The following is a 45,751-nucleotide window of genomic DNA, read 5'->3' on the forward strand; positions in this document are numbered from 1 at the left end:
CGCATCTCGAAGCTGCCGTCGGCCACCATTTCCACGCCCAGTTCGCCGACCGCCGGCGCCCGCAACCGCAACGGGAACGGCGCCAGGCGCTGGGTGGCGATCACGAACGCGCTGGCCAGCGTCGCATGGCCGCAGAAGCCCACTTCCTTCAGCGGCGAGAACCAGCGGATGTCGAACGCGCCGTCGCCGTCGCGCACGAAGAAGGCGGTCTCCGACAGGTTGTTCTCGCTGGCGATGGCCTGCATCAGCGCATCCGGCAACCATGCCTGCAACGGCACCACCGCCGCCGGATTGCCCTTGAAGCGCACGGTGGTGAACGCATCGACGACGAACACGGAAAGCTGCATCGGACTCTCGGCCATGCCGGCACGGCGCCGGGCTGTGTCCGCAGTCTGCGGCGCCCTGCGCGACCGGTACAGATGCAGATAATCTATAACTTCACCGATACAGATGGAGCCGCGCATGCTGCTGTACGAAACCCTGGCCGCCCAGCTGCGCGACCAGATCGGGCGCGGTGGCCTGCGTGCGGGCGACCGCCTGCCGTCGATCCGGCAACTGGCCGCGCGCCACGGCGTCAGCGCCGCCACCGCGGTGCAGGCCTGCCTGCAGCTGGAACGCGAAGGCCTGGCGCAGGCGCGCCCGCGCTCGGGCTACTTCGTGCGCGCGGCGGCGACGCTGCCGCCGCCGGCTGCGGGGCCGCGCCGGCGCGCGCCGGGCAAGGTCGACAATCCGGCGTTGCAGCGCGTGCTGGACATGTACGCGCGCGCGGACCTGGTACCGCTGCACAGCGCCACGCCGGCGCCGGCACTGTTGCCCGGGCATGCGCTGGCCGCGGCGCTGTCGCGGCAGCTGCGCCGCAACCGCGCGACGGCCCTGGACTATGCGCCGCCACAGGGGCACGCCGCACTGCGCCAGCAGATCGCCCAGCGCTACGCGTACAGCGCCACCGCGGTGGCGCCGGACGAGGTGGTGATCACCGCCGGCACCATGGAGGCCATCAGCCTGGCGCTGCGCACCGTCACGTCCCCGGGCGACGTGGTGCTGGTGGAGACGCCGACCTACCACGGCATCCTGCAGGCGGTGGCGGCGCTGCGGCTGAAGGTGCTGGAAGTGCCGAACCGCCCCGGCCACGGCATCGACGCCGCCCGCCTGGACGCGCTGCTCCAGCGCACCCGGGTGCGCGCTGCGGTGCTGGTGCCCAACTTCAACAACCCGCTTGGCAGCCTCACCCCCGACAGCGCCAAGCGGGCGCTGCTCGCCAGTTGCGCGCGCCACGGCACGGTGGTGATCGAGGACGACATCTACGGCGAACTGGCGTGGTCCGGGCAGCGCCCCCTGCCGCTGCGCCATTTCGACACCCACGCCAACGTGATCACCTGCGGCTCGTTTTCCAAGACCCTGGCGCCGGGCCTGCGCGTGGGCTGGCTGCTCGGCGGAGAGTGGACCGACGCGCTGGTGCGCGCCAAGTACTTCTCCACCGTCGGCAGCGCCAGCCTGGCGCAACTGGCGCTGGCCGACTACCTGGCGCGCCACGACCTGGATCGGCACCTGCGCAAGCTGCGCCGCGCCCTGGCCGACAACGGGCAGCGCCTGCGCGAGAGCGTGGCGCGGCACTGGCCGGCGGGCACCCGGGCCGGCGATCCGGCCGGCGGATTGTCGCTGTGGCTGCAGTTGCCCGAGGGGGGCAACGGCCAGGTCTTGTTCGAGGCCGCCCTGGCCGAGCGCATCGGCACCTCGCCCGGCCACCTGTACTCCAGCCGCGGCGACTACGCCGGCCATCTGCGCCTGAGCTGCGGCCAGCCGTGGAGCCAGACGCTGGAGCGTGCGATGCGGCGGCTCGGCGCGCTGGCGGCGCGGCAAGCGGGCTGACGCACGCGCCGGCATTCGCCGAGGGATTGCGCACCGTCTCGTCCGGCATGGCGCGCGGACCGGGGACGCCCGCCATTCAAGCCGGGCGCATGCGCCTCGCCCGCGCCCGCATCGCACCGGACCCGCAGAAAAGCCACGGCATGCGCCCGCACCGGCGCAGCGCGGCATGCGGACCGCCGACGCGGCGCGGGCGCGGCGCGCTCAGTCCTGCAGCGCGCGCGCGTGGTGGGCGATGTGCTCGCCGATGAAGCTGCTGATGAAGTAGTAGCTGTGGTCGTAGCCGGGCTGCACGCGCAGCGTCAGCGGATAGCCGGCGGCATCGGCCGCATCCTGCAGCAGTTGCGGCCTGAGCTGCTTGTCGAGGAACTCGTCGCCGCCGCCCTGGTCGATCAGCAATGGCAGCCGCTCGCCGGCGCTGGCGATCAGCGCGGTGGCGTCGTAGGCCTTCCAGTCGGCGCGATCCTCGCCCAGGTACGCCGCGAACGCCTTCTCGCCCCAGGGCACCTGGCCCGGCGCGACGATCGGCGAGAACGCCGACACGCTGCGATAACGCCCGGGGTTCTTCAGCGCGACCACCAATGCGCCATGGCCGCCCATCGAGTGGCCGCTGATCGCGCGCGCGCCGGTGGTGCGGAAGCTGGCCTCGATCAGCGCCGGCAGCTCCTGCACCACGTAGTCGTACATGCGGTAGTGCCTGGCCCACGGCTCGCGGGTGGCGTTGACGTAGAAGCCGGCGCCCTTGCCCAGGTCGTAGCCGTCGGCATCGGCGACATCGTCGCCGCGCGGGCTGGTGTCGGGCGCGACCAGGATCACCCCGTGCTCGGCGGCATAGCGCTGCGCGCCGGCCTTGGTGATGAAGTTCTGCTCGGTGCAGGTGAGCCCGCTCAGCCAGTACAGCACCGGCAGCGCGGCGTGCTCGGCCTGCGGCGGCAGGTAGACGGCGAAGTTCATCGTGCAGCCGAGCACGGCCGAATCGTGGCGATAGACGTCCTGCCAGCCGCCGCAGCAGGCGTGGTGTTCGATGCGTTCCATGGAATGGGATCCCAGATAAGGGAATGCGGGCGCACAGGCGCCGACCGCATCCGAAGCCGCGTCCGCAACGCACCGCCCGTGGCGGTGCGTTGCGGACACGGCGGGTTTCAATGCAGCACGCCGCTCTTGCGCGCGACGTGGGTGGAAATGGCGTCCATCAACACCGGCGACAGGCAGTCGTAAGGCTCCAGCTGCAACTCGCGCAGCCGCGCGCGCACGCCGTCCATCGCTTCCGGGCGGGTGCCGCTTTCGATGATCGAGGACACGAACGCGGCGAAGCCCGGCGCCGACCAGCCCTGCTGCGGCGACAGCTCGGTATGGATGAAGTCCAGGCCGTAGAACGCATGCTCGGTGTTCTCGATGCGCCCGTACATGTGCACGCCGCAGCCGGTGCAGGCATGGCGCCGGATCGTCGCGCTGTCGTCGACCACCTTCAGCTTCTCCTCGTGCGCGGTGACCTTGACCTTGTCGCGCCCGACCACCGCTACCACGGAGAAGGTCGCCCCCTTCGGCTTCCAGCACTTGGTGCAGCCGCACGCATGGTTGTGCGCGGTCTGCGCGCCCACCTCCACCGTCACCTTGTCGCTGGCGCAGTGGCATTCCAGCGTGCCGCCCTGGAAATTCTCCGCGCCGGCGCGAACACCGCCATCCACCGCCGGATGAATCGTTACGCTGCTCATCTTGCCCCTCCCGGGTTGACTACAACTGTGCAGATGCGCGGAATCGGCCGCGCGCCGGACTGACCGTCAGGTCAGAAATGGATCACGGTGCGGATCGACTTGCCCTCGTGCATCAGGTGGAAGGCCTCGTTGATCTCTTCCAGCGGCAGGTTGTGGGTGATGAACGGATCCAGGTCGATCTCGCCGTGCATCGCCTGCTCCACCATGCCCGGAAGCTGGGTACGGCCCTTGACCCCGCCGAACGCGCTGCCGCGCCATACCCGGCCGGTGACCAGCTGGAACGGGCGGGTGCTGATCTCCTGGCCGGCGCCGGCCACGCCGATGATGACGCTCTCGCCCCAGCCCTTGTGGCAGCACTCCAGCGCCGCGCGCATCACGTGCACGTTGCCGATGCACTCGAAGCTGAAGTCCACGCCGCCATCGGTCAGCTCGACGATGACGTCCTGGATCGGCTTGTCGTAGTCCTTCGGATTGATGCAGTCGGTGGCGCCCATGCTGCGCGCCAGGTCGAACTTGCCCGGGTTGGTGTCGATGGCCAGGATGCGCCCGGCCTTGGCCTGCACCGCGCCCTGGATCACCGCCAGGCCGATGCCGCCCAGGCCGAACACCGCCACCGTGTCGCCCGGCTTGACCTTGGCGGTGTTGTGCACCGCGCCGATGCCGGTGGTGACGCCGCAGCCGAGCAGGCACACCTTCTCCAGCGGCGCCTCCGGGTTGACCACCGCCAGCGAGATCTCCGGCACCACGGTGTATTCGCTGAAGGTGCTGCAGCCCATGTAGTGGAAGATCGGCTGGCCGTTGTAGGAGAAGCGGGTGGTGCCGTCGGGCATCAGGCCCTTGCCCTGGGTGGCGCGCACCGCCTGGCACAGGTTGGTCTTGCCGGACAGGCAGAACTTGCACTTGCGGCATTCGGCCGTGTACAGCGGGATCACATGGTCGCCCACCTTGACGCTGGTGACGCCCTCGCCCACTTCGACCACGACGCCACCGCCTTCATGGCCGAGCACGGCCGGAAAGATGCCTTCCGGATCGTCGCCGGACAGCGTGAACGCATCGGTATGGCACACGCCGGTATGGGTGATCTTGACCAGCACCTCCCCCTGGCGCGGCGGTTCGACATCGATCTCGACGATCTGCAGCGGCTTGCCCGCTTCGAAGGCAACGGCGGCACGGGATTTCATGAGGGTTCTCCTGGAATAACGGGTTGGGTCGTGGGGTTCGGGTTACTTGAGATAGGAACGGACCAGCATGCCCATCTCGCGCACGCGCGCGGCGCGCTGCGTGTCGGAGGTGGCGGCGTGGCCGAACTCCTCGCGGATATGCGCCTGCATCACTTCGGACATCAGCCCGTTGACCGCGCCGCGGATCGCCGCGATCTGCTGCAGCACCGCCGCGCAGTCGGCACCGCCCTCGAGCGCGCGCTCCAATGCCTCGGTCTGGCCGCGCACGCGGCGGATGCGGGCAAGGACGCGTTTCTTCTCGTGTGGCGTGTGCGGCATGCGCGGCGGGTCCGGGAACTATACTGGGGGACAGTATATTCCGACGCGCGGAAAAGAAAACGCCCGGGCCCCTCCCCTCGAGGGACCCGGGCGTCCCGGCATCGTGCCCGCAACCGTCAGCGGTCGGCAGGCGGCGCCGGCAAGGAAGCGGAAGCCGGCGCCGATCCGCGGTGTGCGGGCGGCGCCATGCCCTTGCCGCGCAGGCACGCGTCCAGCTTGGCGAAGTCCATGCGCGCGGCCGGCCTGGCTGCTGGCGCGGACGCGCCGCCCGCCGTGCCGGTATCGGTTTCTGTATCGGCGCCGGCCTGCGGCGGACGCGACGGCCTGCCGCCCTGCGGCGGCGGGGGCAGGCCCAGTTCGCTGGCGCAGGCCTGCAATGCGGCATCGAACGCCGGATCGTGCCGATGCATCGGCGGGCGGCGCTCGCCGCCGTCCGGCCCTGCCGCCGAGCCGTGGCCCGCGCCCGGCGGCGGGCCGTCCGCAGGCAGCGGGCCAGGGCCGGGCACGCCGACGCAGACGGTGACGCATCCGCCCAGCGAGGCGGTCAGCAACAGGGCCAGCGTGCCGCTGGCGAATCTATGCAATGTCATGGGGCAAAGCCTCCTCCTGGTGGCGGCGTGGATGTCGGCACCGGCAGCGCGCGCCGGATGAACCCGCAGCCGGTCCGCATGCCGGCTCACGACAGGCTTCCATGCCGCTGTCGCGCGCCGTTGTCCGCGTGCGCCAGCCGGCGCGACGTGCGCGCAACGGCAGCGGTGCGGCGGTGCCTGCGTGGCCACAAGCGCGAACGGACATGACGCGCAGCGGCGCAGAGCGCCCGTCGCCCGAGCAGCACCAGCGCGTTCGCGCACGGACACAGCGCACAGCTGCGTTCCTTTGCGCACGCCGCCCGCACCGCTCACGGCAGCGGCGCGCCGACCGCGGCCACGCCCACGTCCATGCCAGGGCTGGATAGCGGCTCCCGCAACAGCACCGCACTGCGGAAGCGCGCCGCGAACGCCGCATCGTTGTGGAGGAAATGGGCGCGCGCCGCGGCGGCCAGCTGCGCGCGCTGCGGTGCCGTCAGTGCCAGCGCGCGCTCCACGCCCGCCTCGATGCCTTCGCGATCCACATAGTGGTAGCTGGCCAGCCGCATCGGCCGCGAGCACGCCGGGGCCAGCAACAGGCCGCGCGCCGGCGTCACCAGTTCGTTCATCGGCTCGGCGTCGGTAGTCAGCGTCACCGCGCCCACGCTCATCGCCTCCATCAGGTAGTGGCCGAACCCTTCCACTTCCGACGGACACAGGTGGAACGCGTGCGCGTTCTGCAACACGCGCAATTGCGCATCGTCCAGATAGCCGATGCGGTGGTCGATGTTGCCGGCGCGTACCTGTGCGCCGGCGGTGCGTGGGTTCTGCACCACGGTCAGAGGCGGCCACTCGGGGTGGCGCGCCCAGGTATCCAGCAGCACCTGGGTGCCCTTGGCAGTGCTGCGCCCGGCCAGATGGAAGAACGCATAGCGCCGCGGCACGTCGGTATCGTAGCGGTCGCGGCTGGTGAAGCCGATGTAGCGGGTGCGACAGCCGAGCCGGCGGAACGCCAGTTCGGCGTGGCGGGTCTTGCACAGCACCGCCTCGAACCGACGCAGCGTCGGCAGCCATTTGGGCAGGAACCATTCCGGGTTCGGCACCAGCAGGTTGCGCTCGGCCAACGGCAGGCAACGCGGATAGACCCGCTCGGAGAACACCTGGGCATGCACGCGACCGTACAGCGCGCGCGCCAGCCACGCCCTGGCCTCCTGCCCCTGCCGAGTCAGCTTTCCGCGGCTGAAACCGAGCCGCTGCACACGATGCCCGCCGGCGGCCAGGGCTTGCGCCATCAGGTCGAGATCGCGACTCAGGCCGGTACCGTTGTCGCAGCTGACGATGCGGAAGAGATCGGACGCCATGGACGTTCTGCAGCGTGAAAGGACGCCAGCGTCCGCGCCATGGGTGTCGGCGATTTGTCGTCGTTTGTCAGCGGTCGACACAATTCAGCCATGGGGCCACCGGTACCGCTGACTATGATGGCGCCGCGATCCCGCGCCCTGCACACATCATGGTCGGCGCGCCCGCGCCAGTTCCCCGACGGCAGCGGCCGCGTCTAGACTGGCTGCACTCCGCGCGGCCGCCCTTCAAGACCATGGACATGAAATCTTTCGTAATGGTGGTCGACGATGATCCGGACCTGCGCCGGCTCATCAGCGAGTTCCTGCAGGAGCACGGCTATCACGTGGAATCGGCGGAGAACGTCGCCGACATGCGCCGGCTGATGGCCGTGCGCCAGCCCGACCTGGTGATCCTGGACGTGATGATGCCGGGCGAGGACGGCCTGAGCGCGGCGCGGCAGCTGGCCAGCGAGCGCGGCGCGCCGGCGGTGATCATGCTCAGCGCGCTGGGCAGCGACACCGACCGCATCATCGGCCTGGAAGTGGGCGCCGACGACTACCTGGCCAAGCCGTGCAATCCGCGCGAACTGCTGGCGCGGGTGCGTGCGCTGCTGCGCCGCAGCCAGGCCGCGGCGCTGCCGCCGGAAGCGCGCGGCAACGTGTACGAGTTCGCCGGCTGGCGCCTGGACGTGATCCGCCGCGACCTGCGCGACCCCACCGGCATCTTCATCAACCTCTCCGACGGCGAGTTCGGGCTGCTGCGCACCTTCGTCGAGCACCCGCAGCGCGTGCTCAGCCGCGACCAGTTGCTCGACTATGCGCGCGGGCGCGACACCGAAGTCTACGACCGCGCGATCGACAGCCAGATCAGCCGCCTGCGCCGCAAGATCAACGAGCGCGTGCAGACCGAGCTGATCCGCACCGTGCGCAACGAGGGCTACATGCTGCTGCCGAGCGTCGCGCGGCTGTGAGCGCGCCCGAGCAGCGGGGCCGCCGCGGCATGTCGATCTTCGTGCGCACCTTCCTGCTGCTGCTGGCGGCGCTGCTGACCGCGCAGCTGATCGGCATCGCCCTGCTGGTGCTGCGCACGCCGGTCTACGAAATGCCGGTGCATCCGCCGGAAGTGATCGCGCTGCTGACGACCAAGATGCCCGCCGGTACGCAGACGCTGAAAGTGCGCGACTCGGCGCACGCGCCGCTGCCCGCGCCGGGACAGATCCGCGATTCGATCGCCGAGTTCATGATGGCGAACTGGCTGGACGTGGCGCCGGAACAGGTGCGCTTCTATCGCAACGGCGACGAGAACCTGCCACGCGCGGACTTCGCGCCGGGCGAGCGGCCGCGGCGCATGCGGCTGCAATTCGCGCCGCCCGACGGCGAGGATTTCCAGCGCGACGGCATGCCGCCGCTCCCCGAGCATGGCGGGCCGCCGCAGCCTCCGATCGACGGCGCCGCGGCGCCACCGCCGCAGCCGCCGGGCGGGCCGGCGTCCAATGCCGCGTTCGGCGCGAAGATGCGCGCGATGGATTCGCGTTGGCGCGAGCGCGGCTTCGCTCCCGCATCGCCGCTGCTGGGCGGCTTCACCGCCGCGCTGCGCCAGCCCGACGGGCGCTGGCGCAGCGTGGTCTCGCCGCCGCGGCGCTTGTCCACCGCGTTCAAGACCCAGGTCGCGCTGCTGTTCGTCGCCGGCCTGCTGGCGATGCTGCCGCTGGCGTGGTGGTTCTCGCGCGCGCTGGCCGCGCCGATCCGGCGTTTCGCCGAAGCCGCCGACCGCCTCGGCCGCAACCCGGACGCTGCGCCGTTGCAGCGCAGCGGACCGAGCGAGATCGTGCAGGCCGCCGATTCGTTCAATGCGATGCAGGCGCGCCTGAACCGGCTGGTCAACGAGCGCACGCATATGGTCGCGGCGATCGCCCACGACCTGCGCACGCCGCTGGCGCGGCTGGCGTTCCGCCTGGAGGGCCTGCAGGCGCCGCTGCGCGACAAGACGCTGGCCGACATCGAGGAGATGAAGGCGATGATCTCCGCGGCGCTGGACTTCATCCACAACGACAGCCGCCGCGGCGCGCGCGCGCCGCTGGACTTCCGCCTGCTGGTGGAGAGCGTGGTCGACGACGCCAGCGACACCGGCGCCGAGGTCGACTTCGCCGCCGGCCAGGCGATCACCCTGGACGGCGACCCGCTGTCGCTGCGGCGCATGGTGATGAACCTGGTCGAGAACGCGCTCAAGTACGGCAAGCGCGCGCACCTGCAATTGCACCGCGAAGGCGGGGACTGCGTGCTGTGGATCGACGACGACGGACCCGGCATCGACCCGGCCCAGCGCGAACAGCTGTTCCTGCCGTTCTTCCGCGGCGAGAACTCGCGCAACCGCGACACCGGCGGCATCGGCCTGGGCCTGTCGGTGGCGCACAGCATCGCGCTGGCGCACGGCGGCGAGATCGCCCTGGACAACCGCGCCGAAGGCGGCCTGCGGGTCAGCGTACGGCTGCCGTGTCAGGCGTCTGCCTGAGACGGCAGCAGGCGCTTGCATCGCGGCCTAGTGGCCGAAAGCCGCCCATCGCGCGATGAATTCACGGCCGGCCGCGTCGGACGCAGCCGGCGCGCCGGATCAGTATGCGAACTCGCGGAACACCTGGTCGATGTCGCCGTGCCACGCGCCGTGGTACAGCGCCAGCTTGCGCTCGGCCGCGGTCTCGCCGGCCTGCAGCATCTCCACCAGCGGGTCGAGGAAACGCGATTCGTCCTGGCCGTCGCCGTTGTGCCGGGCGCGCCGGCGCAGCCCGCCCAGCGCGATCTTCACCGACTCGGCGGCCAGGTCCTGCACCGTGCCGTGGCGGAACGGCAGCTTCAGCGCCTGCTCCGGCACGCCATCGCGCAGCGCGTGACGTTCGGCCAGGCTGAAATCCTTGACCAGGTCCCAGGCCGCGTCCAGCGCCGCATCGTCGTACAGCAGGCCGACCCAGTACGCCGACAGCGCGCACAGCCGCCCCCACGGGCCGGCATCGGCGCCGCGCATTTCCAGGTATTTCTTCAGCCGCACTTCCGGGAACGCGGTGGTCATGTGGTCGGACCAGTCGCGCAGCGTCGGCAGCGCGCCCGGCAGCGCCGGCAGCCGGCCCTGCATGAAGTCGCGGAAGCTCTGCCCGCTGGCGTCGACGTAGGTGCCGTCGCGGTAGGAGAAGTACATCGGCACGTCGAGCAGGTAGTCGACGTAGCGTTCGTAACCGAAGCCGTCTTCGAACACGAAGTCGAGCATGCCGGTGCGACCGGCATCGGTATCGGTCCAGATGTGCGAGCGGTAGCTCAGGTAGCCGTTGGGCTTGCCTTCGGTGAACGGCGAATCGGCGAACAGCGCGGTGGCGATCGGCTGCAGCGCCAGCGACACGCGGAACTTCTTCACCATGTCCGCTTCGGTGGCGTAGTCCAGGTTGACCTGCACCGTGCAGGTGCGGGTCATCATGTCCAGGCCGAGCTGGCCGACCTTGGGCATGTAGTTCTTCATGATCTGGTAGCGGCCCTTGGGCATCCACGGCATCTCGTCGCGGCGCCACTTGGGCTGGAAGCCCATGCCCAGGAAGCCCAGCCGCAGCTCGTCGGCGACCTGCTTGACCTCGTTGAGGTGGCTGCCCACCTCCACGCAGGTGTCGTGGATCGTCTCCAGCGGCGCGCCGGACAGCTCCAGCTGGCCGGCCGGCTCCAGCGTCACCGAGGCGCCGTCGCGCAGCAGGGCGATGGTGCGCCCGCCTTCCAGCACCGGCTCCCAGCCGAAGCGGGTCAGCCCGTTGAGCAGCGCCTCGATGCCGCGCTCGCCGTCGAACGCCGGCGGGCGCAGGTCGTCCAGGCGGAAGCCGAACTTCTCGTGCTCGGTGCCGATGCGCCACTGCGCTTCGGGCTTTTCTCCGGAGGCGAGCACCTCGACCAGCTGGGCGCGGTCGGTGATCGGCGTCTCGGCAACGTGGCTGGGGCTCGACAAGGGCAGGCTCGCACAGAAGGTGAGGCGATGTGGGGACAGCCCGGCGCCATCGCAAGGGCCGCACTATAGCGTGACCGCCGCCAAGGCCATATCGCCACCGGCGGTGTTGCAGCATTCCACCGCCCGCGGCGGTCGCGACTGAGACGCAGCCAAACATGCGCGGCGGCGCTTGCTAGGCTGAACGCCCGTCCCGGCTCTACAGGCAGCGTATGCGTCCCGCCCATTCCGAGATCCACCGCGCCGACCGCGCCGGCTGGCTGCGCGCCGCGGTGCTCGGCGCCAACGACGGCATCCTGTCGGTGGCCGGCCTGGTGGTGGGCGTGGCCAGCAGCGGCGCCGCCGCGCCGGCGGTGCTGTCGGCCGGCATCGCCGGGCTGGTCGCCGGCGCGATGTCGATGGCCGCCGGCGAATACGTCTCGGTGCGCTCGCAGGTGGATACCGAGCAGGCCGACCTGGCGATCGAGCGCCGCGAACTGCGCGAGGATCCGCACAGCGAACTGGACGAGCTTGCCGGCATCTACCGCCAGCGCGGGCTGGATGCGGCGCTGGCCCGCCAGGTCGCCGAGCAGCTGACCGCGCACGATGCGCTGGCCGCGCATGCGCGCGACGAGCTGGGCATCACCGACACCCTGCGCGCGCGTCCGTTGCAGGCGGCGCTGGCCTCGGCGGCCGCGTTCTGCTGCGGCGCGGCGCTGCCGATCCTGGCCGCGCTGCTGGCGCCGCCGGGCATGCAGGTGGCGGTGACCGGCGCGGCGACGCTCGCCGGACTGTCGCTGACCGGCGCGCTGGCCGCGCGCGCCGGCGGCGCGTCCGGCGTGCGCGGCGCCATCCGCGTGGTGTTCTGGGGCGCGGCGGCGATGCTCGCCACCGGTGCGGTCGGGCGCCTGTTCGGGATCCAGGTCTAACCGCGTCCGCCGCGCGCGATGCCCGGCGGATGCAACGCGGCCCGCACCGGGACGGACCGGCCCGCAGCCGCTGCTGTAGCATCGCCGGCCATGCCTGCCGCTGCCGCCGCCGCTCCTGTCGACGCCCTGCTCGCGCAACTGGCGAGCCTGGCCGCCTGCGAACGCGCCGAAGGCTATGCCTGCGTGTCAGCGCGGCGCGAACACGGCGCGCGCTCGGTCGACATTCCGCGCCCGCAGCTGGCGATCCTGCTGCAGGGCCGCAAGCAGGTGCGCACCGCGACCCAGGCGCTGGCGTTCGTGCCCGGCGACCTGTTCCTGGTGACGCGGCGCTGCCGCATCGACGTGATCAACACGCCCGACCCGCACAGCGGCCTGTACCTGAGCGCGCTGATCCCGCTGTGCGAGGAGGCGCTGGGCGCGGCGCGCATGCTGTGGAACGAACCGCTGCCCGACGCCGGCGAGGCGCTGGCGCGGCTGCCGGCGGTCGAGTTCGGCGCCTGCCTGCTGCAATGGCGCCAGGCGCTGCAGCACGGGCACTACACCGAGGCGCGACTGGCGCTGGCGGCGCTGGTGGTGTCGTTCTGCCGCCGCGGCCATGGCGGCCTGCTGCTGCCGCCGGCGCCCGGCGTCGCCGCGCAGGTGCGCGAGCTGGTCGCCACGCAGCCGCAACGCGACTGGCGCTCGCGCGACATCGAGGACAGCCTCGGCGTGAGCGGCGCCACGCTGCGCCGCCACCTGGCCGGCGAGCGGACCTCGCTGCGCGAACTGATCGTCGACGCGCGGCTGGCGCATGCGATGGAACTGCTCTACACCACGCGCTGGCCGCTCAAGACCGTGGCCGCGCGCGCCGGCTACCGCTCCACGCGCAGCTTCAGCCAGCGCTTCCAGCAACGCTACGGGCTGGACCCGGCGAGCATCGGCAACCAGCGCTGACCGCGGCGCCCGGCGCGCGGTGCTGCGGATGCCGAGCGGCGCGCGCAGCCGAATGAGCGAATCGCGCAGCGCGGGCCGTGCAACCTGCAGGTACCGCGGCGCTGCCGCTTCGCACCGGAAGATCCCGATGACCGTTTCCCTGTTGCGCCCGCTGGCCTGGCTGGCCCTGGCCGCGTCCGTGTCGATCCCGCCCGCTGCGGGCGCGGCCGCGCCGGACGCGCCGGACGCGCAAGTCCCCGGCTACTATCGCCACGTGGTCGGCACGCTGCGCGTCACCGCCCTGTTCGACGGCACCGTGCCGCTGTCGCGCCGCGAGCTGGGCAACGTCGATGCCGCCACCCTCGGGCGCCTGCTCGACCGCCGCTACGTCCCCGAAGACGACGACGGCCTGCAGACCGCGGTCAACGCCTACCTGATCCAGGACGGCATGCACCTGACCCTGGTCGATACCGGCACCGCCGCCTGCTTCGGCCCTGGCCTGGGCCAGGTGCTGGCGAACCTGCGCGCGGCCGGCTACACGCCGGCGCAGGTGGACGACGTGCTGCTGACCCACGCCCATCCCGACCACATGTGCGGCCTGCTCGATGCGCAGGGACAGGCCGCCTACCCCAACGCCACGGTGTGGCTGAGCGCGGCCGATGCCGCGTACTGGCTGGATCCGGCCTCGCAGGCCACCGCGCCGCAGATGCTGAAGTTCGCCTTCCCGCTGGCGCGCGCGGCGGTCGCGCCGTACCAGGCGCAGGGCCGGCTGCGCCGCTTCGCGCCCGGCGCGGTCCTGCCCGGCGGCGCGGTGGCGCTGGATACGCATGGGCACACGCCCGGCCACGTGTCCTACCGCTTCGACGGCGGCGCCGGCAGCCGGCTGCTGGTGTGGGGCGACCTGGTGCACTACCACGCGGTGCAGTTCGCGCAACCGCAGGCTTCGTTCGAGTCCGACAGCGATCGCGACGCGGCGATCGACGCGCGCAAGAAGATGCTGGCGCAGTCCGCCGACGGTCGCTGGTGGGTGGCCGGCGCGCACCTGCCGTTCCCCGGCCTGGGCCATGTGCGCCGCGACGGCGCGGCCTTCGCCTGGGTGCCGGCCGAATTCGCGCCGCTGCCGCCGGCGCGGTGAGCGCGGCGGCGATCGGCTCAGGTCGGAAACAAGGAATTTCTGCCGGCTCCCTACGTGCCGGCGCCGCCGTGCGCCCCGCTCCACGGCGGGACGCTTGCCCGGCACGGGCGATCGGCCGCCCGCGCCTGGCCCGACGCGGGCGCGGTTCGCATGCTGGCCGACGGGTCGCCGGCTAGGGCGCGCCGGAACGCGGAGATCTTTTTGCAACCGAAGTGAGCCGTCCCAGGCCGTACCCAAGGCTGCCGACGAGCACCAGTGCGCCGCCTGCGATCCGCGCCAATTCCTGTGCCTGGTGATCCGGAACAAAGAACGCGGTGACGGCGATGAGCAGCAGTCCGGCAAGAACCGCCGCCTTTCCTATCCGCATCGATCCGGCTGCGATCTTGCCGGTTCTTCTGTCGTCGATGCCGGTCGTCATGGGTTCCTCCGTAGCGGGCCGAGTCGAGCTGGAGTCGCGACGCGGGCCGGGCTTCAGCGATGGAACGGTCTGCGGCCGTCGCCACACGGGCGCGCGGTCCGCACTGAACGCTGCCCGCGTCGGTCACGGGATCGTGAGCTGGCCCCCAACGGCGAGCTGGCGCCACAGCCGCCGGGGCGAACCATCTTCGCATGGCCCATCACGTGCCTGCGAACCGCATAGCTTGCGGCGGCAGCATGGAAGCTGTCCGCCTGCGTCTGCGGGACGCCATGCGGCAGGGCGGCATAATCCGCCTGGCAATGGCGCCGGCGATGTTCCGGCGGTTCCAGAACGGCGCCGTCGGATGAAGGCCTATTCGGCCGCCGCCGTCTCCAGCCCCAGCCAGCCGCCGACGATGGCGCGGGCCTCGTCCACGCCCTGGCGGGTCTCGCCGGAGAAGGTCTGCACGCTGACCGTGTCGCCGAACGCGCTGCCCAGTTCCTTGCGCACCTGCTGCAGCGCCTGCGCCTGCTGGCCGCGGCCGAGCTTGTCGGCCTTGGTCAGCAGCGCGTGCGCCGGCAGCCCGCGCTGCACCGCGTAGCCGAGCATCTGCCGGTCGTAGTCCTTCAGCGGATGGCGGATGTCCATCACCACCACCAGCCCGCGCAGCGCCTGCCGGGTGCGGAAATACTGGTCGATGAACGACTGCCAGTGCGCCTGCAGCTCCAGCGGCACCTTGGCGTAGCCGTAGCCGGGCAGGTCGACCAAGTAGCGCTCCGGCTGGACCTGGAAGAACACCAGCTGCTGGGTGCGGCCGGGCGTCTTGGACACCCGCGCCAGCGCGTTCTGGCGGGTCAGCGCGTTCAGCGCGCTGGACTTGCCGGCGTTGGAGCGGCCGGCGAAGGCGACTTCCCAGCCCCCATCCTCCGGCAGCTGCCGGTGGTTGTGGGCGGAAAGCAGGTATTGGGCACGTTCTAGGAGTAGCGACATGGCGCTAGGATCGCACGTTCGGCGCCGATGCCGTCCGCCGGCCCCGCATTCGCCGGGTCCGCGGCGGCGGCCGGACCGGCGTTCGTTGACCGGCATGGCGTCGCGAAGGGATAATCGCGCGACATGCGGTTGCCGGCCCGGCTCCCGCTGGGGTCACACGGAGCTTCAGCAATGCGCCACGCTCGCGTTCTTGCCTTTGCCGGTCTAGCCGTTTCCGTCGCCGCCGCGGTCGCGTTCGCGCAGACCGCGGTGGTCCCGATTCCCGACAACGCCCCGGTGCGCACCGCGCCGCTGGAAGGCGACGTCAGCAAGGCCGCCTGGGGCGACGCCAAGGCCGGCCAGGCCAAGGCCGCCGCCTGCGCCGCCTGCCACGGCCCCGACGGCAACCCGGCGCTGGCGATGTACCCGCGCATCGCCGGCCAGAGCGAACGCTACAGCGCCCGGCAGATGGCGCTGATCGCCCATGGCGAGCGCACCACCGGCGCGGTCGCGGCGATGGTGCCGTTCGTGCAGCCGCTGACCGCCCAGGACATGCGCGACATCGGCGCGTACTTCGCCACGCAGAAGGCCGCCGCCGGCATCGCCGACGACACCGTGGTCAGCGAAGGCCCCTACGCGGGCATGAAGTTCTACGAGATCGGGCAGAAGCTGTACCGCGGCGGCGACGCCGCGCGCGGCATCCCGGCGTGCATGGCCTGCCACGGGCCCACCGGCGCCGGCAATCCCGGCCCGGCGTATCCGCACCTTGGCGGGCAGCATGCCGACTACGTGGCGCGGCGCCTGCAGGAATACCAGGCCGGCACCACCCAGGAACGCGACCCGGCCCTGTTCAAGATCATGTCGCAGGTGGCGCAGCCGCTGACCGACCAGGAGATCAAGGCGCTGGCCAGCTACCTGCAGGGCCTGCACGACCGCGCCGACGATGCCGCCGCGGCGCAGGCGGCCGCCCCTGCCGCCACGCCCGCGCGCTCCTAGCCGCGCCGCCGGGCGCGGCGGCGCCGACCCGTTGCCCCCACGCCGGTCGCTCGACCGGCGTTCGTTTTTCACCACGGAGACCGCATGAACCTTCTGCCCCGCCTGCTGCTGTGCTTGCTCGCCCTGCTGCCGCCGATCGCCCTGGCGCAGTCCAGGCCCGCCGCCGTGGTCGAAGGCGAGGACTACGTGCTGATCGCCAACCCGCAGCCGTTCGCGCCGCTGGCCGGCAAGATCGAGGTGGCCGAGGTGTTCGGCTACACCTGCCCGCACTGCGCGCACTTCGAGCCGCTGCTGGAGGCGTGGGCCGCCAAGCAGCGCAAGGACGTGCGCCTGACCCTGGTGCCGGGCGCGTTCGGCGGCATCTGGGACAACTTCGCCAGCGCGTTCTTCGCCGCGCAGCAGCTGGGCGTGCAGTCGCGCAGCCACCGCGCGCTGTTCGAGGCCATCCACGACACGCGCAGCGTGCCGGTACAGAACGTGTCGCCGGAAGAGCTGGCCGCGTTCTACAAGGCCTACGGGGTGGAGCCGCAGCGCTTCGTGCAGGCGTTCAACAGCCCGCAGGTGGCCGCCCAGGTCAAGGCCGCGCGCGAGTTCGCGATGCGCACCGAAGTCACCGGCACGCCGTCGCTGGTGGTCAACGGCAAGTACCTGGTCAAGGGCAAGGGATTCGAAGACATGCTGCGCATCGCCGATGCGCTGGTCGCGCGCGAGCGCGCCGCCGCCAGGTAGGCGCGTCGCGCGACGGCGCTTCATCCGCGCCGTGGCATGATGATGGGGTTGCCTGCCGCGTCCTTGGGCGCGGTGGGCCGTCTTCCCCTTTTCATGCTGGAGATGCATCGATGAAGACCCGCTTTGCCCTGACGCTGCTGGCCCTGTTGCCGATCCTGGTGGCGTGCAAGGCCCAGGACGGCTCCGCCGATACCGCCGCGCCCGCGACCCCCGCGGCCCCCGCCACCGCGCAGGACGCGCCGGCCGCCGATGCCGCCGCGCCGGCGCCGCAGCCTGCAGCGCCGCCGGCCGACGCCGCGACGCCCCCCGCCGACGCCGACAGCGCCGCCGCGCCGGTCGCGCCGCGCTCGCCCAACGGCCCCGAGCCGGTCGCCGGCACCGACTATGTCGACATCCCCGGCGGCCAGCCGTTCCAGCCGACCAACGGCAAGATCGAAGTGACCGAGGTGTTCGGCTACGTCTGCCCGGCCTGCGCGCGCTTCCAGCCGCAGGTGAGCTCGTGGAAGGCCGGCCTGCCGTCGGACGTGCGCTTCGTCTACGTGCCGGCGATGTTCGGCGGCACCTGGGACGACTACGCGCGCGCCTTCTACGCGGCCGAGGCGCTGGGCGTGCAGGAGAAGACCCACGACGCGCTGTACAAGGCGATCCACCTCGACCAGACCCTGAAGGGCGAGCGCGGCCGCGACTCGGTGCAGGACATCGCCGGCTTCTATGCCAAGCACGGCGTGGACGCCAAGCAGTTCGCCGACACCATGAGCAGCTTCGCCGTCGCCACCAAGACCAACCGCGCCAAGCAGTTCGCCACGCGCAGCGGCATCCAGGGCACGCCGTCGCTGATCGTCAACGGCAAGTACCTGGTCAAGGGCACCAGCTACGACGACATGCTGCGCATCGCCGACCACCTGATCGCGCGCGAGCGCGCCGCGCTGGCGAAGTAACCCCCCCGACGACCATCGCCGCAGGCCGCCCCACGCCGTGACCGATCCAAGCACCCGCACGTTGCGCGTACTCACCGCCAACATCCAGGCCGGCTCCAGCACCCGCCGCTACAGCGACTACGTGACCCGCAGCTGGTCGCATGCGCTGCCGGCCGGGCGCAAGCGCAACAGCCTGGACGCGATCGCGCAGCTGGCCAGCGACCACGACATCGTCGGCCTGCAGGAAAGCGACCCCGGCAGCCTGCGCTCGGGCTTCACCAACCAGACCCACTATCTGGCCGAGCGCGCCGGCTTCAGCTATTGGAGCCATCAGCCGAACCGGCGCATGGGCGGCGTGGCGTCCAGCGCCAACGGCCTGCTCAGCCGGCTGGAGCCGGTCGAGGTGCAGGACCACGCCCTGCCCGGCCGGCTCGGCGGGCGCGGCGTGCTGCTGGCCAAGTTCGGCGACGGCGCCGAAGGCCTGGCCGTCGCGGTGGCGCACCTGTCGCTGGGCGCCACCTCGCGCCTGGCGCAGCTGGCCTTCATCGCCGAACTGTTGTCCGACCATCCCAATGCGGTGCTGATGGGCGACTTCAACTGCGTGGCCGACCGCCCGGAAATGCAGGCGCTGTACAAGCGCACCCGGCTGCAGCCGCCCGGCTGCGTGGTACCCACCTTCCCCAGCTGGGCGCCGCAGCGCGCGATCGACCACATCCTGGTCAGCGACGGCCTGCGCTGCGCGGAACAGCGCGCGGTGCCGGCTGCCTTTTCCGACCACCTGGCGCTGGCGATGCAGATCGAAGTGCCGCAGTCGATGCTGCGCTAGCGGCGTTGCTGCGGAGCGGCTCCGGGTGCCGGTATCGATCGCGATGGGCATCTCGGTAGAGCCCGTCGCGGCTGAAGCCGCTCCTACAAAACGACCACAATCGCCTGAGCCGCCGCGCAGCACCACGCGCTGCGTCCGGATTTCGTCGAACAGCGCGGTCAGGCCGTCGCGGTCGGCGAGGGCGGCGGCCGTCAGCGCTCTTGCCAGCTTTCGATGAATTGTGGGAGCGACTTCAGTCGCGACAGGCCTTGCGGTAAAGCCCGTCGCGACTGAAGTCGCTCCCACAGGGCGGGGCATGCGGTTTACCGTCAGACGCATGCCGGGAGGGACTGCGGTCGCGAGGGCATCGTGCCCCGGCAAGCGCAGTCGCTCCCCATGCCTGGTCGTCTTCCTTCACAGGAAGCCGGAACCCGCTAGAACTTCAGGTCCGCGCGCACGTACAGGTAACGCCCGCCGGGAATGTCGTAGGTGGACGCGTCGTAGCCGTTGAGCGAGCACGACAGGCAGATCGGCGGGTCCTTGTCGAACACGTTGTTGACGCCGCCGCTCACGGTCAGCCCCTTCAGCCAGTCGAAGCGGTAGCCCAGCTGCAGGTCGTGGTAGGTGATCGCGTCCAGCGTGTTGGTGCCGGCGGCCTGGTCGCTGCACACCGGGAACGCCACCGCGTCGCCGCACTGCTCGGTCAGCTCGGAGATGTGGCGCACGGTCCACGACGCGTTCCAGCGCGCCAGGCTCCAGTCCAGGGTCAGGTTACTGGTCCATTCCGGGATCGCGCTGTCCACCACTTCCACGCCCGGTTCCTGCGGCTGCACCTGGCCGGCGGCGCCGGTGGCGACGTAGCGGGTGACGAAGGTGTTCTGCCAGCCCAGCTTGAAGCGCCCGGCGGCGGTTTCCGGCGAGGTCCAGAACAGGTCCACGTCCCAGCCGTCGGTCTTGATCGAGCCCAGGTTGGTCAGGCGGTTGTTGAAGCCGTTGATGCCGCCGGTGGAGGCGCGGGTGATGCCTTCGCAATAGGTCGGGTCCAGCGTGTCCACGCACAGGTCGAGCTGGGTCTGGGCGTTGATCGCCTGGATCGCGCCTTCGATGTTGTGCCGGTAGAAGGTCACTTCCACGTCGAAGCGGTCGGACCACGGCACGTTGCTGGCGAACCACGGGCTCCACACGAAGCCGGCGCTGAAGCTGCGCGCCATTTCCGGCTCCAGCTCGCGATTGCCGCCGGTGGTCACCGAGATCTGCGAGTTGGCCTGCTGGTAGCCGGCCGGCGCGCCGAGCGCGGCGCAGTTGGCGGCGCTGCCGCGCGGCGGGGTGCCGCCCAGGCCGATCGAGCACGGATCGGACAGGGTCAGGTCGGCGCGCGCGGCCGAGCCGTACAGCTCGCCGATGGTCGGCGCGCGGAAGCCTTCGGCGTAGCTGGTGCGCAGCACGAAGTCCGAGGACACCTGCCAGCGCAGGCCGTACTTCGGGGTGAACTCGCCGCCGAAGGTGGAGTAGTCGGAGTAGCGTCCGGCCAGGCTCAGGTCCAGCTTGTCGCCCAGCGGCGAGTCCGCGAAGATCGGCACGCTCAGTTCGAGGTAGGCCTCGTTTACGTCGTACTCGCCGGAGGTCGGCAGCGACGGCACGCCGTTGTAGCGGCCGGCCACGGTCAGCGGATCGGGCTGGTACCAGCCTTCGTACTTGCGGTGCTCCACGCCGGCGGCGAAGGACACCGCGCCGGCCGGCAGCTGGAACAGGTCGCTGCTGAGGTTGGCGGTGAACTGGGTCAGCTCGTTCTGGCTACGGTCGCGCACCACCGGCTGGATCCAGCGCAGCATGTCCGGGGTGATGGTGCCCGGCCCTCCGAAGATGTTCAGCGGCACGCAGCCGGCCACCGCGGCGCACGCGGCCGGATCGCCAAGCGCCAGGTTGACGTTGTAGATGTTGTAGCTGCCGTAGTTGGTCTGCTCGGCCTTGTTCTTGCTGTAGGCGCCGTTGACGTCCCAGAACCAGGTGCGGTCGGCGGTCTCGAAGCTGCCGACGAAGCCGGTGCCCACGTACTGCGTGTCCACGCGCTGTTCGAACACGCGCGCCCCGCCCTCCACCGGGCGCCGCCCGATCATGATCAGGTTGCTGGCCGAGTCCAGGTCGAAGCCGAACGGGTTGTACGGGTTGGCGGCGGAAATGAAGATGTTGTCGGCCAGCGGATTGCCGGTGCCGGCGTCCGGGCCGAGGAACAGCGGCTCGGGCGCGGCCTGGTTGGTCGACTCGCGGCGGTTGCCCAGCACCTTCAGGTACCACTGCACGTCGTCGTTGAAGAAGAAGCGGAACTGGCCGAACACGCCCTTGCGCTCGGACGGGGTCAGCAGCAGGTTGGAGGCGGCGAAGTTGTAGCGGTCGGCGGTGCCGAAGCAGTGGTAGTCGTCGCTGCGCGTGCAGCCGGCGCTGCCGTCGTAGGCCGGCGCGGTGGCGCCGCCGTTCGGGGTCAGGTCCTGCTCGGCGCCGGTGTTGGGATCGACGAAGATGAAGCGGCCGGTCGGCGTGGCCGAGCTGCCGAACGCCAGCCCGGTCTGCGGCACCGGGTACAGCGACTGCTCGCGGTCGCGCGCGTAGATCGGGTCCTGCTTGGTATAGCTGGCGCCTAGGAACAGGCTGGTGCGGTCGGTGCTGTGGCCCCAGGCCAGGTCGAAACCCTTGCTGGCGCCGTCGCCCTTGTCGTACTGGCCGTAGTTCAGCGTGATCTGCGCGCCGTCGAACTGGCGCCGGGTGATGATGTTGACCACGCCGGCGATGGCGTCCGAGCCGTACAGCGACGAGGCGCCGTCCTCGAGCACTTCGATGCGCTCCACGATCGCCAGCGGGATGGTGTTGAGGTCGGTGGACGAGCCCACGCCCGACGCGGAGGATTCATTGACCCAGCGCATGCCGTCGACCAGCACCAGCACGCGCTTGGCGCCCAGGTGGCGCAGGTCCACCTGCGCCGAACCGGCGCCGACGCCGCTGCCATCGGGCGGGAAGCCGAAGTTGCCGGACGAATTGAACTTGGCGTTCAACGCCGAGCCCGACGCGGTGAGCTCCTGCAGCACGTCGCCGATCGAGTTCAGGCCGGTGCGCTCGATGTCGGCGCGGCTCAGGGTCTGCACCGGCACCTGGCCTTCCAGCTCGGCCTTGCGGATGCGGGTACCGGTGACCTGGACGCTGTCCAGGGTGGTGGCGTTGGACGCGTTGCTTTGGGACTCGGACGCATCGGACTGCGCGAAGGCGACGGGCGCGCTGGCCGACAGGCACAACAGGACGGCAGAAGCCAAAGAATGGCGGTGCAGGTAGTTCATCCGAATCTCTCTCCAGAATGGATGTGGGTCGGCCGCAGCGACCCCCTGCACCGCGGCGGCGTCCTCGCCTTTGTAAACAAATCGTAAAGGCATCGCAAGCGATGACGGCCGATTGGGACCCTTCCGGCCGCGACTGGACGATTTGGTAGACGATCACTCCGGCACAAGCGGCCGTCCCCTGGGCGATGGGAACGAACCTTGCCGAGGAGCCGCCGACGCCGGGATACCGGGTCGGCACGGGAGACAGCGCCCTGCCGCGGGGCGCGATGCTCTTATCGCGCACGTGACGCAGCGGGCACAATGCAGCGCGGCCAAGCACCGGCGCCCGAGCCGCACCATGGGGAGTCGGGTGCAGCGGGCTCAGCGCCAGCAATCACACGGCACGCGATCGCATCCGCGCCGCCGTCGCCCGGCAGCGCACCGCACCCGGCCATGTATCGCCTGCGCGCCTGATCGAGCGGCGGCGCAGACCGCGCGCGGCGCGCGGCGCGATGCGGCCGCGACCAGCGCAACGTGCATCACGCCGCCCGCGCAGCGTCGCCGCAGGACGCTGCCACGATGATTCAGGCGCGTTCGGTATAGTTCCGCGCATGATCCTGCGTACCTCTTTGTTCGTACTCGCCGCCGCGCTATGCGGCGCCCTGCCCGCCCGCGCACAGAACCTGGACGCACAGCGCCCGGCGCTGCGCGCGGCGATCGACGCCGCCGAGCGCGGCCAGTTCGACCCCGCGCAGGCCGCCGCATTCAAGCAGCATCCGCTGTATGGATGGCTGGAGTACGCCGACCTGCGCCGCAACATCGACCGCGTATCCGACGCGCAGGCGCAGGACTTCCTCAGGCGCTACGCCGGGCAGCCGGTGGCCGAGTCGTTCCGCGCGCTGTGGCTGCCCGCGCTGGCGCGGCGCCAGGACTGGCCGGCGCTGCTGGCGGCGTGGAAACCGACCGACAACGCCGGGCTGCGCTGCGCCGAACTCAACGCGCGCCAGGCCATGGGCCGTGCCGATGCGCAATGGGTCGGCGAAGCGCAGGCGCTGTGGCGCAGCAGCGGCAAGTCGCTGCCGGACGCCTGCGACGCGGTGTTCGCGGTGCTGCAGGCGCGCGGTGGTTTGAACGATGCGCTGCGCTGGGCGCGGGTGGAAGCGGCCGCCGATGCGCAGCAGCCGGCGGTGATGCGCAGCGCCGTGCGCGGCCTGCCCGCCGCCGACCTGGCCCTGGCCAACGACTACGCCGCGTTCCTGGACACCGTGCATGCGCGTGCGCTGAACTGGCCGAAGACCGAGCGCAGCCGCAAGGTGGCCGTGGACGGGCTGGAGAAGCTGGCCAAGACCGATCCCGATGCCGCCGAGCGGCAGCTGCCGCAGTTCGCGCAGGCGCTGCAGCTGAGCGAGGCGCAACGCGGCCAAGTGCTGTACCAGATCGCATTGTGGACGGTGGCCTCGTACGGCCCCGATTCGGCGCGCCGGCTCAACGCAGTGCCCGACAGCGCCTACGACGAACGCCTGCACGAATGGCGCGCGCGCGAAGCGATGGCGCGCGGCGACTGGCCGGCGGCGCTGGCGGCGATCCGCAAGATGGCGCCGGCGCAGCGCAACGACTCGCGCTGGCAGTATTTCGAGGCGCGGCTGGCGGAAAAGACCGGCAGCAACGGCGAGGCGCAGCGGCTGTATCGCGAAGCGGCCAAGACCGCCACCTTCCATGGCTTCATGGCCGCCGACCGGCTCAAGCAGCCGTACGCGCTGTGCCCGTGGAAGCCGAACGACAGCACGCAGGCGCAGGCCGCGGTCGCGCGCGACCCGGCGCTGGTGCGCGCGCTGGAGCTGTTCAAGATCGAGCGCGCGGGATGGGCCGTGGCCGAGTGGAACGATGCGCTGACCCGCTTCGACGACACCCAGCGGCGCATCGCGGTGGAGGTGGCGCGCGACAACGGCTGGTTCGACCGCGCGGTGTTCTCGCTGGGCAAGCTGCCCGACGAACAGCGCCTGTACTCGCTGCGCTTTCCGCTGCACCACGATGCCGTGATCCGCCGCGAGGCGGCGAAGAACGCGATCGACCCGGCCTGGGTCGCCGCCGAAATCCGCGCCGAGAGCATCTTCAATCCCAAGGCGCGCTCGCCGGCCAACGCGATGGGGCTGATGCAGGTGCTGCCGGCCACCGGCGCCAGCGTCGCGCGCAACATCGGCCTGGCCGGCTATGGCGGCGCGGCCAGCCTGTACGACCCGGACACCAACATCGCCATCGGCAGCGCCTACCTGCGCCAGCTGCTGAACACCTACACCCTGCCCTACGTGACCATCGCCGCCTACAACGCCGGTCCCGGTCCGGCGCAGCGCTGGCAGGGCCAGCGCCCCGGCCACGACGCCGACTTCTGGATCGAGACGATCAGCTACAAGGAAACCCGCGAGTACGTCGCGCGCATCCTCGCCTTCAGCGTGATCTACGACTGGCGCCTCAACGGCGACGCGCTGCCGGTCAGCGACCGCATGCTCGGCCGGCTGGACGCGCCGCGCAAGAAGTTCGTGTGTGCGGCTGCGAGCGCCGCGGCCGCGCAGTGAAAAGGCAACGGGCAATGAGCCATCGCAACAGCGCCGCGGCGTTCCGCTCGCGGACGATCCGGCATCCGCACACGGCAGCCGTTGCGAGTCCCCGGTCCCGAGTCCCGAGTCCCGACGCATGAAGACCTACCTCGTCGGCGGCGCAGTCCGCGATGCCTTGCTCGGGCAGACGCCCGGCGACCGTGACTGGGTCGTGGTCGGCGCCACCCCGCAGCAGATGCTCGATGCCGGCTACAAGCCGGTGGGGCGCGACTTCCCGGTGTTCCTGCACCCGCACAGCGGCGAGGAGTACGCGCTGGCGCGCACCGAGCGCAAGTCCGGGCGCGGCTACCGCGGCTTCGTCGTCGATGCCGATCCGGCGGTGACGCTGGAGGAGGACCTGCAGCGCCGCGACTTCACCATCAACGCGATCGCCCGCGACGAGGACAGCGGCGCGCTGGTCGACCCCTACGGCGGCGCGCGCGACATCGAGCGGCGCGTGCTGCGCCATGTCGGCCCCGCGTTCTGCGAAGACCCGCTGCGCGTGCTGCGCGCGGCGCGCTTCATGGCGCGGCTGGCCCCGCTCGGCTTCCAGCTGGCGCCGGAAACGCTGGCGCTGATGCGGCAGATGGCCGCCAGCGGCGAACTGGACACGCTGGTGCCCGAGCGGGTCTGGCAGGAACTGCGGCGGGTGCTGCAGTCGGCGCAGCCCTCGGCCTTCCTGCGCACGCTGCATGACGCCGGCGCGCTGCGCGCGGTATTGCCCGAGGTGGACGCGCTGTACGGCGTGCCGCAGCGCGCCGAATTCCATCCGGAGATCGACACCGGCCGCCATCAGGAACTGGTCAGCGACATGGCCGCGCGCATCGCCCCCGGCGATGCGCTGGTCGGCTTCGCCGCATTGGGCCACGACCTCGGCAAGGCGCTGACGCCGCCGGAAGAATGGCCCCGGCACGTGATGCACGAGCAGCGCGGCGTGGCCCCGCTGCGCGCGCTGTGCGAGCGGCTCAAGGTACCGCAGGACTACCGGCAGCTGGCGCAGCTGGCCTGCCGCGAGCATCTCAACGTGCACCGCCTGGCCGAGCTGCGCGACCGCACCGTACACGAGCTGCTGCAACGCTGCGACGGCTTCCGCAAGCCCGAGCGCATCGCGCAGCTGGCGCTGGTGTGCGAGGCCGACAAGCGCGGCCGCCTCGGCAGCGAGGACGCCGACTACCCGCAGGGCCGCGAACTGCAGCGCCTGCATGCCGCCGCGCTGGCGGTCAATGCGCGCGACCTGGGCGAAGGCCTGCAGGGTCCGCAGATCGGCGAAGCGCTGGCCAAGGCGCGCATCGCCGCGATCGCACGGGCGCGGCAGGCGCCGCAGCCGCCCGGCGCCTGATCGCTCAGCGCTCGCCGCCGGCGCAGCGGCCCTGCGTGGCCAGCCAGGCCTGCGCCTGGCTCACCGTGGTGTCGATCGCGCCCGGATCGACCGCAATGCGCTGATCCGGTTGCAGCGCCTGCAGATACAGCTGTCCGCTGCGGTCGCGGTGGTAGGCGCTGGCGATCGCGAGCATGCTGCCGTCGGGCAGCCGCAAGGACTTGTTCGCCGACACGCGTCCGTCGCTGGGCAGGCCGAAGCTGCGGGTAGCGGCCCGTCCGCGAAACGCAACGACGACCGCTTCGCCCGCACTGGAAGTGCGCGGCCCTTGCAGCACCGCCACCGGCACCTGCCGCAGGTCCGGCCAGCGCTGCGCGTCCGCCAGCGGCGGGCGCGGCGCCGACCACGGCTGGGTGCTGCCGTCGCGGCGCTGCATGCTGCCCAGCACGCCATCGCCCAGCAACGGGCGCAACGCGGCCAGCATCGGCCACATGTTGCCGCCGGTGTCGTTGCGCAGATCCACCACCCAGCCGCAGCGCGCCTGGGGCGCGGCCTGGGCGATGGCGTTGCCGATGCCGGCGGCGAACGCCTGCTGGGTGGCCTGGTCGGTGGCGGTGAACCCGGGCATGGCGACGTAGCCGGTATCGCCACGCAGCAGCAGGACCAGCGGCAACGGTTGGGCGGCGGCGCCCGCGCCGGGGCCGTCACCCATCCACGCCGCCGGCCTCAGGAAGCTGTGTCCATCGCCCAGGGCCTCGAGCAGGACCCGGATCGCCGGATAGGCCTCGGCCGGCGGCGCGCCTGCATGCACCATCGCGCGCAGGCGCGGCTCGGTCTGCGACCAGTCGATGCGATCGACATGGTAGGCATGCTCGCGCACCAGCGCGATCGCCTTGTCGAGCATCCGCACCGCGTCGGGCGCCTGCTCGGCGGGGATGGCCTGGGCCTGGGCGGGGACAGCTGCCGGCGCGGAAGCGGTATCGGCGAGGGCGTGGATGGGCAGGCCGGCCATCGCCAACAGGCAGGCACAGGCGCGCAGACAGGCGGGTTTCATTCGGCGTCCTTGTCGCAATGGTGTGTCCGCTCGCCGCGGAGTGCCGAATCCTACCCGAAGCGGCGCAGCACCTGCTGCACCTTCGGCAGGTAGCCCGCGCCGAACAGGTTCAGGTGATTGAGCAGGTGGTAGAGGTTGTAAAGCGGCGCGCGCTCGCGCCAGTCCTTCGCCAACGGCGCGTGTTCGGCATAGCTGCGCAGCAGCGGCGGATCGGGCTCGCCGAACAGCACCAGCATCGCCAGCTCGGCCTCGGCCCAGCCGTAGTGCGCGGCGCCGGCATCGATCAGCGCCGGGCGGCCGTCGCCGGCGCAGTGCAGGTTGCCCAGCCACAGGTCGCCGTGCAGCAGCACCGGCGGCTGCGCCGGGATCAGCTGCGGCAGGCGCGGGTACAGCCGCTCCAGGCGCGCCGCGTCGGCGGCGGCCAGCGCGCCGTTGCGCACGGCGCGCTCGGCCTGCGGGCGCAACCGCCGTTCGACGAAGAAGCGGTGTCCGTCGCGATCGCGGCGGTTGTCCTGCGGACTGTCGCCGATGTAGCCGTCCCGGTCGAAGCCGAAGCGCTCGCCGGCGATGCGATGCTGCCGGGCCAGGCCGGCGCCGGCCAGCGCGGCGAAGTCGCGATCCGGCGGGCCCTGGCCGAGGTCTTCGAGCAGCAACCAGTCCGCGCCCTGCGCGTACACCCGCGGCACGCGTAGTCCGCCGGCATCGCGCAGCGCGCGCAGGCCGCGCGCCTCGGCGGCGAAGAAGTCGGCCGGCATGTCGCCGCGGCGCTTGCACACCGCACGGCGGCCGTCGCGCAGCGTCAGCCGGTGCAGGCCGTCGCGCGCCGGCAAGGCGAACTGTTCGCTCGTGTCCGGTTGCATTGGAGCAAGCTAACGCAGGCCGCGTGTGCGCCGCGCCATCCCCATTCCGCCCTGCGCCCTTGGCAGGCACGCATCAAAAACGGCACGGCAACGGATCGGTGCCCATTCGCTGGACGGCGATCAAGCCTCCATGAAGTCGTCGTATTCCCGGTAGTGATTGATCGCCTGGATCAGGACGTCGCTACCGGCGGCCATGTCGTGCTTGCGGACGACCTGCGAGATGGCGCGAAGGGTCTGCACATCGAGCCAGGTTTCCACGTCTTCTTCAGCCAGGGCCTGGGGGATGGTTTCCCCGGCGCTGTTCTGCACCGTCCGGCCGGCTTCTTCGAGTTCGTCGAGTTCGTCTTCGGCGATCAGATAGAACACCGCGTTTTCCGGCTGCCGCGCCCATCCATCCACGTTGGTATAGACCCAGTGGTTGTCGGTCACGGTGTCCAGGGCATCGAGCAGCACGGCGACGCCGTGCAGCCGTTTCATCGCGGACTGGTTTCCATCGCGCCGGCGATCCAGGTGCGCTGCACCTGCAGCGCGTCGTCGAGCAGCACCAGGTCGGCCTGGTAGCCGGCGGCGATGCGGCCGTAGCGCTCGTCCAGGCCCAGGCACTGCGCCGGGTACAACGAGGCCATGCGTGCGGCCTCGTCCAGCGCCACGCCCAGCCACCGCACCGTGTTGCGCACCGCGCTGGCCATGTCCAGCGCCGAGCCGGCCAGCACGCCGGTCGCGTTGCGCACCACGCCGTCCACGTTGGTGATGATCTCGCCGTACAGCTCGTAGCTGGGGTCGTCGGCGCCCACCGGCGGCATCGCGTCGGTGACCAGGAACAGCTTGCCGCGCGGCTTGGCCGCCAGCGCCACGCGCAGGCTGGCCGGGTGCACGTGCACGCCGTCGACGATGATCCCGCACCAGGCCTCGCGGTCTTCCAGCGCCGCGCCGACCGCGCCGGGGTCGCGCCCCTGCAGCGGCGACATCGCGTTGTACAGATGGGTGAAGCCGCGGATGCCCGCATCCAGGCCGGCGCGCGCTTCCTCGTAGCTGGCGGCGGTATGCCCGGCGAACACGTGCGCGCCGCGCCCGGCCAGCGCGCGGATGCTGTCCAGCGGCACCCGCTCCGGCGCCAGCGTGATCACCGTGGCGCCGTTGTCCAGCGAGGTGGCCAGTTCGATCTCGCCGGCATCGGGCACGCGGAACTTGTCCACGTTGTGGGTGCCCTTGCGCGCCGGCGCCAGGTACGGGCCTTCCAGGTGGATGCCGAGCACGCCCGGCACGCCGTCGGCGATGGCCTGGCGGGTGGCGGCGATCGCCGCGCGCATCACCTCCAGGTCGTCGCTGATCAGCGTCGGCAGGTAGCCGGTGGTGCCGTAGCGGCGGTGCGCCTGGCCGATGCGGCGCAGCGCGTCGACGTCGGTGCGGTTGTTGAACAGCACGCCGCCGCCGCCGTTGACCTGCAGGTCGATGAAGCCCGGAAGCAGGATGCCGCCGTCCAGATCCAGCTGCGCCGTCGCCGCGGCCACGCGCGCGTCGCCATCGTCGACCACCGCGGCGATGCGCCCATCTTCGATCAGCACGCTCACGCCCTCGAGGAATCCGTCCTCGCCGAGTACGCGCGCATTGCGCAGCGCGGTCGTCGCCATTACACCGTCTCCGTCACTTTGTTCAGATGCGGCGGCAGGTCCGGGTTGTAGCCGCGGCGCAGCGCCAGCGCGTTGATCGCGCGATAGAAGCTCTGGATGGTCAGCAGCGGCGCGCACACCGGATGCGGCGCGGCGGCCAGCGGCAGGTCGCCGCCGGCGCTGGCCAGCCACACCTGCGCGCCGCGGCCGCGGAATTCCTCGGCCAGCGCGCGGGTGCCGGCGCCGGTTTCGTCCGGCTGCGCGAACGCCAGCACCGGGAAGCCGGGCCCGACCAGCGCCATCGGCCCGTGCTTCACTTCCGCCGAGCTGTAGGCCTCGGCATGCAGGCCGCAGGTTTCCTTGAACTTCAGCGCCGCTTCCTGCGCCGCGGCCAGGCCCAGGCCGCGGCCGAGCACGAACAGGTTGTGCGCACCGGTCAGGCCCGCGGTCAGCGGCGACCAGTCGGCCTGCCAGGCCGCGCGCAGGGCCTGCGGCAGCGCTTCCAGCGCAGCCAGCAGCGCCGCATCGTTCTTCCAGTAGGCGCCCAGCTGCAGGATCGCCGCCAACGAGGCCAGATAGCTCTTGGTCGCCGCCACGCTGCGCTCGGGGCCGGCGCCGAGCGGGATCACCGTGTCGGCCAGCTGCGCCAGCGGCGAATCCTCGACGTTGACCAGCGCCACCACCCGCGCGCCGGCGGCCTTGGCCGCCTCGGCGTTGCGCAGCAGGTCCGGGCTCTTGCCCGACTGCGAGATCACCACGTACAGCGCGCCGCGCAACCGCAGCGGCGAGGCGTACACCGAACCCACCGACGGCGACGCCGACGCGGTGACCACGCCGAGCTGGGTCTCGAACAGGTACTTGGCGTAGGTCGCGGCGTGGTCGGAGCTGCCGCGCGCGCAGGTGACCACGAACGGCGGCGGCTCGGCGCGCAGCGACGCGGCCAGCGCGCTCACCACCGCGTGGTTGCGCGCGAACTGCGCGGCGACGACGTCGGCGGTTTCCGCGGCCTCGCGGAACATCAGGGTTTCGGTTTCGGTGGGCAGCGCCATGGGCAGGGTCATGTGGGGTCGGGGGAAGACGGGCGGCGGGATTGCGGCTGCATCGGCGCGGTCGAGCCGCGCACCACCAGCTGCGGGACGAAGCCCTGGTTGTGCACCGGGGCCGGATGGTCTTCGTAGGCGTCGCTACGCAGCTGGCTGATCAGCAGCCGCGCGGCGTGGCGCGCGATGTCCTCGGTGGCCTGCTTGGCGGTGGTCAGCGCCGGCCACGACTGGCGCGAGAACGGGCTGTCCTCGAAGCCGGCGATGGACAGGTCGTAGGGCACGTTCATGCCCGCCGACTTGGCCGCGGCCAGCACGCCGGCGGCGATCTCGTCGTTGGAACCGAAGATCGCGGTGGGCGGCTCGCGCAGCGCCAGCAGCCGCCGCGCGCCGCGGAAGCCGTCGTCGAAGGTGTAGTCGCCGGGAATCACCAGGTGCTTGTCCAGGGTGATGCCGTAGTCCTTCAGCGCCGCTTCGTAGCCGGCGTAGCGCTCGCCGCTGGAACGGTGCGAGGTGCCGCCCCACAGGAAGCCGATGCGCTGGTGGCCGAGCTGGATCAGGTGCTCGGTCACCTCGTAGGCGGCGTCGCGGTCGTCGACGTAGACGCAGGGGCCGTCCTTGGGGTCCTCGGTGGCCGCGATGATGCGCACGGTCTTGATCCCGCGCGCGGTCAGCGCCGCGACCAGCTCGGCGCGCTCGGACATCGGCGCGGTCAGCACCAGCCCGGCCAGGCGCGAGCGCTGGGTCCACTCGGCCAGCTCCTCGGCCAGCATCGGCGAGGTCGAGTCGCACGGATGGATCTGCAGGCCGAAGCCGGTCTCCCGGCACGCCGCCAGCACGCCGTTCTGCACGCCGATGATGTGGTACGGGTTGGGATTGTCGTATACCAGCCCGATCACGAACGGCGTGCCGCTGCGCAGGTTGCGCGCGGACGGATCCGGTTCGTAGTCCAGCTCGGCGATGGCGTGCAGCACGCGCGCGCGCGTGGCCTGCATCACCGACGGTTCGTTGTTGATGACGCGCGAGACGGTCTTCAGCGACACCCGCGCCCGTTCGGCGACATCCTTGATGGTAGGTCTACGCATGCTGCGGCCCTGCACTGTCTGGATTGCTGCCCATGATGCGCGATCAGGCGCGGGCGGTGGCCTGGCCGACGCGATGGCCGATCAGGGAGTAGAACAGGATGTACAGGTAGCACGGCACCATCAGCAGCAGGAACACCGCCTGGAAGTCGAAGTGCTGCTTCAGCACCGCGAACAGCTGCGGGATGATCGCCCCGCCGGCGATGCCCATCACCAGCAGCGCCGAGCCGATCTCGGTGAAACGGCCCAGGCCCTTGATCGCCAGCGGGAAGATCGCCGGCCACATCATCGCGTTGGCGAAGCCCAGCGCGGCGACGAACCCCACCGACACGTAGCCGTGGGTGAAGTACGCCCCGGCCGAGAACAGCACGCCCAGCACCGCCGACACGCTCAGGTAGCGGGCCTGCGAGATCACCCTGGGGATCAGCAGCAGGCCGGCGACGTAGCCGGCGAGCATCGCCGCCAGGGTGTAGGAGGTGAACAGCTTGGTCTGGTCCAGCGGCAGGTGGAAGCCGTTGCCGTAGGTGCCGATCGCGTCGCCGGCCATCACTTCCACGCCCACGTACACGAACAGGCACAGCACGCCCAGCCACAGGTGCGGGAACTGGAAGATGCTGCTCTTCTGCGCGGCGGCGCCGGCACCTGCGCCGACCGGGGTGGCGTTGGCCTCGGCGGCCTTCAGTTCCGGCAACGGCGAGAACAGCACGCCGATCGCCACCAATACCAGCACCCCGGCCATCACCAGGTACGGCGCATGGATCTTGGCCGCGAACGCGGTCAGCAGCGCCTCCTTGGCGGCCGGGTCGGCGGCCTGCACCTGCGTGGCCAGGTCGCCGACGCCGTGCAGCACCAGCGTGCCGATCAGGAACGGCGCCAGCATGCCGGCGATCTTGTTGCAGATGCCCATCACCGCGATGCGCCGTGCTGCGCTCTCGATCGGGCCGAGGATGCTGATGTAGGGATTGATCGCGGTCTGCAGCAGCGCCAGGCTGCTGCCGATCACGAACAGGCCGGCCAGCGCGCCGGGATAGAAACGCTGGGTGGCGAACTGGCCGAACGCCGCCGCGCCGGCCGCCATCACCACCAGGCTCAGCGCCAGGCCCTTCTTCATGCCGGTGCGCTTGAGGATCCACGACGACGGCAGCGCCAGGAAGAAGTACGACAGGTAGAACACCATCAGCACCAGGAACGCATTGACCTCGTCGAGGTCGAACGCCAGCCGCACGAAGGTGATCAGCGGGCCGTTGATCCAGGTGAAGAAGCCGATGATGAAGAACAGCAGCCCGACGATGGCGATCGAGGCGAAGGGACTGGCAGGCCGTGCGGTGGTCATGGGCGGCGGGCTCCGAGGAATACAGATGGCGAGGGAACGGCGGGTTACCGTCGCAACTCCGCGACGAAATCGTAGTAGTCGTTGTGGCAGTACGTGTCGGTCAGCTCGATCGCGCTGCCGTCGCGGGTGTAGCCGACCCGCACCACGTGCAGGATCGCCTCGCCCTCCTTCATGCCCAGGTGCCCGGCCAGCCGCGCCGGCAGGTTGATCGCGCGGAAGTACTGCAGCGCGCGCACCACCGGATGGCCGTGCTCGTCCAGGTGGGCGTACAGCGAATCGCCGACCGCCTGCGGATCGGGCACCACGCGCTGCGGCAGCACCGCCTGTTCGTAGGCCATCACCCGGCCGTCGGCACTGCGCAGGCGGGTCAGCGAGGCGACCACGGTGTCCGGCGACAGCCCCAGGCGCAGGATTTCCTCGCCGTGCGCCGGGCGCATGCGCCGCTCCAGCCAGCGCGTGCCCGGCTCCAGGCCCTTCATCCGCAGGGTCTCGCTGAAGCTGGCCAAGCCGCTGAGCTGGTGCTGGATATGCGAGGTGATGAAGGTGCCCGCGCCCTGCCGGCGCGACACCAGGCCCTGCTCGACCAGCGCGTCCACCGCCTGGCGCAGGGTCACGCGCGACACCTGCAACTGCTCGCACAGCTGGCGCTCGGCCGGCAAGGCCTCGCCGGGCTTCCACTGGCCGGCCTTGATCGCGTCCACCAGCTTGCTTGCCAGCTGCAGGTAAAGCGGGGTCGGCGCGCCCGGGTCCACCGCCAGCGCCGCCAGCCTGGGATCGGCCTCCAGCTTGGGCTTGGTCATCGTGCTCGCTCCAGACCGCATGGATTCGTTATGTCCAATATAGTACCAATTCGCAGAACGTGCACGCCGGTCACAGCCGCAGGTACCAGCGGCGCCGGTCCAGCCACCGACCCACCGCCCAGCACAGCCCGGTATAGGCCAAGGCGCACAGCAGGCTGCCGCCCGCGCCCGGCCACAGGCGCTGGAACATCTCGATTCCCGCCCACGCGTACAGGTCGTGGCCGCTGTCGCCGGCCGGGACCAGCCGCAGCGTCACCATCAGCAGTTCGGAGAACAGGTAGATCGCAAGCGGATTGCGCCCGAGCACGGTGAACGCGCCGCTGCCGCGGACCCAGCCGCGCCGTTCGATCGCGTACGCCAGCGCCGCCAGCAGCACCAGGTCCAGGCCCACCGTGCAGGCGACGAACGAACCGGTCCACAGTTTCTTGGAGATCGGCCACCACGGGTTCCACAGCAACGCAAGCGCCACCAGCGCCACGCCCATGCCGAGCAGGGCGGCGATGGCCGCGGCGGTCTTGCCGCGCCGCTGCAGGAAGCGGCCAGCCAGATAGCCGCCCAGCACATTGGTCGTGGCCGGCAGCGTGCCGAGCAGACCTTCCGGATCGAAGTCGCCGTCGTGCCGGTACAGGTGGTCGCGGCCGAGCAGCCACAGGTCCAGCCGGGTGCCGGCATTGCCGAGCTTGTCCAGTTCCGCGCCGGGCGCGCCGAACGCGTACAGCAGCGCCCAGTAGCCGAGCGGCAGCGCCACGGCCGCCCATGGCAGCACGCGCGGGGGCACGTAGCGCACCAGCAGCGCCGCCAGCAGGTAGCACAGCGCGATCCGCTGCAGCACGCCCATGATGCGGGTGTCGCCCAGCGCCTTCAGCGCCAGGCGTCCGTCGTCGCCCAGATGGAAGAACGGAAACCAGTACAGCAGGAAGCCGCACAGGAAGATCAGCGCGGCGCGCCTGCCCACGCGGCGCAGGAACACCGCGTGCGGCGCATCGGTGGCCAGCGCGAAGCTCATCGCGCTGCCGACGGCGAACAGGAACGACGGGAACACCAGGTCCGCCAGGGTGAAGCCGAACCAGGCCGCGTGCTCCAGCTGCGCGTACGGCGTGGCGCCCGGCCCGGGCGTGTTGACCAGGATCATCAGGAAGATGGTCATGCCGCGGAACACGTCCAGCGACAGGAAGCGTTCGCGCCTGGCTGCAGGCATCGGCAGCGCGCTCACCGCCGGCCTGCTCGCTGCGCCCGGGGGGCGCCAAGCCCAGCACGGGCTCCGCCGCCAGAGGCGCCGCCCCTGGGTGCGGCGAGTTCCCGGAACAAGCCAACCGTTGCGCAGTTCCGGACAGAAATCCTGGTTGCAGTGCCGCAAAACAGCATCGTTGTCACTCCCGGACGAAATTGTCTACCCAGATCGATAAGACCAATTACCGCATCGCAGCATACCGTTCGGCACATCCGACCTTGCCCGGAAAACCCGGTATTCGCCAGCATGCCGCCTAAGTGATTGAAGGAAAACGCATATGTAAACGTTTTCTCGGATCGATGCGTCGGCCTTCGCTCCACCCACTATACGTACCACAATCAGACAAATATTCGCGAAACACTGTTGACATCGTTGTCACCACGCCGTAAGAATCCGCACGAATCGGGTCGAATTCCGCACAAACGCGGAAAGCGCGGGACATGGGGAGGCATGTGGTCGCAATGGTCCAGACAATCCAAAGGCAGGCCCTGCCTGGCGCGCCGGACGCGTTCCTGGCCGCCGACGTGGGCGGCACGCATGTGCGGGTAGGTCGTGTCCGCGCCGGCGACGACGACGCCCAGCCCATCGCCGTGCTCGACTACCGCCAGTACCGCTGCGCCGACTATCCGAGCCTGGCCGCGATCCTGGCCGAGTTCCTGCGCGGCGGGCCGGCGGTGAAGGACTGCGTGATCGCCAGCGCCGGTTTTCCGCTCGACGACGGCACGGTGATCACCGTGAACCTGCCGTGGTTGCTGTCGCCGCGCGCCATCCGCGAGGAACTGGGATTCGACGCGGTGCACCTGGTCAACGATTTCGAGGCGGTGGCGCATGCGGCGGCCTACGTCGATGCCAGCGAAGTGCTGCAGCTGACCGGGCCGGCGCAGGCGCCGCGCGCGCCGACGCTGGTATTGGGTCCGGGCACCGGGCTGGGCGCGGCGGTGTGGATTCCCACCGGCCATCGCCCGGTGGTGCTGGCCACCGAGGCCGGACAGGCGGCGCTGGCCGCCTACACCGAGCTGGAAATGCAGCTGCTGCGGCAGATGCTCACCCAGCGCAGCCATGTATCGGTGGAACAGGCGCTGTCCGGCCCGGGCCTGCTCAACCTCTACAACGCGCTGTGCGCGGTCCGCGGCGCGCCGGCCGTACACGTCTCGCCCGATGCCATCACCGCGCGCGCGCTCGACGGCAGCGACGCGCTGGCGGTGGAAAGCCTGGAGGTGTTCTGCGGCCTGCTCGGCAGCGTGGTCGGCGACATGGCGCTGACCTACGGCGCGCAGGGCGGCATCTACCTGGCCGGCGGCATCCTGCCGAAGATCCATCCGTTCCTGATCCGCAGCAGCTTCGTGCGGCGCTTCCTCGACAAGGGGCCGATGCGCGAGGCGCTCGAACGTATTCCCGTGAAGTTGGTCGAGCACGGGCAGCTGGGCGTCGTCGGCGCGGCCAGTTGGTATCTGGGCCAAGGGGGCATGAGCCAGCATCACGCAACAGCGCAGTAATCACCCAGGGGCGCGCGCTGCGGGGGACGTAGCGCGCGGCAGATCCGTTCATCGATGAGGAGAGACATCATGAAATACCGCAAGTCCGTACTTACGGCCGCCATCGTCAGCAGCCTGGCCTTCGGCGCGCAGGCGCAGGAAGCGGCGGCGCCCGCTTCCGCGACCGACCTGGACACCATCCAGGTCGTCGGCATCCGCGGCAGCATGGAGAAGTCGCTGGATACCAAGCGCGAGGCGCGATCGCACGTGGAGGTGGTCACCGCCGAGGACATCGGCAAGCTGCCGGCGCGCAACGTCGCCGACACCTTGCAGCGGCTGCCCGGCGTCAACATCAGCTCGTCCAGCGCCAACGAAGGCGGGTTCGACGAAAGCGACCGGGTCAGCCTGCGCGGCACCACGCCCAGCCTGACCCTGACCCAGATCAACGGCCACTCGATCGGCTCGGCGGACTGGTTCATCCTCAGCCAGACCGAAACCGTCGGGCGCAGCGTGAGCTATTCGCTGCTGCCGTCGGAGCTGGTCAGCCAGGTGATCGTGCACAAGTCGTCCGAAGCCAAACTCAACGAAGGCGGCAGCGCCGGCACCGTCGACGTGATCACCCGCAAGCCGCTGGAGTTCGCCGATCCGCTGCACGTGGAAGCCTCGGTGGGCGGCGTCTACTCCGACCTGCCCGACAGCACCAAGCCGCAGTTCAGCGGCCTGCTCAACTGGAAGAACGCGGCCAACAACTTCGGCATCCTGCTGCAGGCGTTCTACCAGGAGCGCGAGCTGCGCCGCGACGGCGAAGAGATCGTCGGCGGATTCAGCCAGATCCCGGTCGACGCCCCGGTGGTGGCCACCAATCCGGACCTGGCTGGGGTGTACTACCCCAACCTGCCTGGCGCGGTCTATTTCGACCAGACCCGCGAGCGCAAGGGCGGCCTGATCGCCCTGCAGTTCAAGCCGAGCGATACCCTGACGCTGGGCCTGGACGCATTCGTGTCCAAGATGGACGCCAAGAACTACAACCGCAACTACATGCTGTGGACCGGCAACTTCGCCAATACCCAGGCGCCGCTGCCGGGCTACGTCATCCAGAACAACACGCTGGTCAAGGCCGACTACGCAGGCGTGGCCGGCACCGGCTACGGCATCTACGACATGATCTCGCGGCCGCAGTCCAGCGCCGACACCGGCTACGTCACCTTCGATGCCGACTGGCAGGCGAGCGAGACGCTGAACCTCAAGTTCCAGGGCGGCACCACCGAAGGCAAGGGCAAGACGCCCACCCAGAACATCGCCGAGGTCGTGACCGGCGTGGGCGCCGGCGGCGGCTGGCAGGTCAACGGCACCGACCGGCCGACCGACTGGTACCTCGGCGGCGACAACAGCTCCCCGGCCGGCTCGCTGTGGGGCGGCACCTGGGGCGCGCAGAACTACGAAGTGACCGACAAGGAGCGCTGGGGCAAGCTCGACGGCCAGCTCTATTTCGGCAACGAGGGCGTCATGCCGACCCTGGACTTCGGCGTGCGCTATGCCGATCACACCCGTCAAGTGGAAAGCCCCTACGGCTGGGACCTGGACGGCGACGGCATCTGGGCGTCGCTGCAGTCCGCGGCGATCGGCCACTACCCCGGCGACTTCGGCAACGGCATCGGCGGCAACCTTCCGTCCAACATCTGGTACTTCACCCAGGAAGCGCTGGCCGACGCCATCAACGGCAATTCGACGCTGCGCAACGACGGCGCACGCAAGAACTGGGCATCGGAGTTCAAGGTTCAGGAGAAGAGCACCGCCGCCTACATCCAGGCCAACCTGGAAGGCGACGACTGGGACGCCAACTTCGGCGTGCGCTACGTCAACATCAAGCAGGACATCCGCTACAACCGCGCGGTGGCCGCCGGCTCTCCGGGCGCCATCGAGACCTCGCTGTTCGGGCCGTACGTGCCGGTGCTCGCCGAGAACGAGCACAAGCGCCTGCTGCCGAGCGCCAACGTCAAGTTCCAGCTCAACGAGGACACCGTGCTGCGCGTGGCCGCGTCGCAGACGATGACGCTGCCCGACTATTCGGCGCTGGCCGGCGCGGTGGCGCTGTCCAACCTCACCCACACCGGCTCGGGCGGCAACTCGGACCTGGATCCGATCATCGCCACCAACGTCGATGCGTCGCTGGAGTGGTACTTCGCTCCGCGCGCGCTGCTGGCGGCCAGCGTCTACTCGATGGACCTGCGCAACTACGTCAAGTACGACACCGTGGTCCGGCCGTACGTGAACGACCAGACCGGCAACGTCGAAGACTATGAAGTCACCATTCCGGTCAACAGCGACGGCCGCGTGCGCGGCCTGGAACTAACCTACGAACAGCCGATCGGCGACTACCTGGGTTTCTCCGCCAACTACACCTACGCCGATGGCGAGGCCGACGGCGGCGCGCCGCTGGTGGGCACCTCGAAGAACACCTACAACGCCTCGGTGTACTTCGAGAACGACAGCTTCAATGCCCGCGTCGCCTACACCTACCGCTCCTCGTTCTACCACGGCATGCTGCGCGCCAACGAGTATTTCCAGGACGACACCGGCACGCTGGCCGCCTCGCTCGGCTACAAGGTCACCGACTGGTTCTCGGTCAGCCTGGACGGGCTCAACCTCAACAACCCGAAGCTGAAGTACTACGTGGCCGACGGCCGCCCGCAGGCGTTCTACAGCAACGGCCGCCAGTACTACCTCAACCTGCGCTTCAAGTTCTGACGCGGCAACGCATGCGCAATGTGTGACCCACTGCGGGCCCGGATTCGTCCGGGCCCGCTTTGCTTGCAGCCGGCAGGTGCCGGCAGGAGACGCCGATGACCCGTTCCACTCGCCGCACCCTCCTCTCGCCCAGTCGCTGGGCCGCCGCCGTGCTGATCGCGCTGGCCGCGCTGCCGGCGGCCGCCATCGCCGCCGCGCCGCTGCCGCTGATCCCGGCACCGCAGCAGGCGCGCCTGGAAGGCGGCGGTTTCGCCCTGGATGCCGGCGTGCGCGTGCATGCCGACGATCCGCGCGCGGCCGCGGTCGCGCGCCAGTTCATCGACGGCCTGGCGCGCGGCAGCGGACTGCGGCTGCAACTCGCGCCACCGGCAAGCGACGCCGGCGCGCGCGGCGGCATCGTGTTCGCGCTGGATCCCAAGGCCAGCGCGTCGCCGGAAGGCTACGTGCTCGATATCGGGCCCGACGGCGTGCGTGCGCGCGCCGCCGACCCGCGCGGCCTGTTCTACGCGGCGGTGACGCTGTGGCAGCTCGCGCCGGCCTCCGGACAGGCGCGCCCGGCGGTGCTGCCCGGCGCGCACATCGTCGATGCGCCGCGTTTCGGCTGGCGCGGGCTGATGCTGGATTCGGCGCGCCATTTCCAGAGCGTGGAGCAGGTCAAGCAGCTGCTGGACGCGATGGCGCTGCACAAGCTCAACACCCTGCACTGGCACCTCACCGACGACCAAGGCTGGCGCATCGAGATCCCGAAGTATCCGAAGCTGACCCAGATCGGCGCTTGCCGGGTCGCGGCCGGCGACGCCGGTATCGGCGCCGACGGCCGCCCGCTGCGCAGCTGCGGCTTCTACAGCCAAGCGCAGATCCGCGAGGTGGTGGCCTACGCCGCCGCGCGCCACATCACCATCGTGCCGGAATTCGACCTGCCCGGACACGCCACCGCCGCGCTGGCCGCGTATCCGCAGTTCGGCTCGATCGACACGCCGCTGCAGGTCTCCAACGAATGGGGCGTACACGCCAACCTGTTCAACGCCAGCGAGCAGACGCTGACGTTCTTCGAGGACGTGCTCGGCGAAATGATCGCGCTGTTCCCCGGCACCTACATCCACGTCGGCGGCGACGAGGCGGTCAAGGACCAATGGAAGGGCTCGCCGGCGGCGCAGGCGCGAATCAGGGAGCTGGGCCTGGCCAACGAGGAGCAGCTGCAGGGCTGGATCATCAAGCGCCTGGAAGGCTATCTCCACGCGCACGGACGGCGCCTGATCGGCTGGGACGAGATCCTCGCCGGCGGCCTGCCCGAGCGCGCCACGGTGATGTCGTGGCGGGGCATCGAAGGCGGCATCGATGCCGCGCGCCAGGGCCACGACGTGGTGATGGCGCCGGTCACCGACCTGTACCTGGACTACCTGCAGACCGCCTCGCCCGACGAGCCGCCGGGGCGTCCGGCGCTGATCGAGCTGCGCAAGGTGTACGCGTTCGATCCGGTGCCGGCGGTGCTGGACGAGAAGCAGCGCAAGCACGTGCTCGGGCTGCAGGCCACTGCCTTCTCCGAGCACATGCGCAGCTGGGAACGGCTGCAGCACGCGGTGTTCCCGCGCATCGCCGCCGTCGCCGAAACCGGCTGGACACCGGCGCAAGGCAAGGACTACGACGGTTTCCTGCAGCGCCTGCCGGACCTGCTGGCGCACTACCGCGCGCTCGGCATCGCCTATGCGGCCACGCCGTTCCAGCCGCAGTTCGAGGTGCGCGGCGACCGCGCCGCGGCGCAGGCCACGGTGGGCCTGGCCACGCCGCTCGGTTACCCGGACATCCGCTACACCACCGACGGCAGCGCGCCAAGCGCCACATCGGCGCGCTACACCGAACCGCTGACCGTCGCGTTGCCAACCACGATCGCCGCGCAGGCGTTCGCCGACGGCATGCCGATCGCCGACGCAGTGCGCCGCCGCGTGGACCTGGCCGCGCTGCGCACCCGCCGCGACGAAGACCTGGCGATGTGCAGCGGCAAGCTGACCCTGCGGCTGGAGGACGACGGCCCGCGCGAGGGCGAGCGCGCGATCTTCGACGTGGACATCTTCGACCCGTGCTGGACCTGGAAGCAGGCGCCGCTGGACGGCATCGGCGCGCTGCAGGTGCGCGCCGGCCGCCTGCCCTACTACTTCCAGCTCGCCCACGACGAGCCGCAGCGGCGGTTCCGCCCGGCACGCACGCCGCACGGCGAACTGGTGGTGCGCGACGGCTGCGACGGCGCGACGCTGGCCAGCGTCGCGCTGCCGGCGCGCCCGGACGCCGATGGCTTCGTGACCCTGCACGCGCCGCTGCCGGCCGACGCGCCGCGCAGCGCCGACCTGTGCGTCTACTTCACCGGCGACACGCGCCCGGCGATGTGGGTGCTGGACCGGCTGACGCTGCAGCCGCGCTAGCGCCCGCTACGCCGTTGCCCGGCCGCCGCGCCGCTCAGGCCAGCGCGCGGCGGCCGAACAGGCGCCGGTCCAGCCACAGCATGCAGTTGCGCAGCGGCGTGGGCAGCAGCGCCATGCCCGCCGCCACGCCCACGCCATTGGCCAGCGCATCGCGCGGATCGGCCATGCGGTCCACGGTCAGCGCGCCCTGGGCGAACTCGATGCCGATGCCCAGCGCGACCAGGCCGACGGCCGCCAGCAGCAACGCGCGCGGCCGCGCGAACAGCTGCACCGCGCCCCAGGCCAGCAGGAAATAGGCGAGGAAATGCTCGATCTTGTCGCCGCCCGACGGCAATTCCGGGATCTGCGGCGGCGGCCCCAGGCACACCGCGATCACCACGGCGATCGCCAGCAGCCACAGGCCCAGCCACAGCGCCGGACGCCGGAACCCGCGCATCGCACGCACGCTCACAGGCGCCAGGTCAGGTCGCCGGCCAGGAACGCCGGGCCCAGCGCCACGTCGCGTTCGAAGCCCATCACCTGGAAACGCTCGCCCATCTCGCTGGGCAGGGTCAGCCGCTTGACCTGTTCGCGCAGGCGCATGCGCCCGTGCTCGTCGGTGCGCGCCTCGGCCTCGGCCAGCAGCGCATCGATGCCGTTGCCGAGCAGGAAGCTGGCTTGGTTGCAGTAGCCGGCCAGGTCGAACCCGGCGCCGGTGCCGGCCTCGGCCAGCGCGGTGAAGTCCACCGACGCGGTAAGGTCCTGCAGCCCCGGCCACAGGTAGGGATCGGCATGGGTGCGGTGCCGGTAGAACGCGCGCAAGGTGCCGTCGTCGCGCTGCGGCAGGTAGAACTCGCGGCGCGGATAGCCGTAGTCGACGAACAGCATCGCGCCGCTGCGCAGCCCGCCGGCCACCGCCTGCACCCAGTACGGCAGCTGCGGCAGCAGTTCGGAGCGGTAGCCGTCGGCGAATGGCGCCTGCAGGTAGCGCTCGACGTGGCGCACCGCCGCGGCGAGCAGCGGGTCGGCCGGCTGCTCGCCGCGGCCGAAGCGGCCTTCGCCGTCCAGCACCACGGTCTCCTCGAACACCTCGCCGTCGCGCAGGGTGAAGCGCGGCGTCGGCAACGCGTCGATCACCTCGTTGGCGAACAGCACGCCGTTCCAGTCGTCCTCGAACGGCCGGTCCAGCCACTCCACCAGTTCGAACACCGGCGGGATCAGCGCCCGCGCCAGGCGCTCGCGCTGGCGTTCGCGCAGGTCCGCGCTGGGCTCCAGGATCGCGTAGCGCTCCGGCAACGCATCCAGCGCCAGCAGGCGCTTGAGCATCACCTCGGCGAACGCGCCGCTGCCGCCGCCGATCTCCAGGAACCGCGCCTGCGGGCCCAACTGGCGCAGCGCCGGCGCCAGCGCGTTGGACACGGTCGCGGCGAACAGCGCACCCAGTTCCGGCGCGGTGACGAAGTCGCCGTGCTCGCCGAACTTGCTGCTGCCGGCGCTGTAGTAGCCCAGGCCGGGCGCGTACAGCGCCAGTTCCATGAAGCGGAAGAACGGGATTGCGCCGCCGGCGGCGGCGATCTCCGCGCGCAGGTGCGCGGCCAGGCGGTCGCTGTGGGCGAGCGCGTCGGCATCGGGCGCAGGAAGATCGATAGGCATGCGGCACTGGATTGCGTGGACAATGCACAGCATAGCCGAGCACGGAATGCGTACATGACCGAGACCAAAGTGGCCCTGATCACCGGCAGCGCGCGGCGCATCGGCGCCGGCATCGCCCGCCGCCTGCATGCGGCCGGCTACCGCGTGGCGCTGCACGCGCATTCATCCGGCGCCGAGCTGCAGGCCCTGGCGCAGGAACTGGAAGGCCGGCGCGCGGACAGCACGCTGGCGCTGCATGCCGACCTGCGCGACGCGGCGCAGTTGCCGGCGCTGGTGGCGCAGTGCGTGCAGCGCTTCGGCCGGCTCGACGCGCTGGTCAACAACGCCTCCAACTTCTATCCCACGCCGCTGGCCGAGGCGACGCCGGCGCAGTGGGACGACCTGTTCGCGGTCAACGCGCGCGCGCCGCTGTTCCTGGCCCAGGCCGCCGCCGAACAGCTGCGCCGGCACCGCGGCGCGATCGTCAACCTCACCGATCTGCACGCCGAGCAGCCGCTGCGCGACCATCCGCTGTACTGCGCCGCCAAGGCCGCGCTGGCGATGCTGACCCGTTCGCTGGCGCTGGAGCTGGCGCCGCAGGTCCGGGTCAACGCGATAGCCCCCGGCGCGATCCTGTGGCCGGAAGCCGGCAAGGACGACGCCGCGCAGCAGGCATTGCTGGCGCGCACCCCGCTGGCGCGGACCGGCAGCGTCGAGGACATCGCCGAAGCGGTGCGCTGGCTGCTCGACGACGCCGGCTTCGTCACCGGGCATACGTTGCGGGTGGATGGGGGGCGGGGGCTTTCCTGAGAGCCGGGACTCGGGACTGGGGACTCGGGACTCGGTGGTCATGAATGCTGGTCGTGCCTCGTCCCGTGATGCTTGGGCGGCCAGGAAGCTGTCCCCGTAGCCCCCGTCCCCGAGTCCCGGCTTTACCGAGTCCCGAGTCCCCAGTCCCGAGTCCCGGCTTCACGAAGCTCCACCACCTCGAACGCCTCCCCGAACTGCGCATGCGCCTGCCACAACGCGCCCAGGGTGCGCCCGCTGACCGGGTCGACGAAGTCCGCGGCGATGTCGGCCAGCGGCTTGAGCACGAAGGCGTGGCGCAGTTCCGGGCGCGGGATGCGCAGGTGGCCGGGGCCTTCGACGATGCGCTCGCCGTAGAACACCACGTCGATGTCCAGGGTGCGGTCGCTGAAGCGCGGGCCGCTGCGATCGCGCCCGTGGGCGTCTTCCAGCGCATGCAGCCAGGCATCCAGCGGCAGCAGGTCCAGCTCGGTGTGCAGCGCCACCGCATTGTTCAGGAAGTCCGGGCCGTCGAAACCGACCGCCGCGGTGCGGTAGGTCGGCGACACCCGAATGCGGCCAAAGCGTTGCTGCAGCGCGTTCACGGCGGCGAGCAGGTGATGCCGGGGGCGCAGATTGCTGCCCAGGCTGAGGAGCACGGTGGTCATGCGGTATTCGCGCACGCCGCGGCGCCGAGCGTCAACGGGTAGCCAAGCCCGGCACCCCCGCATAGAATCGAAGCGCACAGCATTCCGGCAGGCACATGACTTATTGCGTAGGCATCGAAGTGGACGAAGGCCTGGTCTTCGCCGCAGACACGCGCACCAACGCCTCGCTGGACGACGTCCGCGTGCATCGCAAGCTGCACGTGTTCGAGTACCCGGGCCAGGCGGTGTTCGTGCTGATGTCGGCCGGCAACCTGGCCACCACCCAGCTGACCATCTCCAAGCTGCAGCGCGACGCGGACGATCCCGAGGCGCCGCGCAGCCTGCGCTCGTTCCGGCACCTGTTCGAGGTGGCCGAGTACGTGGGCGAGGTGCTGGTGTCCAGCCAGATCAAACTGTCGGACCAGTCGCAGCACAGCGGCGTCAGCGTGCAGTCCACGCTGATCCTCGGCGGGCAGATCGCCGGCGAGCGCCCCGGCCTGTACATGATCTATCCGCTGGGCAACGCCATCGCCACCTCGCCGGAAACGCCCTATCTGCAGATCGGCGAATCCAAGTACGGCAAGCCGATCCTGGACCGCATCATCCGCCCGGAGATGAAGCTGGAGGACGCGGCGCGCACCGCGCTGGTGTCGCTGGACTCGACCATCCGCTCCAACCTATCGGTGGGCATGCCGATCGACCTGGCGCTGATCCGCGCCAACGACCTGCGCGTGACCGAACGCATGCGCCTGGAAGCGGACACCCCGCTGTATTCGGAGATCCACGAGACCTGGTCGCGCAAGCTGGAGAACGCGGTGCGCACGCTGCCGCGCTTCCCGTGGGAACCGGCGCTGAGCACCGAAAGCGACGTCGACCTGCGCGGCACGCTGCCGCCGCTGCCGCCGCGCCGCGCGCCGGCGCGCCGCGATCCGGAAGACCAGTCGTCGCAGCAGTGAAGCCGGGACTCGGGACTGGGGACTCGGGACTCGGTGGTCATGAGCGCTGGTGGTGCGTCGCCCCGTGATGCTTGGGCGGCTAGAAAGCTATCCCCGTAACCTCCCCGCCCCCGGGCCCCGTCTTTACCGAGTCCCCAGTCCCGAGTCCCGGCTTCTC

General features: G+C 70.8%; 39 protein-coding genes and 2 pseudogenes (1 of these 41 running past the window's edge). 18 read left to right on the forward strand and 23 right to left on the reverse strand.

Going from position 1 to position 45,751, the window contains the following annotated elements:
- Nucleotides 1-347 carry the 5' portion of a PhzF family phenazine biosynthesis protein gene (locus JR065_RS15190; RefSeq protein WP_206235141.1) on the reverse strand. Its footprint begins 445 nt before the window's first position, so only the first 347 of its 792 coding nucleotides appear in the window; its start codon is at nucleotides 345-347; its stop codon lies beyond the left edge, outside the window.
- Between the two features lie 115 nt (nucleotides 348-462).
- On the opposite strand from JR065_RS15190, the gene JR065_RS15195 reads away from it, so the two are divergent.
- Entirely contained in the window at nucleotides 463-1,869 is a 1,407-nt protein-coding gene (locus JR065_RS15195) for a PLP-dependent aminotransferase family protein (RefSeq protein ID WP_206235142.1), read from the forward strand.
- A gap of 201 nt (nucleotides 1,870-2,070) precedes the next feature.
- Here JR065_RS15195 and fghA read toward each other — a convergent pair whose 3' ends face one another.
- From fghA to JR065_RS15225, 6 genes are all read right to left on the reverse strand, one after another.
- On the reverse strand, nucleotides 2,071-2,901 hold the full coding sequence (fghA, locus tag JR065_RS15200) for an S-formylglutathione hydrolase (protein WP_206235143.1): 831 nt from the start codon (nucleotides 2,899-2,901) through the stop codon (nucleotides 2,071-2,073).
- A gap of 107 nt (nucleotides 2,902-3,008) precedes the next feature.
- Nucleotides 3,009-3,581 carry an S-(hydroxymethyl)glutathione synthase gene (gene gfa / locus JR065_RS15205; RefSeq protein ID WP_206235144.1) on the reverse strand — a complete coding sequence of 191 codons (573 nt, stop codon included), beginning with the start codon at nucleotides 3,579-3,581 and terminating at the stop codon, nucleotides 3,009-3,011.
- A 71-nt stretch (nucleotides 3,582-3,652) separates the two neighbouring features.
- Nucleotides 3,653-4,762 (reverse strand): S-(hydroxymethyl)glutathione dehydrogenase/class III alcohol dehydrogenase, encoded by a 1,110-nt coding sequence (locus JR065_RS15210; protein ID WP_206235145.1) that lies wholly within the window; start codon nucleotides 4,760-4,762, stop codon nucleotides 3,653-3,655.
- Between the two features lie 42 nt (nucleotides 4,763-4,804).
- Entirely contained in the window at nucleotides 4,805-5,080 is a 276-nt protein-coding gene (locus tag JR065_RS15215; protein WP_206235146.1) for a metal/formaldehyde-sensitive transcriptional repressor, read from the reverse strand.
- 116 nt (nucleotides 5,081-5,196) lie between these two features.
- The gene (locus JR065_RS15220; RefSeq protein WP_206235147.1) at nucleotides 5,197-5,670 is read right to left on the reverse strand and encodes a hypothetical protein; all 474 of its coding nucleotides are present in this window, start codon (nucleotides 5,668-5,670) and stop codon (nucleotides 5,197-5,199) included.
- A 308-nt stretch (nucleotides 5,671-5,978) separates the two neighbouring features.
- Nucleotides 5,979-7,007, reverse strand: a complete 1,029-nt coding sequence (locus JR065_RS15225) for a glycosyltransferase (RefSeq protein ID WP_206235148.1) — start codon at nucleotides 7,005-7,007, stop codon at nucleotides 5,979-5,981.
- A 233-nt stretch (nucleotides 7,008-7,240) separates the two neighbouring features.
- Here JR065_RS15225 and JR065_RS15230 point away from each other — a divergent pair, with 233 nt between their 5' ends.
- The 3 genes and pseudogenes from JR065_RS15230 to JR065_RS21900 form a co-directional block, all read left to right on the forward strand.
- Nucleotides 7,241-7,957: a response regulator gene (locus JR065_RS15230; protein WP_206235149.1), complete on the forward strand. Its 717-nt coding sequence runs from the start codon at nucleotides 7,241-7,243 to the stop codon at nucleotides 7,955-7,957.
- A gap of 29 nt (nucleotides 7,958-7,986) precedes the next feature.
- Nucleotides 7,987-8,287: pseudogene (locus tag JR065_RS21895) on the forward strand (two-component sensor histidine kinase); the annotation flags it as partial.
- Nucleotides 8,288-8,541: 254 nt separating this feature from the next.
- Nucleotides 8,542-9,498 (forward strand): annotated as a pseudogene (locus JR065_RS21900) (ATP-binding protein); the annotation flags it as partial.
- 99 nt (nucleotides 9,499-9,597) lie between these two features.
- Here JR065_RS21900 and JR065_RS15240 read toward each other — a convergent pair.
- Complete coding sequence (locus tag JR065_RS15240; protein WP_206235151.1) at nucleotides 9,598-10,962, reverse strand: glutamate--cysteine ligase; 1,365 nt, start codon at nucleotides 10,960-10,962, stop codon at nucleotides 9,598-9,600.
- 209 nt (nucleotides 10,963-11,171) lie between these two features.
- Between JR065_RS15240 and JR065_RS15245 the strand changes: the two genes are divergently transcribed.
- The 3 genes from JR065_RS15245 to JR065_RS15255 all read left to right on the forward strand — a co-directional run bounded on the left by JR065_RS15245 (nucleotide 11,172) and on the right by JR065_RS15255 (nucleotide 13,914).
- Complete coding sequence (locus JR065_RS15245) at nucleotides 11,172-11,867, forward strand: VIT1/CCC1 transporter family protein (RefSeq protein ID WP_206235152.1); 696 nt, start codon at nucleotides 11,172-11,174, stop codon at nucleotides 11,865-11,867.
- Nucleotides 11,868-11,957: 90 nt separating this feature from the next.
- The gene (locus JR065_RS15250; RefSeq protein ID WP_206235153.1) at nucleotides 11,958-12,800 is read left to right on the forward strand and encodes a helix-turn-helix domain-containing protein; all 843 of its coding nucleotides are present in this window, start codon (nucleotides 11,958-11,960) and stop codon (nucleotides 12,798-12,800) included.
- A 127-nt stretch (nucleotides 12,801-12,927) separates the two neighbouring features.
- Nucleotides 12,928-13,914, forward strand: coding sequence for an MBL fold metallo-hydrolase (locus tag JR065_RS15255; protein ID WP_206235154.1), 987 nt, complete (start codon nucleotides 12,928-12,930; stop codon nucleotides 13,912-13,914).
- 172 nt (nucleotides 13,915-14,086) lie between these two features.
- On the opposite strand, the gene JR065_RS15260 is transcribed toward JR065_RS15255, so the two are convergent.
- Together JR065_RS15260 and yihA are read right to left on the reverse strand one after the other, a co-directional pair.
- A complete protein-coding gene (locus JR065_RS15260; protein WP_206235155.1) occupies nucleotides 14,087-14,332 on the reverse strand; it encodes a hypothetical protein in 246 nt (81 codons plus the stop codon).
- Nucleotides 14,333-14,683: 351 nt separating this feature from the next.
- The gene (gene yihA / locus JR065_RS15265; RefSeq protein WP_206235156.1) at nucleotides 14,684-15,301 is read right to left on the reverse strand and encodes a ribosome biogenesis GTP-binding protein YihA/YsxC; all 618 of its coding nucleotides are present in this window, start codon (nucleotides 15,299-15,301) and stop codon (nucleotides 14,684-14,686) included.
- Nucleotides 15,302-15,472: 171 nt separating this feature from the next.
- On the opposite strand from yihA, the gene JR065_RS15270 reads away from it, so the two are divergent.
- The 4 genes from JR065_RS15270 to JR065_RS15285 all read left to right on the forward strand — a co-directional run bounded on the left by JR065_RS15270 (nucleotide 15,473) and on the right by JR065_RS15285 (nucleotide 18,748).
- Nucleotides 15,473-16,276, forward strand: coding sequence for a c-type cytochrome (locus tag JR065_RS15270; protein WP_206235157.1), 804 nt, complete (start codon nucleotides 15,473-15,475; stop codon nucleotides 16,274-16,276).
- An 84-nt stretch (nucleotides 16,277-16,360) separates the two neighbouring features.
- On the forward strand, nucleotides 16,361-17,005 hold the full coding sequence (locus JR065_RS15275) for a thiol:disulfide interchange protein DsbA/DsbL (protein ID WP_206235158.1): 645 nt from the start codon (nucleotides 16,361-16,363) through the stop codon (nucleotides 17,003-17,005).
- A gap of 110 nt (nucleotides 17,006-17,115) precedes the next feature.
- Nucleotides 17,116-17,943 carry a thiol:disulfide interchange protein DsbA/DsbL gene (locus tag JR065_RS15280; protein WP_206235159.1) on the forward strand — a complete coding sequence of 276 codons (828 nt, stop codon included), beginning with the start codon at nucleotides 17,116-17,118 and terminating at the stop codon, nucleotides 17,941-17,943.
- Between the two features lie 37 nt (nucleotides 17,944-17,980).
- Nucleotides 17,981-18,748: an endonuclease/exonuclease/phosphatase family protein gene (locus JR065_RS15285; RefSeq protein WP_206235160.1), complete on the forward strand. Its 768-nt coding sequence runs from the start codon at nucleotides 17,981-17,983 to the stop codon at nucleotides 18,746-18,748.
- A gap of 413 nt (nucleotides 18,749-19,161) precedes the next feature.
- On the opposite strand, the gene JR065_RS15290 is transcribed toward JR065_RS15285, so the two are convergent.
- On the reverse strand, nucleotides 19,162-22,053 hold the full coding sequence (locus tag JR065_RS15290; protein WP_206235161.1) for a TonB-dependent receptor: 2,892 nt from the start codon (nucleotides 22,051-22,053) through the stop codon (nucleotides 19,162-19,164).
- A 590-nt stretch (nucleotides 22,054-22,643) separates the two neighbouring features.
- Between JR065_RS15290 and JR065_RS15295 the strand changes: the two genes are divergently transcribed.
- Together JR065_RS15295 and JR065_RS15300 are read left to right on the forward strand one after the other, a co-directional pair.
- A complete protein-coding gene (locus tag JR065_RS15295) occupies nucleotides 22,644-24,605 on the forward strand; it encodes a transglycosylase SLT domain-containing protein (protein WP_206235162.1) in 1,962 nt (653 codons plus the stop codon).
- A gap of 118 nt (nucleotides 24,606-24,723) precedes the next feature.
- Nucleotides 24,724-25,965 (forward strand): multifunctional CCA addition/repair protein, encoded by a 1,242-nt coding sequence (locus tag JR065_RS15300; protein WP_206235163.1) that lies wholly within the window; start codon nucleotides 24,724-24,726, stop codon nucleotides 25,963-25,965.
- Nucleotides 25,966-25,969: 4 nt separating this feature from the next.
- On the opposite strand, the gene JR065_RS15305 is transcribed toward JR065_RS15300, so the two are convergent.
- The 9 genes from JR065_RS15305 to JR065_RS15345 all read right to left on the reverse strand — a co-directional run bounded on the left by JR065_RS15305 (nucleotide 25,970) and on the right by JR065_RS15345 (nucleotide 34,921).
- Nucleotides 25,970-26,998 carry a S41 family peptidase gene (locus JR065_RS15305; RefSeq protein ID WP_206235164.1) on the reverse strand — a complete coding sequence of 343 codons (1,029 nt, stop codon included), beginning with the start codon at nucleotides 26,996-26,998 and terminating at the stop codon, nucleotides 25,970-25,972.
- A 50-nt stretch (nucleotides 26,999-27,048) separates the two neighbouring features.
- A complete protein-coding gene (locus JR065_RS15310; RefSeq protein WP_206235165.1) occupies nucleotides 27,049-27,858 on the reverse strand; it encodes a fructosamine kinase family protein in 810 nt (269 codons plus the stop codon).
- Between the two features lie 120 nt (nucleotides 27,859-27,978).
- Nucleotides 27,979-28,335, reverse strand: a complete 357-nt coding sequence (locus JR065_RS15315; RefSeq protein ID WP_206235166.1) for a DUF7716 domain-containing protein — start codon at nucleotides 28,333-28,335, stop codon at nucleotides 27,979-27,981.
- Nucleotides 28,332-29,489, reverse strand: coding sequence for an N-acetylglucosamine-6-phosphate deacetylase (gene nagA / locus JR065_RS15320; protein ID WP_206235167.1), 1,158 nt, complete (start codon nucleotides 29,487-29,489; stop codon nucleotides 28,332-28,334). Before nagA ends, JR065_RS15315 begins: the two co-directional genes overlap by 4 nt.
- Entirely contained in the window at nucleotides 29,489-30,517 is a 1,029-nt protein-coding gene (locus JR065_RS15325) for an SIS domain-containing protein (protein WP_206235180.1), read from the reverse strand. Before JR065_RS15325 ends, nagA begins: the two co-directional genes overlap by 1 nt.
- Before the next feature lie 8 nt (nucleotides 30,518-30,525).
- Nucleotides 30,526-31,593: a LacI family DNA-binding transcriptional regulator gene (locus JR065_RS15330; protein ID WP_206235168.1), complete on the reverse strand. Its 1,068-nt coding sequence runs from the start codon at nucleotides 31,591-31,593 to the stop codon at nucleotides 30,526-30,528.
- 43 nt (nucleotides 31,594-31,636) lie between these two features.
- Nucleotides 31,637-32,923 (reverse strand): sugar MFS transporter, encoded by a 1,287-nt coding sequence (locus tag JR065_RS15335; protein WP_206235169.1) that lies wholly within the window; start codon nucleotides 32,921-32,923, stop codon nucleotides 31,637-31,639.
- A gap of 44 nt (nucleotides 32,924-32,967) precedes the next feature.
- Nucleotides 32,968-33,723, reverse strand: coding sequence for a GntR family transcriptional regulator (locus tag JR065_RS15340; RefSeq protein ID WP_206235170.1), 756 nt, complete (start codon nucleotides 33,721-33,723; stop codon nucleotides 32,968-32,970).
- Between the two features lie 70 nt (nucleotides 33,724-33,793).
- Nucleotides 33,794-34,921 carry an acyltransferase family protein gene (locus JR065_RS15345; protein ID WP_206235181.1) on the reverse strand — a complete coding sequence of 376 codons (1,128 nt, stop codon included), beginning with the start codon at nucleotides 34,919-34,921 and terminating at the stop codon, nucleotides 33,794-33,796.
- 494 nt (nucleotides 34,922-35,415) lie between these two features.
- Between JR065_RS15345 and JR065_RS15350 the strand changes: the two genes are divergently transcribed.
- The 3 genes from JR065_RS15350 to JR065_RS15360 all read left to right on the forward strand — a co-directional run bounded on the left by JR065_RS15350 (nucleotide 35,416) and on the right by JR065_RS15360 (nucleotide 41,594).
- Complete coding sequence (locus tag JR065_RS15350) at nucleotides 35,416-36,450, forward strand: glucokinase family protein (protein WP_206235171.1); 1,035 nt, start codon at nucleotides 35,416-35,418, stop codon at nucleotides 36,448-36,450.
- Between the two features lie 69 nt (nucleotides 36,451-36,519).
- Nucleotides 36,520-39,177 carry a TonB-dependent receptor gene (locus tag JR065_RS15355; RefSeq protein WP_206235172.1) on the forward strand — a complete coding sequence of 886 codons (2,658 nt, stop codon included), beginning with the start codon at nucleotides 36,520-36,522 and terminating at the stop codon, nucleotides 39,175-39,177.
- A gap of 95 nt (nucleotides 39,178-39,272) precedes the next feature.
- The gene (locus JR065_RS15360; RefSeq protein ID WP_206235173.1) at nucleotides 39,273-41,594 is read left to right on the forward strand and encodes a beta-N-acetylhexosaminidase; all 2,322 of its coding nucleotides are present in this window, start codon (nucleotides 39,273-39,275) and stop codon (nucleotides 41,592-41,594) included.
- A 34-nt stretch (nucleotides 41,595-41,628) separates the two neighbouring features.
- Here the strand turns inward: JR065_RS15360 and JR065_RS15365 are convergent, their stop codons facing one another.
- The gene (locus tag JR065_RS15365) at nucleotides 41,629-42,054 is read right to left on the reverse strand and encodes a VanZ family protein (protein WP_206235182.1); all 426 of its coding nucleotides are present in this window, start codon (nucleotides 42,052-42,054) and stop codon (nucleotides 41,629-41,631) included.
- Nucleotides 42,042-43,226: a class I SAM-dependent methyltransferase gene (locus JR065_RS15370; protein ID WP_241093654.1), complete on the reverse strand. Its 1,185-nt coding sequence runs from the start codon at nucleotides 43,224-43,226 to the stop codon at nucleotides 42,042-42,044. Before JR065_RS15370 ends, JR065_RS15365 begins: the two co-directional genes overlap by 13 nt.
- Before the next feature lie 54 nt (nucleotides 43,227-43,280).
- On the opposite strand from JR065_RS15370, the gene JR065_RS15375 reads away from it, so the two are divergent.
- Complete coding sequence (locus tag JR065_RS15375) at nucleotides 43,281-44,015, forward strand: pteridine reductase (protein WP_206235175.1); 735 nt, start codon at nucleotides 43,281-43,283, stop codon at nucleotides 44,013-44,015.
- Nucleotides 44,016-44,137: 122 nt separating this feature from the next.
- Here the strand turns inward: JR065_RS15375 and folK are convergent, their stop codons facing one another.
- The gene (gene folK, locus JR065_RS15380; RefSeq protein WP_206235176.1) at nucleotides 44,138-44,659 is read right to left on the reverse strand and encodes a 2-amino-4-hydroxy-6-hydroxymethyldihydropteridine diphosphokinase; all 522 of its coding nucleotides are present in this window, start codon (nucleotides 44,657-44,659) and stop codon (nucleotides 44,138-44,140) included.
- A 95-nt stretch (nucleotides 44,660-44,754) separates the two neighbouring features.
- Between folK and JR065_RS15385 the strand changes: the two genes are divergently transcribed.
- Complete coding sequence (locus JR065_RS15385; RefSeq protein WP_206235177.1) at nucleotides 44,755-45,594, forward strand: 20S proteasome subunit A/B; 840 nt, start codon at nucleotides 44,755-44,757, stop codon at nucleotides 45,592-45,594.
- Nucleotides 45,595-45,751 lie beyond the last annotated feature (157 nt).

Source organism: Xanthomonas sp. (genome assembly GCF_017163755.1).
Taxonomy (GTDB): Bacteria; Pseudomonadota; Gammaproteobacteria; order Xanthomonadales; family Xanthomonadaceae; genus Xanthomonas_A.

What these genes read in the sequence shown, in the direction of transcription:
- JR065_RS15305 (WP_206235164.1), bottom strand. Translation starts at nt 26,998, where the DNA reads ATGAAACCCGCCTGTCTGCGCGCCTGTGCCTGCCTGTTGGCGATGGCC.
- JR065_RS15330 (WP_206235168.1), bottom strand. Translation starts at nt 31,593, where the DNA reads ATGCGTAGACCTACCATCAAGGATGTCGCCGAACGGGCGCGGGTGTCG.
- gfa (WP_206235144.1), bottom strand. Translation starts at nt 3,581, where the DNA reads ATGAGCAGCGTAACGATTCATCCGGCGGTGGATGGCGGTGTTCGCGCC.
- JR065_RS15195 (WP_206235142.1), top strand. Translation starts at nt 463, where the DNA reads ATGCTGCTGTACGAAACCCTGGCCGCCCAGCTGCGCGACCAGATCGGG.
- JR065_RS15215 (WP_206235146.1), bottom strand. Translation starts at nt 5,080, where the DNA reads ATGCCGCACACGCCACACGAGAAGAAACGCGTCCTTGCCCGCATCCGC.
- JR065_RS15385 (WP_206235177.1), top strand. Translation starts at nt 44,755, where the DNA reads ATGACTTATTGCGTAGGCATCGAAGTGGACGAAGGCCTGGTCTTCGCC.
- JR065_RS15275 (WP_206235158.1), top strand. Translation starts at nt 16,361, where the DNA reads ATGAACCTTCTGCCCCGCCTGCTGCTGTGCTTGCTCGCCCTGCTGCCG.
- JR065_RS15375 (WP_206235175.1), top strand. Translation starts at nt 43,281, where the DNA reads ATGACCGAGACCAAAGTGGCCCTGATCACCGGCAGCGCGCGGCGCATC.
- JR065_RS15360 (WP_206235173.1), top strand. Translation starts at nt 39,273, where the DNA reads ATGACCCGTTCCACTCGCCGCACCCTCCTCTCGCCCAGTCGCTGGGCC.
- JR065_RS15325 (WP_206235180.1), bottom strand. Translation starts at nt 30,517, where the DNA reads ATGGCGCTGCCCACCGAAACCGAAACCCTGATGTTCCGCGAGGCCGCG.
- JR065_RS15335 (WP_206235169.1), bottom strand. Translation starts at nt 32,923, where the DNA reads ATGACCACCGCACGGCCTGCCAGTCCCTTCGCCTCGATCGCCATCGTC.
- JR065_RS15245 (WP_206235152.1), top strand. Translation starts at nt 11,172, where the DNA reads ATGCGTCCCGCCCATTCCGAGATCCACCGCGCCGACCGCGCCGGCTGG.
- JR065_RS15280 (WP_206235159.1), top strand. Translation starts at nt 17,116, where the DNA reads ATGAAGACCCGCTTTGCCCTGACGCTGCTGGCCCTGTTGCCGATCCTG.
- yihA (WP_206235156.1), bottom strand. Translation starts at nt 15,301, where the DNA reads ATGTCGCTACTCCTAGAACGTGCCCAATACCTGCTTTCCGCCCACAAC.
- JR065_RS15345 (WP_206235181.1), bottom strand. Translation starts at nt 34,921, where the DNA reads ATGCCTGCAGCCAGGCGCGAACGCTTCCTGTCGCTGGACGTGTTCCGC.
- JR065_RS15340 (WP_206235170.1), bottom strand. Translation starts at nt 33,723, where the DNA reads ATGACCAAGCCCAAGCTGGAGGCCGATCCCAGGCTGGCGGCGCTGGCG.
- JR065_RS15300 (WP_206235163.1), top strand. Translation starts at nt 24,724, where the DNA reads ATGAAGACCTACCTCGTCGGCGGCGCAGTCCGCGATGCCTTGCTCGGG.
- JR065_RS15225 (WP_206235148.1), bottom strand. Translation starts at nt 7,007, where the DNA reads ATGGCGTCCGATCTCTTCCGCATCGTCAGCTGCGACAACGGTACCGGC.
- JR065_RS15210 (WP_206235145.1), bottom strand. Translation starts at nt 4,762, where the DNA reads ATGAAATCCCGTGCCGCCGTTGCCTTCGAAGCGGGCAAGCCGCTGCAG.
- JR065_RS15220 (WP_206235147.1), bottom strand. Translation starts at nt 5,670, where the DNA reads ATGACATTGCATAGATTCGCCAGCGGCACGCTGGCCCTGTTGCTGACC.
- JR065_RS15295 (WP_206235162.1), top strand. Translation starts at nt 22,644, where the DNA reads ATGATCCTGCGTACCTCTTTGTTCGTACTCGCCGCCGCGCTATGCGGC.
- fghA (WP_206235143.1), bottom strand. Translation starts at nt 2,901, where the DNA reads ATGGAACGCATCGAACACCACGCCTGCTGCGGCGGCTGGCAGGACGTC.
- folK (WP_206235176.1), bottom strand. Translation starts at nt 44,659, where the DNA reads ATGACCACCGTGCTCCTCAGCCTGGGCAGCAATCTGCGCCCCCGGCAT.
- JR065_RS15260 (WP_206235155.1), bottom strand. Translation starts at nt 14,332, where the DNA reads ATGACGACCGGCATCGACGACAGAAGAACCGGCAAGATCGCAGCCGGA.
- JR065_RS15270 (WP_206235157.1), top strand. Translation starts at nt 15,473, where the DNA reads ATGCGCCACGCTCGCGTTCTTGCCTTTGCCGGTCTAGCCGTTTCCGTC.
- JR065_RS15355 (WP_206235172.1), top strand. Translation starts at nt 36,520, where the DNA reads ATGAAATACCGCAAGTCCGTACTTACGGCCGCCATCGTCAGCAGCCTG.
- JR065_RS15310 (WP_206235165.1), bottom strand. Translation starts at nt 27,858, where the DNA reads ATGCAACCGGACACGAGCGAACAGTTCGCCTTGCCGGCGCGCGACGGC.
- JR065_RS15255 (WP_206235154.1), top strand. Translation starts at nt 12,928, where the DNA reads ATGACCGTTTCCCTGTTGCGCCCGCTGGCCTGGCTGGCCCTGGCCGCG.
- JR065_RS15250 (WP_206235153.1), top strand. Translation starts at nt 11,958, where the DNA reads ATGCCTGCCGCTGCCGCCGCCGCTCCTGTCGACGCCCTGCTCGCGCAA.
- JR065_RS15350 (WP_206235171.1), top strand. Translation starts at nt 35,416, where the DNA reads ATGGTCCAGACAATCCAAAGGCAGGCCCTGCCTGGCGCGCCGGACGCG.
- JR065_RS15290 (WP_206235161.1), bottom strand. Translation starts at nt 22,053, where the DNA reads ATGAACTACCTGCACCGCCATTCTTTGGCTTCTGCCGTCCTGTTGTGC.
- nagA (WP_206235167.1), bottom strand. Translation starts at nt 29,489, where the DNA reads ATGGCGACGACCGCGCTGCGCAATGCGCGCGTACTCGGCGAGGACGGA.
- JR065_RS15230 (WP_206235149.1), top strand. Translation starts at nt 7,241, where the DNA reads ATGGACATGAAATCTTTCGTAATGGTGGTCGACGATGATCCGGACCTG.
- JR065_RS15315 (WP_206235166.1), bottom strand. Translation starts at nt 28,335, where the DNA reads ATGAAACGGCTGCACGGCGTCGCCGTGCTGCTCGATGCCCTGGACACC.
- JR065_RS15370 (WP_241093654.1), bottom strand. Translation starts at nt 43,226, where the DNA reads ATGCCTATCGATCTTCCTGCGCCCGATGCCGACGCGCTCGCCCACAGC.